Here is a 56951-nt window from a genome sequence, read left to right as displayed (position 1 = left end):
GCCTGCTGCCCGTGGCCCTGCCTGAAGCGGTGATCGCCGCCATGGCCTGGCAGGACGTGACCGTCGACCTGCCCGCGCAGAATGTCCGCTGCGGCGCCGCCATCCACCGCTTCGAGATCGAGCATGAGCCGCGCCAGATGCTGCTCGAAGGACTCGATGCCATCGACCTCACGCTCAAATCGCTGCCGGCCATCGAGGACTGGACCTCGAACGACCGCAAGGCACGGCCCTGGGTGTACCTGGGGGTCTAACTGGAAAAGACACGATGACACAGATTCTCGTTTCCGAAGTCGGCCCCCGCGACGGGTTGCAGTCGATCAAGGCGGTGATGCCGCTCGAGGCCAAGAAGGCCTGGATCACCGCCGAAGCCGCAGCGGGCGTGCGCGAGATCGAGGTGGGTAGCTTCGTGCCGCCCAGCCTCCTGCCGCAGATGGCAGATACCGCAGAACTGGTCCGCTTCGCCCGCGGGATCGAAGGACTGAACGTCGTCGCGCTCGTGCCCAATGCCAAGGGCGCACGGCGCGCGGTGGAGGCGGGCGTCCATGCCATGTCGATCCCGCTCTCGATGAGCGAGACCCATTCTATCCGCAACGTGCGCAAGGATCATGCCGCCATGCTGGCGGAAATCGCGGAAGCTGCCGGGATCGCCAAAGCGGCGGGCGTGCATTTCGCCGTCGGCCTTGCCACCGCGTTCGGATGCACCATCGAGGGCGCCGTGCCGGAGGACACCGTGGTGCGCCTTGCCCTCGCCGCCGCCGAGGCCGGCGCGCAGGAATTCAGCCTTTCCGACACCACCGGCTATGCCGATCCCGCCCAGGTCCAACGGCTCGTCCGCAAGGTCAGGGCGGCCGTGGGCGCCGACATGCTGACCACGCTCCATCTGCACAACACGCGCGGCCTCGGTCTCGCCAATGCGCTGGCGGGGCTGGAGGAAGGCATCACCACGCTGGACGCATCGCTGGGCGGACTCGGCGGCTGTCCGGCAGCGCCGGGCGCCTCGGGCAACCTCGTCACCGAGGACCTTGTGCTCATGCTCAATGCGATGGGGCTGGATACCGGCATAGACCTCGAACGCCTGCTGGAAGTGCGCCAGATCCTGGCCGCCGCCCTACCCGGCGAGCCGCTCTACGGCTTCACGCCGGATGCAGGGCCGATGCTCGACTACAACGAAAGGATCGCCCGATGAGCGAGAATGTCCCGCTGCCGGTGGTCCCACAGCCCCTCGCCGGAATCCGTGTCGTCGAATTCACACACATGGTCATGGGGCCCGCCGTGGGCCACATCCTGGCCGGGCTCGGCGCCGAGGTGGTGCGTATCGAGCCCATTGGCGGCGACCAGACGCGCCGTCTGCTCGGTTCGGGCTCCGGCTATTTCCCGATGTACAACCGGGGCAAGCAGTCGATCTGCCTGGACCTCAAGTCGTCGGAAGGCCTGCAGGTCGCCCGCGACCTGGCCGAAGGCGCGGACGTGCTGATCGAGAACTTCCGTCCCGGCGCGCTCGACCGGCTCGGCCTGTCCTACGAGACGCTGGCAGAGGCCAATCCCCGCCTGATCTACTGCTCGGAAAAAGGCTTTCTGCCCGGCCCCTACGAACAGCGCACCGCGCTGGACGAAGTGGCGCAGATGATGGGCGGGCTTGCCTACATGACCGGCCCGCCCGGTCGGCCACTGCGCGCCGGATCGAGCGTGATCGACGTGGCCGGCGGCATGTTCGGCGTGATCGGCATCCTCGCCGCGCTAGAGGAACGCCACCGCACCGGGCGCGGCCAGAAGGTCGTCGCCAGCCTGTTCGAGACGACGATCTACCTTGTCGGCCAGCACATGGCACAGTTCGCCGTCACCGGAAAGGCCGCTGCGCCGATGCCCGCGCGCATTTCGGCCTGGGCGATCTACGATGTGTTCGAGACGCGCGACGAGCCTGTCTTCATCGGCGTGGTCAGCGACGCTCTCTGGCAGAAGTTCTGTGCCCTGTTCGAACTCGATGCCCTTTGGGCCGATGAAAGCCTGCGTACCAACAACCAGCGCGTGCTCGCCCGCGAACGCATCCTGCCGCAGGTGCGCCAGCTCGTCGCCTCGATGACGCGGGACGAGATCGTGGCGAAGCTGGAAGGCACCGGCCTGCCTTTCGCGCCGATTGGGCGGCCGGAAGACATGTTCGACGATCCGCAGCTTGCCGAAGGCGGGCTGGAGCCGGTCACGCTGGACACCGGCGAGGAAACGAGGCTGCCGACGATCCCGCTCCAGATGGGCGGCCTGAGGCCCGGCGCACCAGTCGCATTGCCCACACCGGGCGCCGACAGCCGTGCGGTGCTGACGGCGCTGGGCTATGCGCCGGACCGGATCGATAGCCTTGTCACACAGGGCGCGGTCGGCGCGGATTGAACGCCCCGCTTCGCTCGCTCCCTAAAGAAAGAGGGGCGGATCCTGCCATCCGCCCCTCTTTCTTTGTGACGTTTGAAGCGTGAAAATCAGAACTCGGCGAGCAGTCTTCCCATGCCCTCGATCCTGTCCTCGATCCCCTGCGCGCGCAGCGCGTGCCAGTACGTCGCGGTGTTGATCGCGATCACCGGCTTGCCCAGCTTCGTCTCGTATTCGGCGGCGAGGTCCACCATCGATAGATTGGTGCCGACCTGCACGATGGCATCGACGTCGTCCCCGTCCAGTTCGGCGATCACCTCGCGAAGCCGATCGGGACCGACCTTGGCGATATCGGTCCAGCGCCGGCATTCCAGCGGCACGTCGCGTTTTACGGAGAAGCCCGATTCCTCCAGGAAATTGCGCACTTCGGCGTTGGCGACCGGGTAGTAGGGCGAGACGAAACTAACCGACTTCGCGCCGTAGGCATGGAGCGCGGCCGCCACCGATTCCGCGCCGGTGGAGGCGCCGATACCGGCCAGGTCCTCAACCTGTTTCTTCCATTTCCGGCTGCCCTCGACACCGCCGTAGAAGGTGATCGCCGACATGCCGAGCACGAGATAATCGGGCTTGCAGGTCATGACCGAGCGCACAGCGTCGAACGTATTCTCGGCAATGGCCGTGGTCCCGGCGATGAAATCCTCGTTCGAAAGCGCCAGCGGATCCTCGACGTAGATGCGCGAGAAATGGTTGGTCACGCCTTCGGGGCGCATCCGTTCCATGTCGGGCTGGACCACGGTGTTGGTCGAAGGGGCAATGACACCCATCAGCTTGCGCCAACCGAGAACGTCTCCCATTGCGGATACTCCTGTTGCAACGGCCTCCGGCCGCGCTGGTTGATAGGAAGGTTGCCGGGGTCTGGTTCAGCGAATCGCGGCGGCCTGCGAGAGGCTCTCGAACATCGCCTGCCGCAGCATGTAGGCGCGGCGGCGCTCATCGTCCTGCTTGATCGCCAGCATGGCTTCGCGGCGGCGCTTGTGCGCCTCGTCCTGCCCGCCGCGGATCATCGCCATGTTTTCCTTGGTCTGCATCTGCGTGAAGCTATGCGTCACCTCGCGGCGCTGGCGGTCGTAGAGCGCGAGGTTTTCCTCGGCCGCGCCGCCCGCCTTCTGGCCCTTGAGAACCGGCAGCAGCTTCTCGAACAGGTTGAAGGCATCGTGCACGCCCGAATTCATGCCGAAGCCGCCGAGCGGATTGTTGAGATGCGCGGCATCTCCCGCCAGCATGACACGGCCCTCCCGGAACGACTGGGCGACGCGCTGGTGGACGCGGTAGAGTGTGCGGTGCTGCGTCTCCACCATCGATCCATCGCCGACGAGGCGCCCGAAGATCTCGTTCTTCATGGCGTCCGAGCGCAGTTCCTCGTCGCTCAGCGAACCGTCGGTGGGCACCAGCACGCGCCAGAGCGTGGGCACGCGCAGCAACACCAGCCATTCGTCGGGATCGGACACGTAGTTGACCCAGGCGAGGTTCGGCAGGTGCTTACCGATGTCGAACGCGGTCGACAGGCACAGGAACCGCTCAGGATAAGTGAACCCGTCGAATTCGATGCCGAGCCACTTGCGCACGACCGAGTTCGCGCCGTCGGCGCCGATCAGGTAGTCGGCGCGCAGGCGCTCGATGCCGGTCATCGTCTCGATCGCGAGGTTCACGCCGTCTGCGTCTTCCTCGAACGTCAGCAGGCGGCTGCCGAAGCGCACATCGGCATTGCCCTGCTTTTCGAGCCCAGAAGCAAGCGCCCGCGACAGGTGATACTGCTCGCACTGGATGCGGAAAGGATAGCGCGTCACATCGGAAATTTCGTCGAGGTCGAAGTCGATCACCTCGCCCGAATGCCGGTCGCGCCAGTGGTAGACCGGAGCCTTGAGGCCTTTTTCCAGCAGCATCGGCGTGATGCCGATCTGGTCGAGCATTTCCAGCGTGGGGGGATGGAACGTCGAGGCGCGCAAGTCCTGCGCGCAGTCGGCGCCGACCTCAAGGACCACCACATCGATGCCTGCCTGCGCCAGCAGCGTCGCCAGGACCGTTCCGACCGGTCCCGCCCCCGCGATCGCCACCTGACACCGTTCAACTGCCGCCATATCGAGCAGACTCCATTTCCTGTTGCACATCCCGCTATGGACCACTGACCGGCGGCAAGCGGCCAAGTCGCGGAACTATCCGAGGTTCGGGGAGGAATGATCGGGTGGTGAGCAAGGCGCAGGGCCTGGCGCCGCGCCCGATCCGATCCCGGACGACGCGGCCACTGAAAAGGGGCGCGCCTCAAGGCACGCCCCCTTTCCTTCAATTAGCGAATTTGCGGAATCAAACGACCGCGCAGACGGTCTTCCACTCCAGATAATTCTCCAGCGCCTGGCGCCCGCTGTCGCGGCCCCAGCCCGATTGCCTGACGCCGCCGATGGCGAGCGTGGCGTCGTACATGGCGTGGCAGTTGATCCAGACCGTGCCCGCCTTTATCGCGCTAGACATGCGGTGGGCGTTGGAAAGCCCCTCGGTCCAGACGCTGGCGGCAAGGCCGTATTCGCTGTCGTTGGCCGCCGCGATCACTTCCTCGACATCGTCGAAGGCCTGCGCGACCAGCACCGGGCCGAACACTTCCTCGCGCACGATCTCCATGCCGGGCTTCACGTCCACGACCACGGTGGGTGTGATGTAGGTTCCGGCCTCGCCGGTGCGCTCGCCGCCGGTGAGCATCGTCGCGCCCTCGGCGCGGGCGCGCTGGAGGAAGCCTTCGATGCGCTCCGCGTGACGCAGCGAGACCACCGGGCCCATCTGCGTATCGGCGGCCAGACCGTGGCCGAGCTTCAGGCCCCTGGCATAGTCAGCCACGCCCTCGACCACCTGATCGTGGATCGAACGGTGGACGTAGAGACGCGAACCGGCGATGCAGACCTGTCCTCCGTTGAAGTAGATCGCGTTGGCGACACCGGGGATCGCCATCGACAGGTCGGCATCGGGCATGACGATGGAGGGGGACTTGCCGCCCAGTTCCAGCGTGACGCGCTTGAAGTTGGTCTTGGCGGCATCGAGCACCGCGCGGCCGGTGGCGGTGGAGCCGGTGAAGGCGATCTTGTCGACGCCCGGATGCGAGGCAAGCGCCGCGCCGGTTTCTCCGCCAAGGCCCGTGATGACGTTGATGACGCCGGCGGGAACGCCCGCCTCCACCATCAGCTCGGCCAGGCGCAGCGCGGTGAGCGAGGTATCCTCGGCAGGCTTGAGCACCACGGTGCAGCCGGCCGCCAGCGCCGGCGCCAGCTTCATCGCGGTCAGCACCAGCGGCGAATTCCACGGCACGATCGCGGCGACCACGCCGACGGGCTCGCGCACGGTCCAGGTCCGCATCTGCTTGCCGGCGGGCTGGTAGTTGATCGAGCTTTCGAGCGTGGTGCCCTCGATCGCCATGGCCTGGCCGGCGAAGAAGCGGAACTGGTTCACCGCGCCCGGGATCTCGGCCCAGCGACCGACGAACAGCGGCTTGCCCTGGTCGAGCGTTTCCAGTTCGGCGAGGTCGTCGATATTCGCCTCGATCAGGTCCGCTATCTTCCAGAGGATGCGGGCCCGCTCGACCGGGACGGTGGCGCTCCAGCCCGCCAGCGCGGCGCGCGCTGCGGTGACGGCGGCATCGACGTCCGCCGCGCCCGCCTTGGCGACCTGGCCCAGTTCGCTGCCGGTGGCCGGATCGAGCGTGGCGAAGGCGGCGCCATTCGCCGCCGCGTACCATTCCCCGCCGATGAGGAGGCCCTGCCCGCCCGCGCGTCTCGCGAGGAACTCCTTCGTGCCGGTGCGAAGCGTGCTGAAGTCGAGTGGCATGGCTGTCTCCTTTGTTGCGACCTTTCCTAATCTGGTGAACGGCACGGCGGCCCATCGCCACCCCAAAAATTCGCTGGGCGGATAAGTCTGTCCGAAACCGCAGCGTCCGCTCGCCGGCGCGGTACGCAGACTGCAATGCGGTCTTGCCGTATTGTTATATCACTATACCATTTCATCAACCCGGAGTCGTCGGCCGCATACCGCGCCCGAATTTCCGGGACCGAACACTGCCTGAGGGCAAGCCGGATGGGGAACGCATGACCTATCGTTTAGGCGTGGACGTCGGAGGGACGTTCACCGATCTGCTTCTTTTCAACCAGGACAACGGCGAGTTCTGGCGCCACAAGACGCCGTCGACGCCGCATGACAGCTCCGAGGGCATCCTGAACGGTGTCACCGCGGTCTGCGAGAAGGGCGGCATCGCCCCCTCCGACGTAGAGTTCTTCCTACATGGTACCACCGTGGCCACCAACGCGGTACTCGAGGGCAAGGGCGCGCGCGTCGGCCTCATCACCACTGACGGCTACCGCCAGGTCATGCAGATCGCCCGTTCCTTCGTGCCCGGCGGCCTTGCCGGCTGGATCGTCTGGCCCAAGCCCGAGCCGCTGGCCGCGCTTGAGGACACGTTCGAGATCAAGGGCCGCATGAACGCCCGCGGCGAGGAAACCGTCGCAATCGACGAGGCCCAGATCCGCACCGCGCTCGAAGCGCTCAAGGCGTCGGGCGTCGAGGCGCTGACCGTCGCTCTCATCAATGCCTATCTCAACGGCGCTCACGAGCAGCGCGTGGCCGAGCTGGCCGCCGAAATCATGCCCGAGGTGCCGATCTCGCTCAGCCACCTGGTCCTGCCGGAAATGCAGGAATACGAACGCACCCTCACTACCGTCGCCAATGCAGCGGTGCGCCCGGTGGTGGGCAAGTACGTCCGCAATTTGCGCGACCGCCTGCGCGGCGCCGGCATGGCGGGCTCGCTTTCGCTGCTGCGCTCCGATGGCGGCCTGATGTCCTCCGAGAAATCCGAAGAGCATCCCGTCTCGCTGCTGATGTCGGGTCCGGCGGGCGGCGTCACCGGCGCCATCTGGGTCGGCCGCAACGCCGGTATCCGCAATATCCTGACGCTAGACGTCGGCGGCACCTCCACCGACGTCGCGCTGATCGAGGACCTTGAGGCCCGCCGCCAGCGCACTACCGAAGTCGGCCACCTCTCGGTCCGCGCCTCGGCGCTGGACGTGAAGACGGTCGGCGCGGGCGGCGGCTCGATCGCCTACGTGCCTGAACTGACCAAGGCGCTGCGCGTCGGCCCGCAGTCGGCAGGCGCGGTGCCCGGCCCGGTTGCCTATGGCAAGGGCGGCACCCTGCCCACCGTCACCGACGCTAACGTCGTGCTCGGCTACCTTCCCGAAAACCTGCTCGGCGGTACCTTCAAGCTCGACCGAGAAGGCGCGAAGAAATCCGTCCAGACCATTGCCGATGCGCTCGGGATCGGCCTGATGGAAGCCGCGCGCGGCATCATCGACATCGTCAACGAGAACATGTTCGGTGCGCTGCGCATGATCTCGGTGCAGCAGGGCTACGACCCGCGCGACTTCGCGGTGATGGGCTTCGGCGGCGCCGGGCCGCTCCACGTCAATGCCGTCGCGCGGCTGATGGGTTCGTGGCCCGCCGTCTCGCCGGTCTCGCCCGGTGTGCTGTGCGCGCTGGGGGACGCCACCACCCGCATGCGCACCGAAACCGCGCGCTCGTTCTCGCAGCGCGTGGCCGACACCAGCGAGGCCGACGTGCTCGCCCTGCTGGAGGAAATGGCCCAGCAGACCCGCGCCGAACTTGCCGCCGAAGGCATTGCCGAGGCGGACATCACCAGCCAGTTCGAACTCGACGTGCGCTATGAAGGCCAGGCCTTCGAAGTGCCCCTCTCCATCGATCCCGATACGCTCAGGGCGGACGGCCTCAAGGGCGTCACTGCGCGCTTCGATGCCGAACACTTGCGCCTCTTTACCTTCAACATGGACAGCGCCCACGAGCTGGTGAACTTGCGCGCCGTCGCCATGGGCCCCGCGCTCGAACTGCCCTCGCCCCCGCTGGAGCAGGGCGACGGCGATCCGATCCGCGCCAAGCTGCGCGACCACGAACTGTGGTCCGGCAGCGCGATGGAGCCCGCCGTCATCTACGACCGCGCGAAACTGCGCGCCGGGGACGTCATCCCCGGTCCGGCCGTCGTCACCGAAATGGACTCGACCACGCTGATCGAGGCCGACTGCGTCGGCACCGTCGATCACGCCGGCAACATCCTCATCAACCTCGCCTGAGGGGGAAACCAACATGCCCGCACGTATCATCCAGGCCAACGAGGCCCCCTTCCAGACCGTTCCCGTGGATCCGGTCACGCTCGACATCATCGAGAACGCCCTGCGCAACGCGCGCATCGAGATGGACGCCACGCTGGTGCGCACTGCGATGTCACCCGGCATCCGCGAGCAGGGAGACGCCTTCCCGCTGATCGCCGACCACCAGGGCCGCATGATCGTCGGCCAGTTCGGCAGCTACATCGGCCCGTTCCTCGAAGGCTTCGACGGCACCGTCGAGGACGGCGACCTGATCTTCCTGTCCGACCCCTATTCGGTGGGCGGCGCGATCAGCCACTCCAACGACTGGCTGGTGCTGCTGCCGGTGTTCAAGGGCGGACGCCTGATCGCCTATACCTCGATGTTCGGACACCAGAGCGACATCGGCGGCATGGTCCCCGGCTCGATGCCGATCCACGCCACCGAGATCTTCCAGGAAGGCGTGCGCATCCCGCCCGTCAAGATCTGGAAGCGCGGGGAATACAACGAAGACCTCATCAAGCTGGTCATGCACCAGTCGCGCACGCCGGACTGGTGCAAGGCCGACCTCAACGCGCTGATCGCCTCCTGCCGCGTCGCCGCGCACCGCGTGGTGGAGATGGTGGAGCGCTTCGGCGACGATATGTTCGTCTCGGCCACCGACATGCTGCTGGAACGCAACCACCGCGCGATGAAGCACCTGATCGAAACCTCGATCGGCGAAGAGAAGGTCACCTTCGAGGATTACATCTGCGATGACGGCATGGGCTACGGCCCGTACCGGATCAAGTGCACGATGTGGCGCGAGAACGGACGCGTCGTGCTCGACTTCGCGGGCACCGATCCGCAGTCGAAGGCCTCGATCAACATGCTGCTGAACGAGAACATGATGCGCATGTTCTTCGGCATCTACATGATCATGATCTTCGATCCGCAGATCCTGTTCAACGACGGTTACTACGACCTGATCGACGTGCGCATCCCGGAAGGCTCGCTGCTCAAGCCGAAGTTCCCCGCCGCGCTTTCGGGCCGTACCCACGTGCTCGGCCGCCTGTTCGACATCCTGGGCGGACTGCTGGGCCAGAAGACGCCGGAATTCCTCAACGCCGCCGGCTTCTCGTCGAGCCCGCACCTGTTCTATGCGGGTCACGACAAGGCCGGAAAGTGGTTCCAGCTGTTCCAGATCGGCTTCGGCGGCATTCCCGGCCGCCCGCTGGGCGACGGACCCGACGGCCACTCGCTGTTCCCCGGCTTCACGAACGTGCCCAACGAATTCCTCGAACGCTACTTCCCGCTGGAGATCGTGCGCTACGAGACGGTGGCGGATTCGGGCGGCGCCGGCCTGCACCGCGGCGGCAACGGCATCAACATGGTCTACCGCTTCCTCGAGCCGGGCGTAATCGCGATCCACGACGACCGCTGGTTCGTGCCGCCCTGGGGTGTCAACGGCGGCCTTCCCGGCAAACGCGCGCGCAAGATCCTCACCAAGGCGGACGGCTCCAAGATCGTCGTCGGCAACAAGCTGGAGGACTACCCCGTCGAGGCCGGCGACGAGCTTCAGTTCATCACCTGGGGCGGCGGGGGCTGGGGCGACCCGCTCGACCGCGATCCCGCGCTGCTGGCCAAGGAACTGAAGCAGGGCCTCGTCACTGCCGAGGGCGCCAGGGACTACGGCGTCGTCCTCGTCGACGGCGCAGTGGACGACGGTGCCACCGAGGCGCTCCGTGCCAAGCTTCGCGACGAACGCGGCGACGTGGGCGTGTTCAACTTCGGTCCCGATATCGAGACCCTGCGCGCCAACTGCCTCGCCGAGACCGGCCTGCCCGCACCTACCGCTCCGCAGTGGGATGCTGCATCGAACGGCGTGCTCGCCCAGGCCGCCGAATAAAAACGCAGGAGAGAACCCAGATGGCCAACCCGATTTTCCGCCAGAAGCTGGAGAGCGGCAAGTTCTTCATCGTTCCCGGCATACAGGACATGATCGCTGCGGTGATCGCCAACAAGGTCGGCTTCGATCTCGTCTACGGCACCGGCTATTGGCTCACCGCCTCCGCCTGGGGCCTGCCCGACGCCGGCATCGCGACCTACACCGAGATGCGCAATCGCATGGAGACGCTCGTGCGCACCTCCAATGCGGCAGTCATAGCCGACGCCGACACCGGCTACGGCGGCCTTCTCAACGTGCACCACACCGTAAAGGGTTACGAGGCCTCGGGCGTCACCGCTATCCAGCTCGAGGATCAGGAATTTCCCAAGAAGTGCGGCCACACACCCTTCAAGCGGCTGATCCCGCTGGAAGACATGGTCGAGAAGATCAAGGTCGCGATCGATGCCCGAACCGACGAGAACCTCGTCGTCATCGCTCGTAGCGACGCCCGCGCCAGCGAGGGCATGGACGGCATGCTGCGCCGCCTGGAAGCCTATTCCAAGGCCGGGGCCGACGTGCTCTTCCCCGAGGCACTGACTTCGGAAGAAGAAATGCGCCGCGCCTGCGCCGAGCTCGACAAGCCGTGCATGGCCAACATGTCGAACGGCGGCAAGTCGCCGGTGCCCAATGCCTCGGTGCTGGAGGAGATCGGCTATGCCTATGCCATCTACCCCTCGCTCACCAGCCTCGTCGCCTGCACCGCGATGGAGAAGGCGCTGCGCAACCTGAAGGACAACGGCGTCGGCGAACCCGAGGGCATCTTCGACTTCAACGAGTTCTGCTCGCTGATCGGCTTCGAGGATGTCTGGGACTTCGAAAAGAAGTGGGCGCCGGCTCCCGCTCCGGTCAAGTAGAGCGAGGAACGTAATCCCATGAAGCGCCGGATCGCCGCCGCCGTCCTGTCCCGCTCGGGCGACCACCCCAAGCCTTATGCCGAGAGCGAACCGCTGGCGATCCGCCAGCTCGATCTCGACGATCCGCTGCCCGGCGAAGTTCTGGTGCGGATCGATGCTGCGGGCATCTGCCATTCCGACCTTTCGGTCATCAATGGCGACCGGCCGCGGCCGATGCCGATGGCGCTGGGGCACGAAGCCGCAGGTACCGTGCTAGAACTCGGCGACCCGGACGAACCCGGCCTCGCCGTGGGCGATCGCGTGGTGCTGGTCTTCTTGCCCAGTTGCGGTCAGTGCGTGCAGTGCCTTTCGGGCGAAGGTTACCTCTGCGCGAACGGCGCCGCCGCCAACGGCAAGGGCGAACTGATGCGGGGAGGCAGACGCCTCTCGTGCGCCGGGGACCATGGCCAGGAGCCGGTGCATCACCACCTCGGCGTCTCGGCCTTCGCCACCCAGGCGGTGGTGGACCGACGCTCACTGGTGAAGATCGACTCCGACATTCCGCCCGAGACCGCCGCCCTGTTCGGATGTGCGGTGCTCACCGGCGTAGGCGCGGTGATGAACACCGCTAAGGTTCAGCCAGGCGAGAGCGTGACCGTCATCGGCCTCGGCGGCGTTGGCCTTTCGGCGCTGCTCGGGGCGCTGGCGGCGGGCGCGCAGCCGGTCCATGCCGTGGATCCCTCCCCTGCAAAGCGCGCCCTGGCGCTGGAACTCGGCGCGGCGAGCGCTTCGGCGCCCGGCGAGGACGACGCCGCGATGGGCAGCGACGTGGTGGTCGAGACCGTTGGCAAGGCCGCCGTGCTCGCCGACGCCTATCGCTCGGCCCGGCGCGGCGGGCGTATCGTTACGGTCGGCCTGCCCAATCCGTCCGAGGATCTGTCGATCAACGCTCTGTCATTGGTGGCGGAGGGTAAAACGCTGATGGGAAGTTACATGGGCTCCTCGATCCCCGCCCGCGACATTCCGCGTTACATCAAGCTCTGGCGCGCCGGTCGCCTGCCCGTCGAGAAGCTGCTGACCTCGGTAGGCCCGCTGGAGGAGATCAACGAGGCCATGGACAAACTCGCGTCGGGAGACGCCGTTCGACAGGTTCTCGTACCTGGCTGGTGAGCCTCTCGCCGATTCGCGTTTCGCTGATCGGTGAGCCCGCTCTGGACGGTACGGGTGCGCAACCGAATTTCACTAATGTCCTGAAAATCAAAAAAAAGGGCGCCTAGTGACAACTATGGCTGTGATTTTGTTCCGCCTAGCGGGAAAAATATCCGGCAGGCGGATAACGCCTTGATTATTCCGAGCAGACGTCATTCCCTTGTCACTCTTCCGATAACACGAAAACGGACGGGGTCTGCTAATGGAAAAAGGGGTTCCAATTCGGTCTATCACGCGGTCGATAGCCGCGCTCAAGGCCATCAACCGCCACGGCTCGCTCTCCATGATGGAAATCGCCAAGGCTTCCGAAGTACCTTATCCGACCGCGTGTCGTATCGTCCAAACCCTGCTTTACGAAGGCTTGATCGAGCAGGAGCCGGCGCGGAAGCGCTACCGCGCCACCGCGATGGTACAGGCGCTGGCCACCGGTTTCCAGCAAGATGACGAACTCGTCCGCCTGGCTCGCCCGCACATCGTAGGCATGACCAAGCGCGTTGGCTGGCCGATCTCCATCGCGATCCGCGTGGGCCGCGAAATGATGGTGCGCGATTCGACCCATTCGAATTCGTCGCTCACGTTCGAACGCTATTACCCCGGCTTCACGCTGCCCATCCTCGACAGCGCCTCCGGGAAGGTATCGATGGCTTATGCCCCCGACGAGGAGCGCGAGATGATCCTGCGCTTCATGCGCGTGTCGCAGGACATCGATCTCAACTATCTCGCCACCGCCGAAGTCAGCCTCGATGTCGACCGCATCCGCGCAGAGGGTTACGCCGTCCAGGGACGCAACCACTTCAACCTGACGCCGGGCAAGACTTCGTCGATCTCCGTGCCGATCTTCCGCAACGGACACTTCGAAGCGGCCATGACCATGGTGTTCTTCGTGGCCGCCATGCGCCTTTCGCAGGCGCTCGAATTGTACCTCGACGATCTCAAGGGCACGGCCGCGGCGATCAGCCACGACCTGTCGAACCCCGTGCCGATGGGCCACGCCTGACAAGAAAAAGGGAGGTCCGGAGGACCTCCCGATATCTCTCCGATGCGAACGAAGCGCCTTGCGGCGCTTTTTCGCCGGTTCAAAGCCGCGCCGTCACGGCCTTGGTCTCTAGATACCCGTCCAGCCCTTCCTTGCCGAACTCGCGTCCCCAACCCGATTGGCCATAGCCGCCGAAGGGGATGTTGGTCCCCACCGCGCCGTGGCAGTTGATCGAAACATGGCCCGAGCGGATGCGCCTCACCAGCCGATGCGCAGTCGAGATGTCCTTCGTCCAGACCGAGCCCGAGAGCCCGTAAGGCGTGTCGTTCGCCAGTGCCGCCAGTTCGTCGAGATCGGTGGTCTCGACCTTCATGACCGCCATGACCGGGCCGAAGATCTCCTCCTTCACCAGCGCCATGTCGGGGCGGCAATCGGTGTATATCGTCGGCCGCACGAAGTTGCCGGGACGGTCCAACTTCTCGCCCCCCGTCACCAGGTTCGCGCCGGCTGCTTCGGCGCCCTCGATAAAGCCCATGACTTTGGCGGTATGGGCATCCGAGATCATCGGGCCCTGCATGGTCGCGGGATCGAGCCCGTGACCGAGCGTCATCGATTCCGCGAAAGCCTTGAGCCCGGCCACCAGTTCGTCGTGCACCTCGGCATGGGCGAAGACGCGCGTCCCGGCCATGCAATTCTGACCCTGGAGGAAGAACGTGGCCATCGCCACGCCCGGCACTGCCAGCGCGAGGTCGGCGTCGGGCATGATCATGACCGGGCTCTTGCCGCCCAGTTCCAGGCTGACTTTCTTGAGATTGCCCAGCGCTGCCGAGACGATCCTGCGCCCGGTCGCCGTCGAGCCAGTGAAAGAGACTTTGTCGATCCCCGGATGCGCCGCGATGGCGGCCCCGGCATCGGCGCCGAGCCCGTTGACGATGTTGACCACGCCGGCCGGGAAGCCCGCGTCGAGCACCATCTGCCCCAGTGCGAGGACCGAAAGCGGCGTCTCTTCCGACGGTTTGACGATCACCGTGCAGCCCGCCGCCAGCGCCGGCGCGAGCTTGAGGATCGCGGTGGAGAGCGGCACGTTCCACGGCACGATCTGGCCGACCACGCCCACCGGCTCGCGCAAGGTATACGTCAGGGCCTCGGTTTCGGCGGCGATGTGGCGCGGGGGCGCGGTGGTGGTACCCTCGATCCGCATGATCGCGCCGGCATAGTAATCGACCATCTCGACGCAGTTCGACGTGGTCAGTCCGGCGATGAAGCTGGGCATGCCGTTGTCGAGAATGTCGAGCTGGGTGAGCAGCGCGGCGTTCTGCTCCATGATACGTGCCAGCCGGTGCATCAGCGCCGTGCGTTCGGCCACCGTCATGCGGCCCCACGACCCTTCAAAGGCGCGGCGCGCAGCGGCAACCGCGCGGTCGATCTCGGCCGCGCCGCCGGTCTGGACGCGGGTGAGTTCCAGGCCGGTCGCCGGGTCGCGGCTGACCAGTTCGCCGCTGCCCTCCACCCATTCGCCGCCGATCAGCAGCTTATGGGTGGCACCGAGGAACGCCTCGATCTCGGGCGCGATGGCATGGCCGTCGAAGCGCAGCGCATTCATACCGGCACCGTCCTGCAATCGTAGTTGAACAGGCCGAGAGATTCCTCGTCCTTGGTGCCCTCGAGGCCGAAGAAGTCCGTATTCTGGCCCTGCATTCGGTCGGCGTTGGCGTTGCTTTCGGCCTGGATGAAAGTCGCGCGTTCATGGCGAGCGGCTTCATAGCGCCTCAGACCCTCGCCAATCGTCTCCGACGCTGCCAGCGCGCGGGCAAGGACGACGCCATCCTCGATCCCGCAGGCGGCGCCGTGGCCGAGGAACGGCGTCATGGCATGGGCCGCATCGCCGATCAGCGTCACGTTGTCGTCGATGATCCAGCCGGGCAGCGCGGTGCGCGCATTGATCGCCCACTTGTACATCGGCTGCTCGCAGGCCGCCGCGATGAGCTTCTGCGCATCCTCGCACCAGCCTTCGTAGACCTTGCGGACTTCCTCGGGATCGACCGGCGTGGTCCAGCCCTCCTCGTTCCAACCGTCCTGGCGCGAGAAGAACACAAGGTTCATCGCCGTCGAACCGCGGATATTGTAGCGCGTGATCATCGCGCCGGGGCCGATGATGATGCCGGGAAAGTCCGAAAGCTCCTGCAATTCCGCCGTCACCGGCACCAGGCAGCGCCAGGCGACGTGGCCGGTGAAGTGCGGCGGCGTGGTCTCGAAGCGCTCGCGGATGACCGACTTGACGCCGTCCGCACCGACGATGAGGTCACCCGTGACCGTGGAGCCGTCCACCAGCGTCACCGTGTTGCCCTCACTGGAAACCACCCCCGCGCTGGTGCGCAGGTCGACGCCCGCGCGTCGCGCGGCGCCGAGCAGCACTTCGTGCAGGTCGGCGCGGTGAATGGTGACGTAAGGCGCACCGTACTTGTCGCGCTGGTCGGAGCGGTCCTTCGCGACGATGGTGCGGCCATCGTGCCAGTGCTGGATGCGCTGCCGGCTGGGCTCGACGCCCGCGCTCGCCGCCTCCTCGCAGATACCGATAAAGTCGAGGCCCTTCATGGCGTTCGGGGAGAGCGTGACGCCCGCCCCGATCTCGCCGAATTGACGCGCGCTTTCGAGCAGCGTGACCTTGAAGCCTTCTTGCGCCAGCGCGGCGGCCGCGGTCATTCCCGCAATGCCGCCACCCACCACGACGATGGTCTCGGGACGCGCCATGTCAGCTCTTCGCTTCGAGCTGGCCGGGAATGTGGCTCTCGTGGTTCTGTAGATACCACTCGGCGATCTCCTCGCGCGTGGCCCACCAGACGTCCGGCAGCGACTTGGCGTGCTCGATGAATTCACGCAGCGCGCGCACGCGGTGGGCGCGGCCCGAGACATGCGGGTGCAGGCCCACGTTCATGATCCGCCCGGTCTTCGCACCCTCGGCATAGAGCACGTCGAGTTCCTCGATCAGCGCGTCGCGGAACTGGTCGGTGGTGAAGTTCTTGCGGGTGATGAAGGTGAAATCGTTGATCTCGTTCGAGTACGGGACGGAGACGATCGGGCCGTGGGGCGTGCGCAGCAGGAACGGCTGGTCGTCGTTCATGATGTCGCAGTAGAACGTGCAGCCCTGCTCGGCGAGAATGTCGGCGGTCTGCATCGTGCCGCGCAGGCTGGACGACAGCCAGCCCTTGGACTTGCGCCCGGTGTACTTCTCGAACTGCTCGAGGCTGCGCAGCACGATGTCCCGCTCTTTCTCGGGGTGGTGGGCGAAGTTGGTGAGCAGTTCGCCCTGCTCCCAGTTATGGGTCAGCAGCTCCCAGCCGCGCTCAAGCACGGCGTCGGTCATCGCCTTGCGGCGCTCGAAAGTCACGGCATTGGTCGTGCAGCTGGCCGGAACGCCCAATTCGTCGAACAGGTCGAACAGGCGCCAGATGCCCACGCGCTGGCCATATTCGCGCCAGGTGAAGTTCGGGAAGTCGGGCGTGTTGCCGGGCAGCACGTCGGGCAGGATCGCCGGACCGCCCGCGTAATAGGGCTTGTCGGTATCCTTGGTGAGATCCCAGGTTTCCAGGTTGAACGTCAGGATCAGGGCGACCCTCGCGCCGTTCGGCCACTTGAGGGGCTGGCGCTGCGGAAGGGGAACGTAATCGTATTCCATGGGACAATTCTCGCTTGCGACTTGTTATAGGACCCGAACCATAGTCCAGGCATCCTTCCCCACCCCCGCGCCGCGAATCTCCGCCTTGCGATCAATCGCTGGTCGGGTTCGGTGAAACCGGGGACGGCGCTTCATGGCATTCACATGCCGAGGACTTCAAGGGCCACGCGCTCGGACGATTCCAGCGCGCCTTCGAGTCCGCGCGCGCCTGTGGCGGTATGCTCGCCGCAGAAGAACAAGTTGCCCGCAGGCTTCGCCATCTCGTCCATCCACGAGACCTGCCCCGGCGCAATGTAGGAAAAGTCACCGAGGTTGAACTTTTCCTGGGACCAGCTGAAGTACGAATGCGCGGCGAGCTTGCCCTTCGCGGCGGGCCTCAACGCCTCGATCCGCGCAACGACCATCGCCTTGGCCGCATCGGCGCCCATGCGGTCCCAGTAGTTGGCAAGGTTGGCACGGGCCTGGACGATGAAGCCGGTGACCTGCTGCGGGTCGTCGCCGTAACGCTGGGGGATGACGTTGCCCAGCACGCCGTCGGTCCACATGCCGGGCGATAGGCCGTCCTGTTCCCAGAACGGCGTCTCCGCCGTGACGAAGACCATCGAGATCGGCTGATAGCCGAGCTGTGCGACCGCCTGCGCCTGGATGCCGGACAGGCCGGGCTCGATGGCAACATTGCGCAGCGCCGAGAACGGCAGCGAGCAGATCACCTTGGGTGCCGAGAACGTCGCGCCATCCGCGCAGTGGACGGTTACCCTGCCGCCGTCCTGCCGGATCGCCACGATCTCGCGTCCCAGTAGAAGGTCGCCTTTCATCTGCTTGGCCAGCGCCATCGGCATCAGCAGGTTGCCGCCCTTGACCGCGAAGGAATTCGGCCCTGCCGCGATCTGCGCCTTGACGAAGCCGTCGTTGTACTCGCTGAGCAGCGCCGAGACGTCGTAGGCGTTCATGCCGTAATAGGGCGCGATATCGTAAGCGAGGTGGATCGCCTGATCCGACAGCCCCTGTTGGCGTAGGAACTCGTGAAGCGAGATGTCGAGCTTTGCATTGACCGGATCGTGCCACGAATTCCAGTCCGCCAGCCGGGTCTTCTGCGCGACCAGCATCGGCACCAGTTCACCCGGAAGCACCGATTTGAGCGCATCGGGGAAGGGATTGCCGGGAAACTTCGCCCATTCCTCGCGCGTGAGCGGCGTATCGCCGATGTAAAGCAGGCTCGGCGGGCCGATGCGATAGCGCGCACCCACTTCCTGCATCTCGACGCCCGCGCGCGCCGCGATGTCGAGGCCCCGACCATAGCCCTCGCCCATCGAATTGAAGCCCATCTCGGGATAGCCCGGCTGGTCGAGGAGGGTCATGATCCGCCCTCCGACGCGGTCACGGCCCTCGATGACGGTGACCTTCAGGCCCTGGTCCTCCAGCAGCCACGCCGCCTGCAGGCCGGAGATGCCGGCGCCGAGGACCAGCACGTCGGGCTCGCCGGAACGGGCGGCGGAGGCAGACTTGCCGCTGGCCGCCTTCGCAGCGGCGGGCTGCGGCAGTCCCGAGGCCAGAGCGCCCACGCCGAGTGCCAGTGCACCGAATGCGAATCTGCGCCTGTCCATCACCATCCGTGCTTGCTCCTCATACGCTCCGGGCCGAAACGCGCAGGAATCGCGCGGCATCAATACCCCGCTGCAGGGATATCGCGCAGCACCGCAGGCCGGAGCGGAGCCACATGGATGCCCATCAGTCGGATAACCGGATCAATCGCCGCGCTTCTCATGCCGAGCCGAGGAAGTCTTCGATCTCGGCCACCACGCGGTCCCGCTCCAGCCGCAGCACGCCGTGCTTGACGCCGCGCAGATCGATCCTGCGGCCGTTACGATAATGGTGCGCCGTCTCCAGCGTGACCTCCCAGAGGTCGTCCTCGGGATTTAATACGAGGACCGGCTGCTCGACCTGCGCCATGGCGCCGAGAAAGTCATAGCGAAATACCGAGATGTAGCCCCAGGGCATCCGCGCACCGAGGCGCAGACACTCGGCCATGTTGATGTGCCGCTCCTCATAGGGAATGTGCGGGTCGCTGAGTTCGCCGATGATCGACCAAAGCTTTTCGACGTGGGACAGGTCCTCGCCCGGCGGGGGGAAAGCGCCTAGCAGGCTTGCCAGCTTGGCCTCGCGCACCTCGGCCGGATAAGCCGCCACGCCGAAGACCGCGACACGGCGCACCCGCTGCGGCAGGCTGCGAGCAAGCTCGGTCGCGATCAACGAGCCGGTGTGGAATCCCAGGACGTCGAACGGCCCCGGCGTGACGAGGCCCTGCACTGCGAGATCGGCCATCAAGGCGGCCATCACTTGCGCGAAGTCTTCGATCCGCACTGGCTCGGGCGGGGCGTCGCTCATGCCGTACCCCGGGGTGTCGACGGCGATCACGGTCCGGCCGTTCGACAGCGGCCCCATCACCGGCACCCAATCCCTACCGTTGCTGGGGGTCTGGTGGAGGCAGAGGAGCGGAAGCCCGTCCCCACCGGCGGCACCCTGTGCGATCCGATAATGAAGCTGCCCGTAGCGACTGTCGGCATAGCCACGCTTGATGGCACTCATTGCAAAATCTCCCGGTTTTTGCGCATCAGGAATAGGACAGCTCCGGTGCTGTGCGGTTCTGCTCGGCGGGGTCGGTCTCCACGAGATTGATGAAGACGCCGTCGCAGTCGCGGATGCAGACTTCGAGCTGGGCGCGGTGCTCCATCGTGAACAGCATCGGCTCGGGTGCCCAGGTTGCGCCCAGCGTGCGCAATTCTGCAAGCGTCGCCTCCATGCTGGTGACGTAGAAAACCAGGGCGACCTCGCCGATCCGCGCCGGTCCTGTCGCGACCGGGACTTCCTCGGCGGGTGTGCCTTCCGCGAGCTGGAACAGTCCGATCATGCCGTAGTTCGGCCCGGGTCGCTTGACGATGCATATGCGGAACGGCCTGGGGTCCCCGAAACCTAGGATCGCCATGGCCGACGGATGGTTCAGAGCCCCCTCGAAATAGGTTTCGGTCAACCCGATGGCTCGATAGAAACGGACCGCACGGTCGAGATCGCGCACGAACAGCGTGGCGCGTATCAAGGCGGAACTAGGATGATCCTGCATGGTTGTCGGGCTCCGCTGGGGTGTCGAAAAACGAGCAGACGCGAGGCGAGGCAGCCTTGCAGCCGGCTTCACGCAGGTCCCCGACAGGTGGATATGCTCCTTCCTCTAGCCTTGCGGTGCACGGGTGTTCGCCTACAGAGCAAGCGCAAGGCAACCGGGATCCTCGCTTATGGCCAATCATGTTCGGGGGCACATTTCCTACCTCAGGGACGGCGTGGAAACCGGGCGCGAATGGTTCGAACGGATCGATCATCCGCAGACCGGCGCCAGCAGCCTTCGCGCCTTCTGCGAAATGGACGACGCTGCCCTCACCCGCGACGTGACCTATTTCCTCGACGCCTTCTCGCGTCCGGTGGATGCCTTCTGCCGGGTCACGACCGGCGGGGCGGTCAAGGGCACGGCCCTGTTCCTCTCGGATGACGCGGGATTGCACTGCGAGGCGCGCATGGCAGACCTGGGGCGGATATCGCAGAGCCTGCCGTTGGAAGAACCGGCCGCCTACCTCGGGCTCCACCCCCTTGTCGGAGACGCGCTGATGGCGCCTCTACGCGGGACCAGTCGGCGCGGCGAGTTCGTGCCGGTGCGTGGCGTGACCAATTCGATTTCGCCGAACGGCGACCAGGGCCTTTACGCCATGCCGGTCGCAATCGACGCCGCCTGGCTCGGCCGCGAGCACGTGACAGTGCCCGCCGGCACGTTCGACGCGGACCGCCATGCCCTGCGCTGGCATGAGGACTGGCCGCCCGCCGACTTGTGGGTACACGGGCCGCGGGCCACTTTCGTGCAGATGACCTGGGACATGGTCGGCGCGCGCTACGAACTCACCGAAATATCGGGAAATACCTGAACGCGATCTCCGGCAGGCGGATATTCGCCGCCGGTCCGTCCGCTGCTCCGGCCACGGCAGGCACTATCGGCACGGACACCCACGCCGCACGAGGTGAAGCCGCATGAATTCGACCCAGTTGCCCCCGAAACCCGTGACCCGGCGCGGTTATGCCGATGGTCCTTTCGGGCAGGTGCACTTCCAGAGCCTCGGTGACGGCGCACCTCTGCTGCTGCTGCACCAGGCACCGATGACCTCATCGCAGTTCGACTATGTCTACGAACCGCTGGCCCGGCGCGGTTTCCGGGCCATCGGCATCGATATGCCCGGCTTCGGCGGCTCCGATGTGACGCCGGGCACGCCCACCATCGCCGACTACGCGCAGGTCGTGCCGGCGGTGCTCGATGCGCTGGGGCTGGAGAAGGCCGCGGTCCTCGGCCACCATACCGGCGCGCTCGCAGCCACCGAGGCGGCGGTGCTGTTCCCCGCGCGCGTGAGCGCGCTGGTCATCAATGGCCCACTACTGGTGGACGAGGCGGGCCTGCGCGAATTCATGGAGGGCCTGCACCAGAGCGAGAAGGCCTTCCGCGCCGAACCCGAGGCGCGCCACATCGCCCATATCTTCAAGGTCCGCGACTGGATGGCCAAGGGCGCCATCCCGCCCGAGCGCCTCACCGACTATGCGGTACAGGCACTCGCCGGCCGGGGCGCATACTGGTGGGGCCATCACGCGGCCTTCACCTACGACCAGGCGGCACGCCTGCCGCTGGTGACCCAGCCTGCCATGATCCTCACCAACACCGGCGACGTGATTCACGATCATGCGCCTGCCGCCCATGCGCTGCGCCCGGATTTCGCCTACGCCGCGCTCGAAGGCAGCGGCGTGGACATTGTGGACGAGCAGCCGGAAGCTTGGGCCGACACCGTCGCTGGGTTCCTGCATTCGGCCCGAACTGGTCTCCAGGCGGACAGTCCGGCCTGATCGTCGGGCCCTGCGGATCGCAAAGCTACCTTCGTGCTTCCGCACCTGCCCCTCCGGGGAGCACACTGGTTCAAGGATGGAAAAGACGTGTCGCCATTGCGTAGCTTCAGCCCCGCCGCTCTCGCCATCGCGCTTGTTGCGGCCGCGATCCAGCCTGCCTTCGCGCAAGGCGCGCCTGCCTCTTCCACGGCGCAGGACCATCCCTGGCTGACCGTCACGGAACTGCGCAGGCTCTATAGCGACAAGCAGAGCCAGTTCCTCACCGTGGGCGGCCTGCGCATCCACTACAAGGACGAAGGCCCGCGCGGCGCGCCGGTGCTGCTGATGATCCACGGGTCGGAAAGCAGCCTGCGCACCTGGGACCGCATCACGCAGGTGCTGAAGACCCGCTACCGCGTGATCCGCTTCGACCTGCCCAGCTACGGCCTGTCCGACGGCCCAACCGACGCGGCCGCAAAGGCGCTCGTTCCCACCGACGTTCCCATCGCCTTGCTGGACAAGTTGGGCGTGACGAAAGCGACGGTCGTCGGCGTATCGAGCGGAGGCACCATGGGCATGTATCTTGCCGCCCGCCGTCCCGACATGGTGGAGCGCCTGATCCTGTCCAACACCCCATCCGATCCGGTGGACACAAGCCATCTGGTCATGCCCAAGGCGTTCCTCGATGCGCAGGCGCGCGCGAAGGAGACGGGCTTCCGCGACCAGGATTTCTGGGATCAGTTCCTCAGCTACTTCGCAGGCGACGCGGCCCGGATTTCTGCGCAGACGCGCAAGGAATACTACGACTTCTACCGCCGCGTCCCCGAGAAGAACCAGATCGCGCTGATCGCCCGCATCGGCGACGGCAAGCAGGCCTCTATCGAGATGGCCAAGGTAGACAAGCCGACTTTCCTGATATGGGGGGGCGCCGATCCGCTACTGCCGGAACCGGCGGTGACGGCGATCACGCGCTATCTCTCGCACGCGCAGATTTCCAAGGTGGTGATGCCGGACGTGGGCCATTACCCGCCGCTGGAAGTACCGGACCGCTTTGCCCAGCTCATCGCCGCCTATGTCGAGGCAGGAACGCCCGAGCTTCCAAAGTAACCGAAACGGCGCCGCAATTGCCCGCTGGTCGGAGATTGCCGGCGACCACTCTCGTTGCGGCGGCATTCCGGTCTAGGTCAGCTTCATGACCGCACCGCGTACGCTCTATGAAAAGCTGTGGGACAGCCACGTCGTCGCCGAACTGCCCGGCGGCGACAGCCTGCTCTATATCGACCGCCACATCGTCCATGAGGTTTCCAGCCCTCAGGCCTTCGTCGCCATGCGGGAAAGCGGGCGCAAACTGCGCCGCCCGGAAACGCACCTGGGCGTGGCCGATCACGCCGTGCCCACGCGGACACGGGGCGGCGAAATCCCCGACCCGCAGGCCCGAGCCCAGGTTGCCGAGTTGGAAGGCAACGTGGCCGAATTCGGCGTACCCTATGCGGACCTTACGGGACCGGAACAGGGCATCGTCCACGTAATCGGCCCGGAGACTGGCTTTACCCTACCCGGCACCACGATCGTCTGCGGCGACAGCCACACCACCACCCACGGCGCTTTCGGCGCGCTCGCCTTCGGGATCGGAGCCAGCGAGCAGGGCACCGTGATGGCCGTACAGGCCCTGCCGCAGAGCAAGGCGCGCAGAATGAAGGTCGAACTTGTGGGTAGACGTCATCCGCTGATCGACGCCAAGGACATCGCCCTGGCCCTGATCGCAAAGATCGGCGCGCACGGCGCGGTGGGGCATGCGGTGGAATATGTCGGTAACGCCATTGCCGGCATGGCCATGTCCGAACGCATGACCCTGTGCAACATGACCATCGAGGCGGGCAGCCGCATGGGGCTCGTCGCACCGGACGAGGTGACTTTCGCTTACCTGAAAGGCCGCCGGCTCGCGCCCCGGGGCGCGCAGTGGGAAGCGGCGACTGCCTACTGGCGGACCCTCGCCAGCGATCCCGGCGCGGCCTACGACGAGGTCGTCATCATCGACCTCGCTGGAATCGAGCCGCAAGTCAGTTGGGGTACCAGCCCCGACCAGACACTGCCGATCGGCGCGCTTGTGCCCTCTCCTGCCCTGATTGCCGATCCCTCCGAGCGGCGCGAGACCGAGAAGGCGCTGGCCTACATGGGACTGCAGGCGGGCCAACCGCTGTCCAGCGTCGCCATCGACCATGTCTTCATCGGCTCCTGCACCAATGGCCGGATCGAGGACTTGCGCGCCGCCGCCCGCGTTGCCGAGGGACGCAAGGTGGCCGCGGGAGTGCGTGCCATCGTCGTGCCCGGCTCTGCCGCCACCCGCGCTCTGGCGGAAGCCGAGGGATTGGACCGGGTCTTCCGCGATGCCGGATTCGAATGGCGCTTCGCGGGTTGCTCAATGTGCGTTGCCATGAACGAGGACCGCCTCGCGCCCGGCGAGCGCTGCGCAAGCACCTCCAACCGCAATTTCGAGGGACGCCAGGGGCCCGGCGGCCGTACCCACATCATGAGCCCGGCCATGGCTGCTGCCGCCGCCGTCTCCGGCCATCTCGCCGACGTGAGGGACTTTGCCTGATGCCCAACCAGCCGTTCGTCACCGTCACCGGATCCGCCGCAGCCATGCGCGAGGAGAACATCGACACCGACATCATCTTCCCGGCACGCTTCCTCCTGATCACCGCACGCGCGGACCTTGGCGAATATGCCTTCCACGACCGCCGCTTCGATGCGGACGGAAACGAGGTGCAGGGGTTCGTGCTCAATTCGGAACAGTTCCGCGAGGCACCTGTGCTCGTCGCGGGCGCCAACTTCGGTTCGGGGTCGAGCCGGGAGCAGGCGGTATGGGCGTTGCTGGGTCGCGGCACGCGCGCGGTCGTCTCGTCCAGTTTCGGCGAGATTTTCTATTCGAACTGTCTGCGCAACGGTATCGTGCCGATCCTCCTGCCGAAGGAGGACATTGCGGTGCTGATGGATGCGGCAGAGAGCGGCGCGGTATTCACTGCTGACCTCGAGGCGCTGGAACTGCGCGTCGAGGGCCAACCCCCGCGCCGTTTCGAAATCCCGCCCGAACGCCGCATGGCGATGCTGAAGGGCTGGGACGAAACCGACCAGATCGTCAACCAGTTCGGCGCGGACATCGACGCATTCGAACAGCGCCAGCGCAAAGCGCAGCCGTGGCTTTACCAAAAGGAACAGGACACATGAGCAGCGAAGAAGACCTGCTGGCCAACTACAAGAAAGCCTATGACAACAGGGTCGGCTTTGGATCGCGCCCCGCGCTGATCCTGATCGACTTCTGCCAGGCCTATTTCGAGCCGGGCAATGCGCTTTATTCCGAGGTGGACGAGGCGCTGGAATCGGCGCTGCGCGTTCGCGCCGCGGCGCGCGCCGCGGGCGTTCCGGTGGTCCTGACCAATGTCGTCTACCACCCGTCCGGCATCGACGGCGGCCGCTTCTACGAGAAGGCGATGCCGCTGAAGAACTTTCTGAAAGGCAGCCCGATGGGTGCCTTCGGGCCCGGCCTGGAGCCGTTTGACGATGAACTCGTCGTCTCCAAGCAGTACCCCAGCGCCTTCTTCGGCACCTCGCTCGCCTCCACCCTTACGGCATCGGGGATCGACAGCGTGATCCTGACCGGGCTCACCACTTCGGGCTGCGTGCGGGCAAGCTGCGTCGATGCCATGAGCCACGGTTTCCGCACCGCGGTCGTCGCCGAAGCCTGCGGCGACCGCCATGACGCTCCCCACGAGGCAAACCTCTTCGACATGAACGCCAAGTACGCCGACGTCGTAGGCGAGGCCGAAGTCGTGGCGTTCCTCGAGGGCCTGAAGGCCTGAGCTCACTCGCCGCCGGGCGGTCAAAGGACTGCCCGGCCGGCGCCCCAAGGGCGCCCCTGGAATTGCGGCAGGCCTGAAACGGCCCATTGCCGATCCACCCGCCCTGCCCGCATTACCTGCCGCATGGCACTCACCGGCGGCGTTCTCTGCATCGAGCAAGCCTGCGCGGTCCGCTTTGCCCAGGCAGGCTCACGACCGGTCCTCACCGACATCGACGTCTTCCGCCTTGGCGCGCGTTCATGGACGAATCGGGTGCCTGTCCTGGGAACGCGCAACGGCACGGTCCGGAACGCGCTGCACATGCGAGCCTCCCCACTCTACTGCCAAAGCGGGCGTGATCGGCTTCGTGCGCGACCTTGTGATCGCATGGCCGACAGCGGCGTCACCTTCAGCACCGTCGCGCACGCCCATCGATACCGAACTTGCCGTCACGGTGCTGCCGCCATGAAACAGCAAGGCCTTGATTACAGCGCGTTCCGCACGGTTCCCAGGCGCAGGCTGAGTAGTCCCCGAGAGGTAGCCGACGCCCTGCTCTACCTTCGCCCCGACGGAGTCAGCTGCATCATGGGCACGGCGCTTGACGCCTTGGAGGGACGCTGACCGGCACCGACGTGCATCCGACAGGCGAACACGCATCAGATTCGGCGTCATTCTGACGAGACACAAGTAAATCTATCACTGACAGAAAAACGGCACACCGCCCGATAAGGCCGCAATCGGCAACCAAGGGACAAATACTTTTTAGCGGGCATTGCGACGATCCGGAATGTGAAGGCGCCATTCCGAGAATAGATAATAATGCAAATACATAATTCATAAAAACAAACGTCGCATCTGGAAAAAGTGCTCAAGCACTCTCCTTAGCGATCATAAAAATGTTCACGCAGCAGGGACTCAATTTAGGGCGGCGCACACGGTGCGTCCTTCGATCAGCATTGAGGGAAAACATGACTGGTAATTCTCGAACGATCCGTCTCGCATCCACGCTTTCCTCCATCGCCCTGGCGACCGGCATGGCCTGGTCCACACCGGCGATGGCACAGGCTACCGAGGGCACCGGCGGCGACATCATCGTCACTGCACGCAAGACCGGTGAGGACATCCTTAAAGTCCCCGTGACCGTTACCGCGATCACCGCGGAAGTGCTCGATGCGAAGGGGCTCGTCTCGGTCACAGACATCGCCGCGTCGACCCCGGGCCTCAACGTCAACAACAGCTCTTCGGGCCACGCCGACCGTTCTTTCCAGCAGGTCATCCTGCGCGGCATGACGCCTTCGACCACGCTGGCGACCACCACCTCGATGTTCATCGACGGCGTGGCGGTCTCGTCGCCGTCGCAGCTCAGCGCGATCAGCGCGCCTGAGCGCATCGAAATCATCAAGGGCCCCCAGAGCGCCTACTTCGGCCGCAATACCTTCGCCGGCGCCATCAACGTCGTGAACAAGGTGCCGGACAACGAATGGGGCGGCGACTTGCTCGGCATGCTCGGCACCCGCGACAACTGGCGCCTGCGCGGTTCGGTCGAGGGGCCGATCATCGAGGACCTGCTTTCGTTCCGCGTCAGCGGCGAAAAGTACTCCAAGAGTGGCTCATGGAAAAACTACGACGGTTCGACACTGGGCGACCAGTCGTCGACCTCCGGCTCCGTGCTGGTCGCGATCACCCCTTCGCCCGACGTCACCATCAAGCTGTTCGGCATGCTGGGCGAGGACAAGGACGGACCTGCCGCACAGGGCCGACTGTTCGCGTATGACGTCAAGGACGCTGCGGGCAACCTGGTGGTCCAGGGCCAGTCCAACTGCACGCTTACCGGCGACACCCGCGGCGTGCTCAACCCGGCGACGGGCAATCCTCTCGGTACTCCGGTCCAGAACCCCTACTTCTGCGGCACCATCCCGACGATGGCCAACCCGGTCACCGCAAACGTCACGAACACCGATTTCATCCGGCAGTTCCTGGCGATCGGCACCAACCGCGTCGTGGCGCCAGAAGACGGCGTCAGCGGCTACGGCCTGCTGCGCAAGACCCGCCATGCCCACGCCACGATGGATTGGGACGTGAACGACCAGCTCACCGCTTCTGTGCTGGCGGGCTACAACCGCGAAGTCTGGACCACGTTCATCGACCTCGACGGCTACGACGGCCGCGCTCTGACCGGCGCCGCTTACGGACAGGGCTACTTCGACTTCCCCTACCTGATCGAACGCAAGATCGAGGACTTCTCGGTCGAAGGACGACTGGCCTACACCAACGGTGCATTCCGCGGTGTCGCCGGCGCCAGCTACCTCAGCGCCGACCAGCTCCAGGGCCTCGGCGGCGGCAGTGGTGCGCTGACGGCAGCCAGTCTTTCGCCCGGCGGCCTCAGCCGGAACAAGACCACCGGTCTGTTCTTCGGCCTGACCTACGACGTCACCGACACCATCTCCGCGAGCGTCGAAGGCCGTTACCAGATCGACCAGCTGGAATCCTTCGCACGTCCGACCGGCCTCAACGTGCCGTCCAGCGCTTACATCCCGGCTGGCTTCTACGAAGGCGGTACGCTGCTCGCCAGTGCCAAATACAAGAACTTCACGCCGCGCGTGATCGTGAACTGGCAGATCAACCCGGATACGATGGTTTATGCATCCTGGGCCAAGGGCGTGAATCCAGCTCAGTTCAACACCAACATCCTCTCAAACAGCGCCTCGGTGCAACAGGCTTCGCTGGATGCCGGCGGCCAGCTGGCCATCGATCCGGAGAAGATCACCAACTACGAAATCGGTCTCAAGGGCCGGATCGGTTCAACCCTGCGCTACAGCCTGGCTGCCTACTACGCCCAGTGGTCCGACCAGATTACCGCCGTGTTGATCGTCGCTCCCGACGCGATCCAGCCGACCGGGTTCAGCTTCGTCAACGCAGCCTCGAACTCGGGCAAGACCGATCTCTACGGCATCGAGGGCGAACTGTCTTGGCGCCCGACCGACTTCGTGACGATCGACGCCGCCGGTGCGCTCAACGACTCCGAGATCAAGGAATTCGCCAGCACCACCGTCAGCGCGCTCTCCGGCATCTACGACTTCTCCGGCAAGGAGATGAAGAACACCTCGAAGTACTCGGCCAATGTCGGCGTGACTGTCGGCACCGAGATCGCCGGCTGGGATGACGGTCGCTGGTTCCTGCGTGGTGACTGGAACTTCAAGTCCGGCGTCTGGACCAACGAGGCCAACATCGCGAAGACTCCCGACTTGCACACGTTCAACGCGCGCGCCGGCCTTACGCACGGCAACATCACGCTCGAGGCCTTCGTGAACAACATCTTCAACAACAAGACGCCGCTGACGGCCTCGGACAACTTCACGTTCACACCGAACTTCGCCTACACCTCGCGGTTCTCGTCGCTGGTGCTCGGCCTTCCTGACCTGCGCACCGCAGGCATCCAGGCCCGGATCAAGTTCTGATCACTTACTGAGTACGAAAAAGAGGAAAAGGGGCCGGGTGCGCAAGCATCCGGCCCCTTTTTCAATCCGGTGCGGATTTCGCGGGCTTCCGAAAAGTAATTCAGGCCGGTGGCGGCGGGTCTATCGCGTCGGCCGCCGAGTTGGTCCGGGCGGAGGCCTTGACCCGGTCGATCAGTGCGATCAGGCGGGCAGCGTCGTGTCCGGTCGGGCAGCGATGCGGCTGCCCGTGCACCGCCCGCACGAACTCGGCGAGCTGGTCGCTGAAATAGTGCCCGAGCGTCCGCCCGCCCATCGCGCGCGGATCGACCAGAACGCCTTCGGGAGGTGTGATCAGTACTTCGCCGTTCCAGCTCAGGATTTCGCCATGCTCGATCTCGAGCACGCCCTTGTCGAAATGGAGAACCTTGCGGTCGAGAACGGAGGGCTGGTTGTAGGAGATATGCACGCTCGCCATACGGCGACCGGGATAGGCCATGAGGATCATCGCCTCGTCCTCGCCCTGCCAGCCCGGCTGGTGCCGCGCGGCCTCGGCATGGACGCGGACGGGATCGTCGTCACCCATCACAAGCTGGACGAAGTCGAGCGCGTGCGGGGCGAAGAGCGAGAGGATCAATCCCTCCTCCGGTTTGCGCTCGGCCCACCACGGCGCCTGCGGCCCGTCCCACTTTACGCAGGAAGACACCTCCAGCGACCGCAGGCGTCCGAAGCGCTCCCGGTTGTCGACGATATGGCGAACGGCCGCGTTGTGGCGGAAGGTATGCCCGGCTGCGAGCACCAGCCCGCGCGCCTCAGCCTCGCGGGCGAGCCCCGCGGCCTGCTCGCCAGTCTCCGCCACCGGTTTCTCGACAAGGACGTGGCGCCCTGCCCGAAGCGCCGCCAGGCACTGCTGGGCATGGAGGGCATTGGGCGTGGCGATCAGCACCGCTTCGACCTCAGGCAATGCCAGCGCTTCCTCCAGCGATGAAAGCGCAAGCGCCCCCAGCGGCTTGGCGGCGACCCGCGCAGCGGCAAGGTCGGCATCGACGGCAGCGACAAGACGAACCTGCTTCGGCAACGCGGCAACCGCAGCGAGGTGCGCGCCGGAAATCCGGCCGCAGCCGATCACGGCGATGCCAATGGGGAGGAGGCTCGAGGGCAAGGTCGTCAGTTCAGGCATGCACACTTCCATCCGGCTTCAGTACGGATGGAGAGTGCCCCGGAACGGTTTCCGAGGCACGCACCGGATGCGTCTGACCGGTGGCCGGATAGAAACGGCCAGCAGGTCACTCCTGCCGGCCGCTCGGTATCGTAGGTGCCGTTCAGCGCACGCCAAGGTGCGCTTCGGGACACGCCTTTATTCGGGCTTGCGCACCAGCGCCTTGGGCGCCGGCGGCGGCTTGGGCGGTGTCCAGCCCGCCGGAACCGGCGCGGGCTGCTGTTCTCGGGCGTAATTCTCCAGGCTCGACAGCGACGGTCCGTAATCCTCCGTCGGGGCGTGGAGCCACTTCTCGTCCATCGCCCGCGCTGCTGCCACGAGATCGGCGGGAAGGCCCTTTTCGCCCTCCTCGATGGTCTGGAAATGGGTGAAGTAGTTCACATGACCCTCCGCCTGGCCCATCAGCATCCAGGGCAGCCACGGAGTGATGCGGCTCCAGGCGCCGATGTGCGGAATATGGGTAAGCCGCGGATTTTCGACGTCCTTGCGCTGCACCGTGTAGATGAAGTGCTCGGACACGCGGTTCATCGTGCCGGAGGATTCGCGCACCCACTTCGCCGGATCGAGCGCGTTGGGATACTGCATGTCGATGTCGGTCCGAAGGATCAGGGTGCCATCGGGACCTTCCTCCCAGTCCTGCAGGAAGGGCTTGCGCGGCGGCTTGTCGGTATTTAGCCCGCCGTAGGACGGGGGCTCGGGCGCCCACTGGCTGATGGTGAAGTTGAACGGATCATTGGCGATCGGCACAACCTTCACCGTCTCGTCGGTATAAGGATTGTGCCAGTTCCTGAGTATTTCGCCGGTCTCCAGGTCGCGGTAGAACACGATCTCGCGCAGCATCCGGCGGTAGGAGCCATCTTCCAGGCGCTTTGTCCGCACGAAGCTGAAGCCTTCGACGCCGAATAGCTGACGGACCGGCTCGTTCGGACGCACGCCGTAGGCCTTGCCTTTCAGCCAGCCGCACTTCTCCTTGGTGGGATCGATATCGGCATCGATACGAGTGTAGACATCGCGGTTCCATTCGGGGTCCTTGAAGTCGATCCTGGTCTTGAAAGCCGGGGTCGCCTTGCTGGGCGCAGCCGCAGCCCGGGCCAGCGAAGGCGCGGCGGCCATACCGGCCGCGAGCCCTGCAAGCCCGAGGCTTTCGCGGCGCGAGAACTTCATGTCGTCCATTCGATGACCCCCGTTGATTTCAAATGCCCGGCAGACCCGGTTAATCGGTTTTTTGCGCTTTCGAATGGCCGAGACATCGCGATAGGGTACTGTGTTCGCCAAGCGGATAGGCGGCGGCGCAGGCGCAGTCATGGCACCCGCGTCGCCTCACAATAGACCGCGCGCACAGGATCAAGCGGAGTCGCAACCATGCTCAACACGTTCCAGCAATCTGCCCACCCGGCCTTGCCGCAGATCACGGCAGATGAGGCATCTCGGCAGGAATTCGCCAAGAGCTTCAAAGGATTCATTCAGTCTGACCTGCTTCCCGGCCTGACGCCCGTCTACCAGACACGCGTTTCGCGCAAGTTCGCGAAGGCCCATGGCCGCGCTCCCGCCGATCGCCGCGATATCCGCGCCGGCATGGTCGAGGACCTCTACTTCCAGCATTACGCCGCCGCGAACCGCATCGCGCAGGAACTGCTGTGGGAATCGGTGAACGTGTCGGTCGATCGCCAGCTTCCAGAACTGATTGAAAAAGCGAAGGAACTCTCTGCTTCGACACCCGCAAAGCTGCTGATCCCGGAAGGCTTCGAACCGCCGCGCTACGTCACCGCCCTCGACATCCACTGCATGCCCGGTGGCTATTGCTCGGAAGTCTGCGCAGACGACATCTCGGTCGGCGCGCTCTACGATCGGGGTGTCTACCTTTATTCGATGGGCTATACCGGCCCCGACAACGACGACATGGGCCGCTCGGTGGTGAACTACCTCAAGCGCAACAAGCCCGACTTCAAGCCCCGCCGCATCCTCGACATGGGCTGCACCGTCGGCCACTCGACCTTGCCCTACAAGGAGCTGTTCCCCGAGGCGGAGGTCTGGGGCATCGACGTGGGCGGACCGGTGGTGCGCTATGCCCATGCCCGGGCCGCGGCGATGGGTCAGGAAGTCAATTTCGCGCAGATGAACGCCGAGGACACCTCGTTCCCGGACGGCCATTTTGACCTCGTCGTCAGCCACATTCTGCTGCACGAGACCAGCGGCAAGGCCATGCCCAAGATTTTCCAGGAAGCGTTCCGCGTTCTCGCGCCCGGCGGCATGATGGTCCACGCAGACCTTCCCCCGTTCGACCTGATGGACCCCTTCACCCAGTTCATCCTGGACAACGAGACCTGGTACAACAACGAGCCGTTTTGGGGCGCCATGCGCGACATGGACCAAGTTGCGCTGGCCGAAAAGGCCGGGTTCGACCGTGCCGAAGTGCGCTTCGATACCGCACCGATGGCGGTGATGGAATTTGCCGCCGCTGCTGCCGGTTACAGCCAGGAAGCCTCCGAGCACGTCGCCGAGCGTGACTTCACCGCGGGGGAATTCGCCCCCGGCGGCGGATGGGAAGTGCTCATTGCCCACAAGCCCGAAGAAAAGGCGCTCGCAGCGTGAATGACATGACCATGACCGAAGAACGCCCCCACGTCATCCGCCATGCCAAGGGCAAGCGCCCGGAATTCTACGACACGCCCGGCCTGGACGCCGCGATGTCGATGATCATGGTGCTCGCCAACGAGATGTGCGTCCTGCGCGACCGCCTCGATTCCGCCGAACGCGTGGCCAAGGCCTCCGGTCTTGACCTCGCCGCCGGGATCGAGACGCTCGAGCTCGACCAGGATGCCTTGGAAGCGCGCGAACAGCGCCGGCAGGATTTCCTGAAGCGCCTGTTCTCCATCCAACTAAAGGACGCCGACGAAGCCGCACAGGCCCAGACCGCGGCACTCTACAACGAAACCATCGCCGATATCGCGCAGCAGTAAGCCGGCCAGTTTCCTGCCTCCGCCCGATTTCGCGGGTACCATAACTAAAAGCCCCGGCGGGAAAATCCAGCCGGGGCTTTTCGTTTTTGCGTATTGACGACTCTCAGATCGCGTTGGCGAGACGCCGCAGGTCCGGACTGATCTCGGTGCCGATGCGGTGCGTGTCCGCCAGCCAGTCGAATCCGGTAACGAGGAAGTTGTCGATCCCCGCTTCGCGGTAGCGCATCAGCGCCCTGACCAGCGTATCGGGCGCGCCCACCAGACACATCACCTGAAGCCGCCCCTGCGTCGCACGGGTCAGTCCGGTCCAAAGGCAAGGATCAGCCGCGGCATCGTCGGCTTCGACGGCCCGCTCGGCAGCATCCTGCGCTGCCTTCCCCAGATCCCGGCCTAGGGAGCCGTGGCTGGTTTGTCGGGCCTCCACCGCACGCAGCAAGCCCCGCGCGCGGTCCCACGCCGCATCGTCGCTATCCGCGACGACGAGCCGCATCGACATCGAAAAGCGCGGATCGCGGCCATGGATCGCCGCTTGCGATTTGACCTTGCCAACCAGTTGAGCGACTTGCGCCGCGCTTCCGGGTCCAAGCGCGTAGACATCCGCCAGTTCGGCGCCGTAGCGAATGCCGAGTTCCGACGTACCCGCCCAGAACACCGGCACGCTGCCGTTCACCGGGATAACTTCGCTGCCGGCCTGTTCGAAGCGATACCAGTCTCCTTCATGGTCGAAGGGCTGCCCGCCCGCCCACATGTGGCGCAGTATCTGCACATATTCACGGCTGCGATGGTAGCGTTCCTCCTTAGAGCGGTAGTCACCGTCACAGCGCGTTTCGATGTCGGAGAAGGCAGTGATTACGTGCACGCCGGCCCGCCCTCCGGAGAACTGATCGAGCGTTGCGAAGGCCCGCGCGGCCATGGTCGGAGCGATGAAGCCGGGCCGGTGGGCCACCATGAGCTTCAGTTGCTGCGTCGCCGCGGCGACAAAAGTGGCGGTGACCAGACTGTCGGCGGACTTGGCGTTCTGGCCGATCAGAACCCGGTCGTAGCCAGCCGCTTCATAGGCGCGGGCACATTCGGCCACAAAGGCGGGATCGTAGGGCGTGGGCTCCGGGCTAGCTTCCGAACCGCGATAGGGCGAGACAAGCCCGACGACTTCGATGGGGTGACGGGGCATTTACAATCGATCCTTGAAATCCGATTCCGAGATTCAGGCCTTGGTGTCCTGGCTGTTCTCAAGCGCCTCGAGCTGCGCGGGGTCGAGCTTGTAGAAGCACAGCGCAACGATGGCTCCGAGCATGGCCACGGCGGGAACTGCGGATTCGCAAAGCATGATCGCCATGATCGCCCGCCCGCCCTGCTGCGCGGCCATGCCGCTGCCCGACGGCGCGTAGCCCATGGCCCCAAGAAACACGCCCATCGCCGCAAGTGCCGCGGCGGACGACAGCTTGTCGAACAGCGTGGTGAAGCCGGCGAAAGCGCCTTCCCGGCGCTCGCCGCTCTGTACGTAGTCGTAACGTACCGCGTCAGACAGCAGAGCATAGGCGCACAGGATCATACCGCCCCCCGCAAAGCCGCTTGCCAGGCCGCGCAGGCTGACCAGCGCCATGCTTTCGCCAGGCGAGGCCAGGAGCCAGCTCAGTTGCACCAGCCCGAACAACGCGAGAGCGGCCATGTAGCATACCTTCTTGCCGATCCGGCCCGAGAGCCAGACCCACACGGTCATGCCCAGAACCATCGTGACGGTCGCCATCATGAAATAAGTGCCCAGCACCTCGTCGCCCAGCCCCAGTACGCTCCGGGTGAAATAAGCGAGGGCGGCCGAACCGATCGCGGTGCCGAACAGCAGGAAGACGTGTGCGATGGCGAGGATACGGAACGGCCGGTTATTCCATGCCAGCTTCACCTGGTACCCCAACGCACTCAACGGATTGCGGCGAGCGGCAACAGCTGCAATTCGCGGCTGGGTACGCGGGGCATCGCGCAGCAGGCGTACCGCCAACATCGTCGTGAGGAATACCACGACGCCGACAATCACCGCCAGCAGCAGGTGCCCTCCGCGCGTTGGCCCGGTCATCCCGAGCAACCAGGCTGGCAACGTCGAACCGATCAGGGTACCGATGGCATTGCCGTACGTACGCCAGGCCATGAGCCGGGTGCGTTCGTGCGGGTCGGACGAGCTTTCCACCACCATCGCGAAGCCGGGAATCGTCAACAGGGTATAGCCGCTGGCATGGATCGCCAGCGCCAGCGTGACGAAGACCTGCGCAAGCAGGATCGACCCGAAATCCGGCGCACCGAACAGCAAGGCAATACCCAGCGGCATCGCGATGCCGCCTGCGAAGAGAAATGGCAGGCGCCGCCCCCAAGGCGTCGCCGCGCGGTCGCTCCAGGCGCCGATCGCAGGATCCAGGAAGCCGTCGTAGATTTTGACCAGCGCGAAGATCAGGCCTGCAGCGCCGGCCGAAATGGCAAGGCTGTCGGTCATGAAGCGGAGGCCAAGGACGGTGACGACATTCTGGCCGGCCGCATGGGCGAGCGGAATGAGCAGCGAGCCGAAGCGGATGCGCCAAGTTTTCGAACCGGCGGGAGCGGCGAGGTCTTGTGGCGCGTCGATGCCGAGCGGGACTGCTCCCGCGCCGGAAGTGTTGCTGGTCAAGCCTATGCTCCTGCCGGGCATCCCAGTCGATGCCGTCGATCTGAAAGTGCCTGCAAGACCCGATGGACCGCGCCGTTTCTGGCTACTCTCCGCAGAGCGGTCAGGGCAGGGGCTCAGCCCTCCACAAGTGTCACGCTGACGTCGGCGATGCCTTCGCGAAGCTTCTTGATTTCGGCGTATTCAGGCGAATTCCAGAAGGCCATCGCCGTCTCGGCATCGGGCCATTCCATGATGACCGCGCCGCCGCCCTCATATCCTTCGCCTTCGAGAACCCGGCCGTGCCGGCCGCGCAGCAGATAGCGCGCACCGTGCTGCTGGGCGAGCTCTGCCACCGCGGGCGAATAGCCCGAGGTGAAGGCATCGCGGTCGTGGACCTTGGTGGTGATGACGAACCAGGCGGGCATTTCAGTCTCCATCGGGGACAGGCCCGTGCAAGGTCCGGTCCCGAAAGCATCAGCGGATCAACGCCGCATCTTCAAGGCTCTGGAACATCGCCTGGCGCATCAGGTAGGCGCGGCGGCGTTCGTCATCTTCCTTGATCGCAAGGAATTCGCGGCGGCGCGCGTCGTGCGCGGAACCGGCCCCGCCGCTGATGAATGCCATGTTCTGCTTGGTCTGGGCCTGGGTGAACGAATGCGTCACCTCGCGGCGCTGGCGGTCGTAGAGCGAAAGAGCCGGATCCATTGTCCCCTGCCCCTTGAGCACTGGCAGTAGTTTGTCGAACAGGTTGAAGGCATCGTGGATGCCCGAATTCATCCCGAAGCCGCCAAGCGGATTGTTGAGGTGCGCCGCATCGCCAACCAGCACGACGCGGCCTTCACGGAATGACTTCGCCACGCGCTGATGGACGCGGTAGAGCGTGCGATGATGCGTCGCCACCGAAGCGCCGTCACCGATCAGACGGTCGAAGATGGCGGTCTTGTTGGCTTCGGAGGTCAACTCCGCCTCATCCGCTGCGCCGTTCACCGGCACCAGCACGCGCCACACGGAGGGAACCTTGAGCAGCACCAGCCATTCGGCAGGATCTGACACGTAGTTGACTAGCGCGAGGTCGGGGAAATACTGCCTGAGGTCGGTCTCGGTGGAGAGCGTCAGGAACCTTTCAGGATAAGTGAATCCGTCGAATTGGATGCCTAGCCACTTGCGCACGATCGAGTTCGCGCCGTCTGCGCCGATCAGGTAGTCGGCACGGATGCGCTCGATGCCGATCGTCGTCTCGACGGCGAGGTCCACGCCAGAATCGTCCTGGACGAACGACAGCAGCCGGCTACCGAAGCGGACGTCCGCATTCGCATGGTTGTCCAGCCCAGAGGCCAGCGCACGCGAAAGGTGGTATTGCTCGCACTGGATCCGGAAGGGATAGCGGGTGACGTCGTCGAGCTCGCTGAGATCGAATTCGATCACTTCGCCCGAAGCACGGTCGCGCCACTGATAGACAGGTGCCTTGAGGCCCTTTTCCAGCAGCATTGGCGTGATGCCGATCTGGTCCAGCATTTCCAGCGTCGGCGGATGGAACGTCGAGGCACGCAGATCCTGCGCGCAGTCCTGCCCTGCTTCCAGGAGGATCACCGAGATCCCCGCCTGTGCCAGCAACGTCGCCATGACCGTACCGACAGGTCCGGCACCGGCAATCACTACCTGGCAACGATCTTTACCTGACATGTGTGAGAGAACTCCATACAACTTGACCGACACGCCTATGCAATGCCGTCGCGTCTTGCGGCGCCGACCGGAACTCTATCCGACGCGCGGTGACCGGCATCGGCGCTGCGATTTATTGGAAGTATTCCGGAAGCTGGTTCAGGCGGCCGGAACCGGCGGCGCCGAGACCTTGTCCAGCCAAGGCTTGAGGTCCCGCGCGAATTTCTGCGGGTTCTCCCACATCGGGAAATGGCCGAGGTCCGGATATTCGATCAGAGTGACCGGCGCATGAGTGAAGCGCGCAACTGAGGCCTTGGCACCTTGCGAGATCACGTCGTCGTAGCTGCACCACTGCAGCAGCACGGGCACACGAACCGATTCCGCCACCGCCCCGACGTCGGATGTCTGAAACGACTTGACGTTGGCCTTGATATAGGCAGCCTGCCGATCGAGCGCGCCGGGCAGGTTGTTCATGTCGTAGATCTGGTCGACCATGCGTTCGGTCGGCTGGAAGCCGGGCGGCGTGGTGTCTTCCAGCATCAACTTCCAGAACCAGTGCGAGCGCCAGTTCGGCAGCACCGCCTTGTGGAATGACAGCATCCATGACAACCGCGGATCGACCTTGCGGGTCTGGCTGGGTCGCTCCAACGGCAGCATGGAGAAAGCCATCGCCGTCGCGTGGCCGGGATAGGCGCGGTTGTATTCAAGCGCGACGTTCGATCCGTTGGAGGTCGCCACCACCGCGAACCTGTCGTAGCCAAGCTGCTTGAGGAGTCCGGCCATGAGCTGCGCCGAGCGCGGCGTTGAGTAGACACCCTTGGGATCTGGCCCGGTCAGTCCATAGGGCGACCAGTCGAAGCGGACCACGCGGTAGCGGTCCTTGAGAAGGTCCGCCACGTTGTCCCACTCATGCAAGTTCACGATCGAGCCGTGCAGCATGACCACCACCGGCGCTTTCGCCGGGCCTTCCTCTCGCACGTGCATGCGAACGCCGTCCACCATGACGAAGCGCGAAGGTCCATCCGCCCAGCGCTTTTCTAGTTCGGCCCGGTCGCTTGCCCCCGCCCCGGCGCGCAACGCCAGGACGCTCCCGCTACCGATCAGCACGACCGCACCCAATGCGGCGAGAAGGATATTCCGCTTCTTCATGCCGCCACAGCCTCGCGCGCGGGCAGACCCAGCGTTTCGCGCAAGGTGGTGCCGGGATACTCGGTGCGCAGTCGTCCGCGCTGCTGGAGGATCGGCACGACCTGTTCGACAAAGTCCTCGAGCCCGCCCGGCATGTAGCTTGGCTGCAGGGTAAAGCCGTCGCACGCCCCGGCATCACGCCACGAGATCATCATGTCGGCCATTTGCTCGGGCGTGCCGAGAAACACGTTGTGACCGCGCGGATGGCGCATGAAGTTAGCCGCAAAAGCGCCCAGCGGCGTGCGCTTCTCGTGCGCCGGAGTAACGGCACGGGCGATGTCGGCCTTCGGCAGGATGGTATGTTCGAGAATGGTGGTAACCGGGATTTCGCCCTGTGGATCGAAGGGCGTCAGGTCGCAGCCCAGCGATTCCGAAAGGTATTCGATCGCCAGCGCATCGTCGGCAAGGTCGAGGATCGCGGCATGGCTGGCGCGAGCCTCTTCCTCGCTGCCGCCCAGCACACAGGACAGCCCGGGCATTATCCGCACCCCGTCGGGGTCACGACCGACAACGGCGACCCGGGCGCGCAGATCGCTGCGGAAGTCGATCCCGGCGTCGATATTGGCAGCCGGGCAGAAGATGGCTTCCGCCGTGCGCGCGGCAAAGTCACGCCCGTCAGCAGACTGCCCAGCCTGCACAAGCACGGGCCTGCCCTGGGGCAGCATGGGGCCTTCGCGGTCCATCGCGGCCCAGAGTTCGCAGGCCTTCGCCACGACTTCCTTGGCGCGGCGATAGCGTTCGTCCTTGGGCGGCAGGTCATTGTCGCCGAAGTTGGGCGCGGTGGCCGGGTGCGCGGTGGTGACGATGTTCCAGCCCGCGCGGCCACCCGAAATACGCTCCATCGCGCCAAAGCGCTCGGCTAGCATTTCCGGGGTATTGTAGCTTGTCGATACGGTCGCCACGAGACCGACATGCTTCGTCACTGCCGCCATCGCGGTGAGCAGGCTGACGGGATCGAGGGTCGGCATCGCCATGCGTTCGGGCGTGCGGCCACCTGCCCCGCGCGACTGGAGCTGATCGCCGAAGACGATGGCATCAAACATGCCCTGCTCCGCCAGCTTCGCGACGCGGGCATAATAGTCCATCGAAAAAACGCCTTCGGGGCGTGCTCGCTCGTGCATCCAGCCGCTCGGGAAAAAGCCGATACCCTGCAGGAAGGCCCAGAGGTGAATTTGCTTGTCCATCATGCGTTCTCCGGGACCACGGCGCCGCCGGGCTGGTTGGATGCGGTCTGCGGGATCGGCAGGCCGAGGCGCGCCCGCAAGTCGCCCGTTGCGTCGATGCGATCCGCGACGAGCGAACCGAAGCGGGTGCCGATTTCGGGCAGCTGAGCGAGAGCGTCGGTCAGGGTGAAGTGGACGCCATCGATTTCGCCCGCCGCGAAGCGGTTCGAAAGAGCCGCCACGTCGGCATCTAGGGAAACCTTGGCGAGGCGCCTCGTGGCGGCGGGCGCGGCACCGTCCGCACCGATCAGGCCGATATCGGCATCGGCCACGTCGATAGGATCGTCCCCATCGACCACCAACAGCGGATGGCCGAGCGGCGGACGCATGGCGTTGAGCGGTCCGGCGACCTTGAAGAATGGACCTTCGTAGTTCGAGGCACGGACCTTCGAGGCATCGAGATAGCGCCCCCTCGCCTTGTCGAGGATCAGCGTATCGCTGCCCCAGCCGTCCCACAGCGCGCGCGCGGCGCCGACCATGTCCTCGGCCATGCCATCGGGGCTGCCTTCGGGGATTACCGACCAGCCGGTGCGGCCCGCGCTCAGGAAATCGATGGCCGACAGCGCGCGGGCGACGTGGAAGGGATGGGCGTTCGATGCCGGCACCGTGGCGACGAGGCCAAGCCGCGTGGTGATCGGCGCGGCCCAGGCCAGCAGGACCTGAGCATCGAACGGACGCGCGCCAGACCGGCCCATCATGAGCAGGTCCAGGCCAGCGGCCTCGGCGGCCTGCAGGATAGGCGCGGCGCTCTGCGGCACCGCGAAAGCGGCCTCGGCGAGGGAGGCGGAAAGGATGAAAGGTCTGGTCATACGATGATCACCGGTTCGTGAAGGGGATGGATGGGCTCGCAGCCCGTCTCGGTAATGAGGACGAGGTCTTCGCAATGGGCCGAACCGCCGATGCCGGTATCCAGCGTGGGACAGTCGACCGACAGGATCATGCCGGGTTCAAGCACGATGTCGGGCTTGCGCCAGAAACCGCCATGAACCTCGCCCGGCTCGTCGGTATGGGCGAGGCCTACGCTGTGCGGGCCGAAGCCGATCATGGCCTCATACCCGGCCTTGCGGATGGCCTCTTCGCCCAGCGCTGTGATCTCGGAATAGCGCAGGCCCGGCCGCAGCTTTTCGCGCACGGCCTGCCAGCCGAACGCGGCGGCCTCGGCCGCGCGGGCAGCGGTGCGGGTCGGCTCGCCCACGAAGACGGTGCGCGCGAAATCACCGTGATAGCCAAGGTGATGGCTGACCCCGTCAAGCATGAGCGTCTGTCCATCCGCCACTTTAAGCCGCGAGAGTTCGGACGAAACGCGGTCGACGTTGAGGAACACTGCGGTGTTGCCGCGAGCGGCTGTTTCCATGCGGAACAGGGCCTGCAATTCGCCGTGGCTGGCGCCGGAGCGGATCGCGTGGCCCACGGCGTTTAGCGCATCGACATTCGCTCTGGCGGCATGTGCCATCAGCGCGTGCTCCAGCGGCGATTTTACGAGGCGAATCTCGCGCAGCACATTGTCCGCCTGCACCAGCGTGCCGGGATGGTCATGACGAAGGGCGACTTCGGCGATCACCGGATGGTCAAACCCGATCCGGCCCTGCCACAGACCCAGCCCGCGCATGGCTGCGACGATCGCCGCCCCGGCATCACCGTGCGCCGTCATAGCTCCCGCCTCCCGCGCGGAAATCATGGCACGGTGTGCCTCGGCGGCGGTGAACGGGGCGGCATCGCGCTGGGGCAGCACCGGAGCGCCGGGCACTTCGCCCGGCGTCTCTTCGCCTTCGTCGCCCAAGGCCGTGTAGAGCCAAATGGCCACGTCGTCGCGGCTTCGGCCATCGGCCCAACTGTAGTGATGCAGGAAGCGGCTGGTGACGAGGCCCGGATGCTCCGGGCGCTCACGCGCGATCAGCGCGAAAGTGCCCGGCGGCTGGCCCATGCGGGTCCGCCCGATCTGAGGCCAGTGGCCCAGCGCGTGAAATACGTTGACGGGAGCCCCCAGTACCAGTCCCGCGAGGTCATGCCGTTCCATGACGGCAACGGCGCGGGCCAGATTCATCGGCCCCTCGCGTTCCAGCGCGGCCAGAAAGGCGCTGTCGTCAGCAAAGAAGGATGTGTCCATGGCGATGACTATGAACCTCGCCGCGCGGCATTCCGGGCCGAGGGGATAAAACTATTCGCCTGCCGATCAAGTTTGCATGGAGGGGCAGCGAGTGACCGCCCTACGATAGCCTCCGGGTCATGAGCCAGTCCCCGCATCCGACCATCAAAGAGATCGAACGCGCCTTCATAACGCTGGATGAGGGCCAGTTGCACTTGCGCCGCCTGCCTGCTTCGGAAGCCGGCCACGTGCCGGTGCTGATCCTCCACCCCTCGCCTGCATCGTCGTGGTTTATGCAGGACCTGATGCTGTCGCTGCGCGCGGCGGGGTGTCTTGGCGAGATTATCGCGCCCGACACGCTTGGCAACGGTGATTCGCCGCCGCCCGCCCCGACTGAGCCGGATATCGCCTATTTCGCCGGCTCGATGGATCGGCTCTGCGCGGCGCTCGGCTTCGACCGGGTGGACGCCTATGGCAGCCACACCGGCGCGCGGATCGCGTGCGAACTGGCCGCCGCCTATCCGGCACGCGTGCGCCGCGTGGTGCTGGACGGCATCACCGAATACGAGGACGAACTGCGCGATGCGGTGATCGCCAACTACGCCCCGGCGGTCGAGCCCGACGAATATGGCCGCCACTTCATCTGGGCTTTCAACTTTTGCCGCGACCAGGCGCTGTTCTTCCCGCACTTCATGCAGGACGCCGAGCACCGCCTCGCGGTAACCATGCCGCCGCCGCAAGTGCTGCACCGCATGACGCTCGACGTGCTCAAGGCGCTCGACACCTACCCCAAGCCCTACCTCGCCGCGTTCCGCTATCGCGCTTTCGAGCGGATGCCCCGCATCGACGCGCCGACGCTGCTGCTCAAGCCCGAAACCGAACTTGCACTGCTAAACGCATCGGTGAAGACCGCGCTAGGACTGCTCGCGGACGGTCACGAAGCCGCCACCGGCGGGTCGCCCGCAGCCAAAGCCGCCGTCATGACGAAATTCCTCAAGGGGCAAGCACAATGAAGATGTCTGGCTCTAAGGACATCGCCGCCCATGGCCGGTCCGATACCCGCTTGGGCATCGGCACGTGCATCGGCTTCGGGATCGGCACGGTGGGCGTGTCGATCATGCTCAACACGGTGACCACTTACTTCCCGGCGATGATGTCGACCGTGCTGGGCCAGTCGCCCGAGATCGCCGGCTACCTGCTGATGATCTCCAAGCTGGCCGACGCCGTGATCGACGTCGCCATCGGCAGCCTTTCCGACCGCGCCCGCACCCGCTGGGGACGCCGCAAGCCGTTCCTGCTGGCGGGGGCGCTGCTATCGGCCATCTCGTTCGTTATGCTGTTCGCTCCGCCCGTGATGTCCGAAGGCACGCTGCTATTGTGGATGATCGCCGGGCTTGTGATCTATTCGACGGCGTACTCGCTGTTCAACGTGCCGTACATGGCGCTGCCTGCGGAATTGACCGACGGCTTCCACGAACGAACCCGGCTGATCTCGTTCCGTACCGTGTTCGTCTCCATCGGCCAGCTGCTTGCCATGGCTGGTACGGCGTGGCTGATCCAAAGCGGCGGCGCGGGGCGTTCGGGCTTCGCAACGATGGGTCTGGTCATGGCGCTGATCATCGCAGGGTCGATGACGGCAACGGCGCTGGCCGTGCCGATCAAGCACGGCACGGCTCCGCAATCGGGCAAGCACCTGCCCGGATTCGCTCAGATCCGCGCCATCGCCCGCAACCGGCCGTTCATGATGCTGCTGGGCGCGAAGGTGTTCCAGTTCCTGTCGTTCGCTTCGGTCGCGTCGACGATGTTGCTCTACATGCTCAACGTCGTGGGTGTCGGCTACAGCGGGCAGATTGCCTTCGCGGTAACCCAGAACGTGATCACCGCGCTGGCCATGCCGTTGTGGGTCTGGACCGGCAAGCGCTTCGGCAAGCGCCGCACTTATCTGGCGGGCGTAGTGCTGTTCTGCCTGACCACCCTGAGCTGGCTCTTCGCCGACCATTCGATCACCACGCTTGGCATCGTCTTGCGCGGAATCTTCGGCGGCCTCGGCTCGGGCGCGATCATCCTCATGTCGATCTCGATGCTGGGCGACACCCAGGCCTACGACCGCCTTCTGACCGGCGAGGCGCGCGAGGGCCTATTGTCGAGCGCCATTGCGGTTATCGAGAAAGTCAGCTTCGCACTCGGCGTCGCCGTGCTCGGCGTGTTCCTTCATGCGCTGGGCTACGTGCCGACCACCGGCGGTGCCATCGTCACGCAGCCCGCCAACGCCATTCTGGCACTCAAGCTGGGCTTCTCGGTGATCCCGGCGATGATGTTCGCGATCAACGGCCTGTTCCTCTGGGCCTATGACCTCGACGAAGACAAGCTCGCCGCTGCCCGGCTGGAGACCAACGAAGGCACCGGGAACGCGCTGGCATGATCGACTCACCGAACAGCGGAGATTCCGTGCTTGACCGGACAAGTCCCAAGGATGGCGCGCATTCTGCCGCGATGATGCAGTCACCTTCGATCCACCGCGCCTACACGCGTTGCCGCCACGGCCAGATGCACTACCGCATCGCTGGCCAGGCGCAGGATCAGCGCACTCCGGTCGTGCTGCTTCACCAGAACCCTTCCTCATCCTACGAGTACGAGCCGCTCATCCGTGCATTGGCGACCGACCGTCTGGTCGTCGCCCTCGACACGCCTGGCTACGGCATGTCGGATGCGCCGCCGGCCCCACCGGGTATGGCGGGCTATGCCGCCGCGTTCTCCGACGCGCTCAACGCTCTGGCGGAAGAAGGCGTGCTGGAGGGACCGGTGGACCTCTACGGCTTCCACACCGGCACGCTGCTGTCCTGCGAGTTGGCCATCGCCCGGCCGGACCGGGTGCGCGCGCTGGGCCTCACCGGCATTCCGATGTTCGACGAGGCGGCGATCGCACAGCGCCTTGCCTCCGCCGAAAGTTTTCCCAAGCCGGACGAAGATGGCGCTGTGATCGGCGACCTGCTGTCCAAGCTGTGGACTTACGTCGTCACCAGCCGGGACAAGGCGGTGCCGCTCGACAAAGCCGCGTTGAACTTCGCTGACAAGGCCCGCGTGCTGGACCGCTTCACCTGGGCCTACCGGGGCGTGTGGTCGTGGGACTTCTCGCGTCTCGAACAGGTCACCCAGCCTGCGCTGCTGATCCAGCCGGCCGAGGACCTTCATTCCGTTTCACTGGAAGCTGCCGCGCGCATGCCTTCCTGCCGCGTGGTCGAACTTCCCGATCTCGACCGCGATATCTTTGACATTGCTCCGGAGCGTATTGCCCATGAACTGCGTAACTTCCTTGACCGCGTCTGACCTGCCCGTGGCCGAGGTATCGCACTCGGTCCTCCATCCCGAGTTCATCGCCGCTGAAGTGGCGCGCCGCTATCCCGTCAAGGGCGAGCTGACCTGCTTCCTGCTTTATCGCGGCATGAACGACGTCTATCTCGTGCAAGACGAAGAGACGAAGTACGCCCTGCGCGTCTGGCGCAAGACCTATCGCGATGTCGACGACGTCGCCTATGAACTCGATTTTCTCGACTACCTGCGGCAGCAGGGCTTCCCCGCGTCGGTCGGGGTGCCGCAGCATGACGGCAAGCTCTACTTCAAGGTCGTATCTCCCGAGGGCGAGCGCGCCATCGCGCTTTACGACTGGGCGCCGGGCGTGAAGTTCGGCGACTGCCTGTCCGAAGAAACCGCCTTCAAGATCGGCGCGGCCATGGCCCGCATGCACCTGCTCGGCGATGCCTGGGCTGGCCCTGACCACACGTTCTCGACCGAGACGGCCAAGGACTACAACATATGCATGCCGGCTCTGATCGACTTCGTCTACGACCGGCCCGACGACCTGCGCGACTATCCGGTTATCGCCGCGAACCTCGACAAGCGGCTCGATGAACTGGCCGCCTCGGGCAAGGTGCCGCTGGGCGTGTGCCACCGCGATTTCCACCCGAGCAACGTCCATGTCGCCCAAGACGGCGCCATTACCCTTCTCGACTTTGACGCCGCGGGTGAGGACTTCCTCATGCAGGACGTACAGAATTTTGTCTGGGGCAACCTGTTCTACGGCTTCGACCCCAAGATCGGCGAAGCCTTCGAAGACGGCTACCAGTCGGTCCGACCCTTCACCAAAGAAGAGACAGAGAATATCGAGCTGTTTCTGATGGCAAAGGCGCTGCGTCTCATCGCAGGCATGGCGCATAGTTCGACTGCGGTGGGACGCGGCACGCTGCGCTTCCGCAATCTCGACTGGTTGGGCGATTACGTGAAGACCCGCGCCCGCGCCTGCGGCCTGCTCTGACCATGACCGAAGGCAGAGGGGGCACCGTCGCGCTCGATCTGGCCGACGCTCCGGCGAACACGCGGGCGATGATCCGCACGGCGGATGCTCCGGCGGGCCTGGGATCATGGCCGGGCGGAAAATCCGCCTGGCTCATGGTCTTCATGCTTTTCCTAGCGGGCGTGCTATCGGTCATCGACCGTGCCGCGCTCAACATCCTCGTCGATCCGGTTCGTGCCGACATCGGCATCGGGGACGAGCAGATCGGATTGCTGCAGGGCCTCGCCTTCGGACTCTTCTATGCTTTCATGGGCTTGCCGATGGGCCTGCTGGCCGATCGCATCTCGCGCCGCAACCTGATCGTCGCCGGCATCGCGTTGTGGAGCATCGCGACGATCGGCAGTGGCCTTGCGCAGACATTCGGCTCGCTGTTCACTGCCCGCCTTATGGTGGGCCTGGGCGAAGCTGCTCTCGGCCCTGCGGCTATCTCGTTGATCGCCGACCTGTTCTCGCCCGCGCGGCGTGGACGGCCGATCTCGCTCTATATGATGGGCCAGGGCCTTGCAAACGGCATCGCCATTTCGCTCACCGGCCTGCTGGTGACGGCGGCAGGCGCCGGCGCTTTCCTCGGCCTGCCGGTGATCGGACATCTCGTGCCCTGGCGCATCGTCTTCGTGGTGTTCGGCGCCAGCGGCCTCGTCGTGGCGCTGGCACTGCTGGCCTTCACGCGTGAGCCTGCCCGGCAGACCCAGGCTGCCTCAGGTGCGGCCGCACGGATACCGGGCGCAGCGGAGGCGGCGTACTTCTGGCGCAATCGCGGCGTGCTGCTGCCGCTCTACTTCGGCTTCGCAACGTGCTTTACGGTTGCCTACGGCGGTTCAGCCTGGGCGCCGACCATGCTGCTGCGCGGCTACGGCGCCGACGCGGCGTTTCTTGGCAAGTGGCTGGGTCCGCTATCGATCCTGTTCTCGGCGATCGGCCCACTGATCGGCGGGACCATCCTCGATCGTTCGATGCGCTCGGGCCGGACGATGGCGCGCTTCGCGATCCTCTCGATCGCTCCGTTCTTCGCGCTACCCTCGGTCCTCGCCGTGATGGCGGGCGAGCTTCATTTCGCAACCGTGCTGGTGGCGTCGTCCAATGCCGTGTTTTCGGTGATCGGTACGGTGATGTTCGCGACATTGCAGTCGGTCGTCCCGCCCCGCATGCGCGGCAGTGCCATCGCGCTCACGCTCGTGCTGAACACCATCATCGGCGCCACGCTCGGGCCGCTCATGGTCGCCAGCGTCACCGAGCGGGTCCTGCACGATCCGGCGCAGGTCGGATGGTCGATCGCGATGGTCTGCACTCCGTTCCTGCTGATCGGTGCAGTGCTCTATGGGTGGGCTGGACGCGCCATGCGCCGCGCAGCCGCCCGCGGCGACAGCGAATGCGCGGGCCTGCTGTCCAGCGGAGCCAATTGATCGGTAAATCCAATCCGGGGCCGGCGGGATCATCCGGCCCCGCAACGTTACGAAGGGGGAACAGCGATGACGGTCGGTCGAATTCTCAGGACGACGGGGGGCCTTCTCCTCGCCGTGGTCATCGTGCTGGCGCTGGTGCTGCTAACGATGCGGCTAGGCTGGTGGAACCCCTCATATGAGAGCGTGAAGGCCGCTCAGGCCACCCCGCCCTCGACTTTCGAGCAGGTCGGCACCGCCAACCTCCACATCCGGGACGAAGGCCCCCGTGACGGCCCGGTGGTCATCATGCTTCACAGTTCGATGACCAACCTGCGCGAATGGGATGGCTGGACCGATGCGCTCAAGGACAAGTACCGCGTAATCCGCTTCGACTGGCCTCCCTATGGTCTTTCGACCGACAGCGCGCCCTCCACCGGCATGCCCGGCGTTGTCGCGCTGCTGGAAAAGCTGGTCGAGAAGAAGGGCCTCAGCCGCTTCGCCCTCGTCGGCACCTCGAGCGGGGCGACCGTCTCCACGCTCTACGCCGCGAAGTACCCCGCAAAGGTTACCGCGCTGGCGCTTTCGGCGCTGCCTCTCAAGGCTCCGCCGCCCAGCGATTTCAGCCGCGTGATGTGGTCCATGGTCTGGACTCACGAGACGCTGGTGCCCAACTATTACCCGCGCTTCTACTACCGCCGTGCGCTGTCCGAACTCTACGGCAAACCCGAGCGCCTGACCGACGAAACGGTGAACTGGTACTACCAGACCAACACCATTCCGGGCGGATTCGCCCGCGTGAAGGAATACTACGAAGCCAACAAGAAGGCCGTCTGGGCCAAGGGCGCCACCGACGATGCGGCGAAGGTCAAGGCACCGATCCTGCTGCAGTGGGGCGACGTCGACCCCGTCCTGCCCAAGTATCTCGCCGCCGATGCGGTGAAGGAGTTCTCGGGCACTAAGGTCGAGGTAATCCACTACCCCGATCTCAGCCACTATCCGATGCTGGAACTGCCGAAGGAGACCGCCACGGATCTGCGCGCCTGGCTTGACCGGACCGTCACCCAGTGACCGCTGCATGCGACCTGTCCGGCACCTGGGCCCTGCACGGGAGCACCCTGGCTCCCGAAGGCGACACTCTCTACGAATGGGACGGTGAGATGACGCTCGCCGCCAGCGAGAATGCCTTTGCCGTCGCGATCGAGACCAAGGGCTTCAAGACGTCGCGCTCGATCAGTTTCGCCGAGAAACTCACCGCCCTGCCTTCGGGTGAATGGCACTTGCGCTATGGCTACGAAGCCGATCCCGAGCACTTCGCGACGGAGAGCCACACGTTCTTCGGCCTTTCCCAGCTCACCTTCGCGCCGGATCTTCGGAGCGCACAGGGAACCTCCTGCAATTATAACGGGCGCTACGTGGTCATGCGGTTGCAGGCTACGAGGAAGTGAGGGGCGCGACGGCGCGATCGCTCGCCCGCGGGCTGTCGCTAGCGGTTCTCGCCGTCTCATCAGCCACGGCCCAGCCGGAGCCACGGCATCTCGATGACGCTGCACTGCGCAGCCGCTACGCGCTTGCCAGGTCGCGGTTCGCCGAAATCGACGGGGAGACGGTTCACTACGCCGCCGAGGGCAAGGGGCCGGCAATTCTGCTGGTCCACGGTTCCTTCGCCAGCCTGCGCCAATGGGACGACTGGACTAAGAAGCTCGCCCGTCACTACCGGGTGGTGCGCTTCGACCAGTCTCCCGCCGGCCTCTCAGGCCCCAGCCCCACGGGCGACTATTCCATCGAGCACCGCATCCGCGTGATCGACGGGCTGATGGACAAGCTGAAGATCAAGCGCTTCGTCATGATCGCCACATCCAGCGGCGGCCTGCCCGCCGCCGCCTATGCGGCCGCCCGGCCACGGAGCGTGCAGGCACTGATCCTTAACAACATTGCCACAGGGCCGGTGAAGTTCGATCCTGACAGGTTGTCCCCAGCGCTCAGGGCCGCGCTGGCCGAAGACCGCGCCCACCCCGGTTGGCACTCGCCGGAATATTGGCGGGAGATCCTGCTAGCCAACGTCACGGATCCCTCGCGCATAACACCCGAACTGGTGCAGCAATGGACCGACCTCAACAGTCGCCCGCTGCGGGATCCGGCCGTCGGCAAGGCCGTGGCCGCCTCGACCTCCTTCGGCCGCACTCCGGACGATTTGCGCAGAATTACGGCGCCCACCCTTCTGCTATGGTCGGCGGATGACCACGAGACCACTCTGGATCGCGACGGGAAGCAAGCGCTCGAACTGCTCGGGAGCACCGACAAGTCGCTCGAAGTCATCGAGAATTGCGGCCACATGATGCCCTTCGACTGCCCGGATCGGGCGCTGGACCACATCTTGCCCTTCGTGAAACGCACCGCTGCCAAATAGCAAGGCCGCGCCCGGCAGGGCACGGCCTTGCTATTTGCGATGGAACGCGGATCAGGCCATGGTCGGTTCCGTCGCGGCCAGCTGAGCATCGCGCTCCGCCACCTTCGCGCGCAGGAGCGGAATGAGGTCCCGGCCAATCGCGATCACGTCCTCCACCGGATCGAAACCACGCAGGATGAAGGCGGAGACGCCGGCATCGTAATAGTCCATCAGCGCATCGGCCAGCTGCGCCGGCGTGCCCACCAAAGTGCCCGAATTGCTCTGGCCACCGCGAAGTTGGTTGATGCCGTTCCAGAAGCATTTCTCCAGCCGATCCCCGCGAGCCGCCAGTTCGGCGGTGCGCTTGAAACCATCGGCTTTCACGGCGGCTGTGTTGGGCGCCAGCTTGCCCATGTTCGCAGCCACGGCCTCTCGAATTTCGTCAGCCTGCGCCCAAGCCGCTTCTTCGGTATCGGCAATGACAATGCGGATCGACATCAGGAAGCGCGGAGAGCGGCCATAGGGCACGGAGGCCTCGCGTACCTTGCCGACCACTTCGGTCATGCCCGCAACCGTGTCGGACAAGGTTGCGAAAGTGTCGCAGTATTCGCCCGCCACTTCGAGCGCTGCCGGGCTCATGCCCCCAAAGTAGACCGGTACCGTGCCCTGCGTCGGTTTGATTGCCGCAAAGCCGCCGTTGAAGCGGAACCACTTGCCCTCATGGTCGAAAGGCTTCTTATCGGTCCACATCCGGCGCAGGACCGAGATGTATTCCTTCGCGCGATCGTAGCGCTCCACCTTGGTCTGGTAATCGCCGTCGGCCTGCGTTTCTTCGTCGCTGGCCGCGGTGATGATGTGAACGCCCACCCGGCCCGGCATCAGCCGGTCAAGCGTAGCGAGCATGCGCGCGGCCATTGTCGGCGGGATGAAGCCGGGTCGATGTGCCAGCATGACGCCGAGACGCGTGGTATTGGCGGCGACGTATCCGGCGATGGTAAAGTTGTCGGGCATGATCGCGGCATTCGCGACCAGCACCTTGTCGTAACCCCAGGCATCGTGGAGCTTTGCCATCCTTGCGATACCTTCGGGATCGAACGTCTCGAAGGGTACGGGATGCGTCTCGCTCGAAATGTTGTGGTTGAGCAGACCGTTGATCTCGACCGGCATGAGCCCAAGGCCCTCCCTGTAATATGCTGAGAGGCAAGTCTAAATCCGGCCGAGACGGCGCAAAGCCACCGCTTCCGGGTATCCGACAGGTGGAACGGCGTTGCCGGACCACCTGTCTCAAGACATTACTTCGTCGCCGAGCAGGCGTACCAGCTGCCGATCATCGCGCGTCCTTCGGGATGGCCCTCGGTGAAGAAGTCCGACCGCTCCGGCTTGAGGAAGAACGTACCCTTGCGGTAGCCGACCAGTACCGCTTCCGGATCGAACCCGGCGTCCACGGCGACCTTCATCCAGTCGGTTCGGGCGAGCGAGGTCATGAACGGTTCGTTGTTGTAGTGGCTCTCGAAATCGCAGCGCATCTGGTCCCAGAGCGAGAGATGCTCGTGACGCGGAGGCACGTCCACGTGACACATGATCCCGCCTTCGCGCAGCAGGCGATGGCTTTCCCTGAAGATGCCGCGCATGCCCTTGGCCGAAGTCTCGTGGAGCACGGCCGAGGAGCAGACGAGGTCGAAACTGCCGTCCTCGAAGTCGGTATGCTCGGCATCCTGCTGGCTAAAGTGGATCGGAGTGCCCATCGCTTCGGCGCGGGCATGGCCGTAGCGCAGCATCGGCGCGCCCACATCGAGCGCGAAGACCTCGGCGTCGGGGAAGGCCTGCGCGATCGCCACGGTCGAATGGCCGACCGAGCAACCGAGGTCGAGGATACGCCTGGGCTTGAAGTCCGGGTAGAAGTCCTGGACATGGCTAGCGAGCGTATGGCCGCGCCCATCGTTCTTCCAGCCGCCATTGAGGTTGCGCAGGTATGTGGACGCGAACCGGTCGTAGAGTGCTCCGGCACGGAAATCGCCGTCCGCGGTATCGACAGTATAGCTGCCCGGCATGCGGTGATGGTCGAAAGACGAGATGTAGCGCGGGATTTCCAGATCCGGATTCAGGCGCAGGCTGCCCTTGGGCTCGGCCACCTGGGCTTCGACCTTGGCCGAAAGCTCGTCGAACTGGCGGTCGATGGCGCCGTCGAGCGAGAGCCAGATGCGGTCCTGGTAGAACAGCGAGAGCGTCAGCCAGTACTGGTGCAACGGATGCGCCTCCAGTGCCGCGCGGATCTGCGTGCTGGACGTCGGCTTGCTGCCGGTTTTCTTCTCGATTCCGGGGACGATTACTTCGTCCAGCAGCCGACGGTCAAGCGGGTCCATGTTCTGGCTGGTCCATGCGCGCATGGCGAGGAAGTGATCCTCCATCGCCTGCTCGTCATGGTTGGACTGCGGCATGACGGCGTGGCCGAAATGTTCCTGGCGGTACTGTTCCATGTCTAGGGGCTCCCGTTGTGGCTTAATCGCGGGTCACGGCGTCGAGGACGCCTTCATAGTCGTGCTGGTCGGCTAGTGCCTCGGGCATCAGCTTGTCGCGAGCAGTGCCCAGCACGCGGTCGTAGATACCTTGCCGGTAGGCACCGCGATAGGCGCGCGCCTCGGTATCGGGAGCGAATGTGTCGATGTCGGCCGGTCCATGCAAGCCTGCTGCTTTCAGCAACCGCTCGTTCGCGTCGAGCCGGTCCTTAAGCACGACCACCTCGCCCATCAGCGCCAGGACCAGGCCCGCGAGAGCATCCATTGTGCCGCTTTCGAAAACCACCGGCTGGCTGCCCTTCGACCGCGCCTTGCGGTCGAGGTTCGTGCGCTCTGCCATCAACTCACTCCATCAGTTCGAAACGGAACACGTTGCCGGTTCGGGCAACGATGTCCTTCTTGTCGAGATCGGGGCCATGGGCCTCCTCGGTCACCGCGTCCTTCGCCTTGAGGTCGTAGCCGGTCTGGCTGGACAGGATGACCACGAGATCGGTCCCGTCTTCGACCGCGAAGGGAAATTCGTGCCAGGTGCCCAGGTGCATGGCGAAGCCCGCCGTCCCGTCGAACCGGAAGGCGCGGACCTGCCCGATGTCGGGAAGCTCGCCCTCGCTGGGCGGTGCCATCACTGCCACGAAAGGCTTTCCGCCAAGCGGCAGAAACGCCTGAGTGTGCTGGAAATGCCGCTCCATGTAGCGCACTTCGCCGGGTCGCCGGTCCATCTGCGCCAGCGTGACCTCCACCGGATGCTCACACAGGAAGCGAGCGGGATAGCTCATCTTCACCGCACCCTTATAAAAATCGACCGAGACCGGCCTGACCGGCGCTTCACGGCCGATAACGGCGCCGAATGGCGCCAGCGCCTCGGGGGTCGCCGGCTCGACCAAGAGGTCGATCACGGTGCATTCGCGCATGGAATTGCCGCCATCCTTGGTCATCGGTGCCCTCGTGGGTATTCGCCGCCTCTGTCCTGCGCGATCATGCGCGGTGGATTGCAGATTCGAGCGGGGATCGGACTGTTTGATCGCTGGCCGGATAGCCGAAGGGTGGATAGCCTGCGCCCGGCGGTCGCCACCGCCCGCCGCATTGGCCAAGCCTTAATGTTCAATAAGAGAAATTTCGGGTGTTTTGATGAGCAGCGTGATTGTCCAGGAACGGTTGGTTTCGGCCTTGATCGAGGCCTTGGGGGCCGATGCGGTCATCCAGGAGGGCGATGCGCTCGCCTATTTCTCGAACGACGTTTATCGCGGCGGCGCCGCTCCGCAGGCGGTCGTGCGGCCGGCCAGCGTCGAGGCGCTGCAGGAAGCCGTGCGCATCTGCTCCGTAGCCGGCGTCGCCATGGTTCCTCGTGGCGGCGGTGCGTCCTATACCGATGCCTATATCCTGCCCGAGGGCGGCCACGTCCTGTTCGACACTGGCGCGCTCGATGCCATCGTGATCGACGAACAGAGCGCCGTCGTTACCGTGGAAGCTGGCGTGACCTGGATGGCACTGAAGACCGCGTTGGATGCCAAGGGTCTGCGCACGCCGTTCTGGGGGCCATTTTCGGGCATCGCCGCCACCGTGGGCGGCAGCGTAAGCCAGAACACCCTGAGCCACGGCAGTACCGCGCACGGCATCTCGGCGCAGTCGGTGCTGTCGATGGACGTGGTGCTTGCGAGCGGCGAGGTGCTCTCGACCAGCGCCAGCGCCGCCATGCGTTTCTACGGGCCCGATCTTACGGGCCTTTTCACCGGGGATTGCGGCATCTTCGGCATCAAGGCCCGCATCCGCCTGCCGCTGCTTCCCACGCTCCCGCATTTCGAAACCCTGAGCTTCGCCTTCGAGAGCTTCGCGGACTACCACGCCGCCTCGCGCAAGGCGGCGATGGCGCGTCTCGACGATTCGCACTTCGGGCTGGACCTCGCGCTGTCGCAGGGGCAGATCGGCCGGCAGGACGGCATGGGCGCGCGCCTCAAGATCGCCGCCGAAGTGCTGCGCAAGGCACCGGACAAGATGAAGGGTATCGCCCAACTGGTCCGCATGGCCATGGCCGGCGAGAACCCGATGCGCGCGGGCGCCTACATGTGCCACTTCATCATCGAAGGTTTCGATGCCGAAGAAGCTGCGCACAAGGCGAAGATCCTGCGGCGCATGCTCTCCGGGCTCGGCCGCGAGATCGCCAATTCGATCCCGACTTTCGTTCACTCGGTGCCCTTCGCGCCGCTCTTCAACGTGCTCGGCCCCGGCGGCGAGCGCTGGGTGCCGATCCACGGCGTGCTGGCGCATGACAGGGCGGTGGGCTTCGATGCCGCCTACCAGGCGATGATCGCCGTCCGAAAGACAGATATGGACCGGCTGGGCGTGTGGACCGGCACGATGTTCTCGCCCGTGGGCGCCACAGGTTTTCTCTACGAAGTCGCGTTGTACTGGCCGGACGACCGGACCGCCTACCACCGCACCGTGCTGGGCGGAGACTATCTCGCACAGCAGCCCCACTTCGCCGCCAACGAAGAAGCGCGCGCTTATGCTGACGATCTCAAGCGCGCCATCATCGCACTCATGCAGGAGCACGGCGCAGGTCACTTCCAGCTGGGCCGTGCCTATCCCTACCGGCAACGGCTCTCGCCGCAGGCGATCTCGCTGCTTGGCGCGGTGAAGGCCGAACTCGATCCCCAAGGCCTGATGAACCCCGGCGCGCTGGGGTTCTGAGCAAACCCGGCTGAGCGGCGCCCTCGAAAAACCCCGGCAGGATCGCATCCCACCGGGGTTTTTATTGCGCCGGATATTGCCGGATCAGCGCTTCATGAGGCGGGCCGGCAGCGCGTCTGTCACCACTGCGTCGAGGCGGCGACGCGCCTTGCCGCTGCCCGCTCCAAACCCTTCCAAGAATAGTGCAGCGCGCTGGTTCGCCAATTCCAGCGGCGCCAGTTGCCGAGGCCCGGGCTGCGCCGGATCGCAGATTGCGCCGCCGAAATAGTGGTTCGCCCCTTCGAGCACGAGGCCGTAGCGCTGGCCGCCCGGCGCCGCTGCCTCGAACGGCGCAAGATGTGCTTTCCAGCCATCTGCGGTTTCGGGGGTCATGCCGGGCGGGATGTCGAGCGTACCGGTCTGGATCAGCGCCGGAACCCCAAGCGCGCCGTAGCCCTGCTCGGTCACCAGAACCGAGATAGGGGGCGGCGGCGAGAAGGCGATCACTGCCTTGGCCAGACGCGGCATCAGCGGCAGTTGCAACCCTTCGGGTGGCACGGGCTCGGCGCCTCCCATCATCGTCGCGACCAACCCGCCATAGGAATGGCCGGCAGCCACGAACGGTTCGTCGCCGACATGCACGATCAGCGCGCGCATGTCCTCGATCCGCGCCTTCCAGCTGGCGAGGCCCTTGAACTGCGCAGTCTGCGGATGCTCGGTCGAATCGACATGCAGCGGCGCTAGCACCCGCCAGCCTGCCGCGACCCATGGGCCGACAATCAGGCCGTAGTATTTTGGCGCCGATGCGGCGCCGTGCGAGAACAGGATCGTACCGCGCATCCTGCCAGCAGGGCGCCACTCGGTAACGGAAACCGCCCGGCCTTCCGCAGTCCTGAGTTCGATGACGGAGGACGCTGGCACCGTCGCAGAGAGAGCGGGGCGCGCCACAAGCATGCCGGCGACGGCAGCGGAACCAATCAGCAGCGACCGCCGCGAAAGCGAAAGGTTGTCCGGCACGATCAGGGCGCCGGCTTCTTGAGATAGGCGATGACGGCCTTGCGCTCTTCGGGCTTGGACAGGCCTGCGAAGACCATCGACGTTCCTGGGACAACGCTGGCCGGGCGGGTCAACCACTTGTCGAGCGTCGCGTCGTTCCAGGTCACGCCCGACTTTGTCATCGCGGCGGAATAGCGGAAGCCCTTGACCGCAGCGGCCTTCTTGCCGACCACGCCCGAGAGGTTGGGGCCGACCTTGTTGGCTCCTCCGGCATTCACGGTGTGGCAGGCCATGCAGCGCATGTACACGCGCTTACCCGCTGCGGCATCGGCTGGCGG

The 56951-nt window shown here is 65.3% G+C and carries 52 protein-coding genes (1 of these 52 running past the window's edge); 27 read left to right on the top strand and 25 right to left on the bottom strand.

The window, feature by feature from the left end; translation table 11 throughout:
* The 3 genes in view from leuD (PMI02_RS04110) to PMI02_RS04100 are tightly spaced (at most 14 nt apart) and all read left to right on the top strand, a layout consistent with a single transcriptional unit that may run on beyond the window.
* Positions 1-251, top strand: the end of a protein-coding gene (gene leuD, locus PMI02_RS04110) for a 3-isopropylmalate dehydratase small subunit (protein ID WP_007679137.1). Its footprint begins 361 nt before the window's first position; 251 of the gene's 612 nt are visible here — the last part of the coding sequence; its start codon lies off the left edge, out of view; the stop codon is at positions 249-251.
* Positions 252-265: 14 nt separating this feature from the next.
* The gene (locus PMI02_RS04105; protein ID WP_007679135.1) at positions 266-1186 is read left to right on the top strand and encodes a hydroxymethylglutaryl-CoA lyase; all 921 of its coding nucleotides are present in this window, start codon (positions 266-268) and stop codon (positions 1184-1186) included.
* Positions 1183-2382, top strand: a complete 1200-nt coding sequence (locus PMI02_RS04100) for a CaiB/BaiF CoA-transferase family protein (RefSeq protein WP_007679133.1) — start codon at positions 1183-1185, stop codon at positions 2380-2382. The genes PMI02_RS04105 and PMI02_RS04100 overlap by 4 nt, the downstream gene beginning before the upstream one ends.
* A gap of 86 nt (positions 2383-2468) precedes the next feature.
* Here the strand turns inward: PMI02_RS04100 and PMI02_RS04095 are convergent, their stop codons facing one another.
* The 3 genes from PMI02_RS04095 to PMI02_RS04085 all read right to left on the bottom strand — a co-directional run bounded on the left by PMI02_RS04095 (position 2469) and on the right by PMI02_RS04085 (position 6225).
* Positions 2469-3212: a hypothetical protein gene (locus PMI02_RS04095; protein WP_007679132.1), complete on the bottom strand. Its 744-nt coding sequence runs from the start codon at positions 3210-3212 to the stop codon at positions 2469-2471.
* Positions 3213-3278: 66 nt separating this feature from the next.
* Positions 3279-4496 carry an NAD(P)/FAD-dependent oxidoreductase gene (locus PMI02_RS04090; RefSeq protein WP_007679129.1) on the bottom strand — a complete coding sequence of 406 codons (1218 nt, stop codon included), beginning with the start codon at positions 4494-4496 and terminating at the stop codon, positions 3279-3281.
* A gap of 223 nt (positions 4497-4719) precedes the next feature.
* Entirely contained in the window at positions 4720-6225 is a 1506-nt protein-coding gene (locus tag PMI02_RS04085) for an aldehyde dehydrogenase (RefSeq protein ID WP_007679127.1), read from the bottom strand.
* A gap of 257 nt (positions 6226-6482) precedes the next feature.
* On the opposite strand from PMI02_RS04085, the gene PMI02_RS04080 reads away from it, so the two are divergent.
* The 5 genes from PMI02_RS04080 (at position 6483) to PMI02_RS04060 (ending at position 13512) form a co-directional block, all read left to right on the top strand.
* Complete coding sequence (locus tag PMI02_RS04080) at positions 6483-8531, top strand: hydantoinase/oxoprolinase family protein (RefSeq protein WP_007679125.1); 2049 nt, start codon at positions 6483-6485, stop codon at positions 8529-8531.
* Between the two features lie 13 nt (positions 8532-8544).
* Complete coding sequence (locus PMI02_RS04075) at positions 8545-10434, top strand: hydantoinase B/oxoprolinase family protein (RefSeq protein ID WP_007679122.1); 1890 nt, start codon at positions 8545-8547, stop codon at positions 10432-10434.
* 20 nt (positions 10435-10454) lie between these two features.
* Positions 10455-11327, top strand: coding sequence for an oxaloacetate decarboxylase (locus PMI02_RS04070; RefSeq protein ID WP_007679121.1), 873 nt, complete (start codon positions 10455-10457; stop codon positions 11325-11327).
* Between the two features lie 18 nt (positions 11328-11345).
* Positions 11346-12476 carry an alcohol dehydrogenase catalytic domain-containing protein gene (locus PMI02_RS04065; RefSeq protein WP_007679119.1) on the top strand — a complete coding sequence of 377 codons (1131 nt, stop codon included), beginning with the start codon at positions 11346-11348 and terminating at the stop codon, positions 12474-12476.
* A gap of 241 nt (positions 12477-12717) precedes the next feature.
* The gene (locus PMI02_RS04060; RefSeq protein ID WP_007679117.1) at positions 12718-13512 is read left to right on the top strand and encodes a helix-turn-helix domain-containing protein; all 795 of its coding nucleotides are present in this window, start codon (positions 12718-12720) and stop codon (positions 13510-13512) included.
* A 79-nt stretch (positions 13513-13591) separates the two neighbouring features.
* Here PMI02_RS04060 and PMI02_RS04055 read toward each other — a convergent pair whose 3' ends face one another.
* The 6 genes from PMI02_RS04055 to PMI02_RS04030 all read right to left on the bottom strand — a co-directional run bounded on the left by PMI02_RS04055 (position 13592) and on the right by PMI02_RS04030 (position 20285).
* Positions 13592-15094 (bottom strand): aldehyde dehydrogenase, encoded by a 1503-nt coding sequence (locus tag PMI02_RS04055; RefSeq protein ID WP_007679116.1) that lies wholly within the window; start codon positions 15092-15094, stop codon positions 13592-13594.
* Positions 15091-16242 (bottom strand): FAD-dependent oxidoreductase, encoded by a 1152-nt coding sequence (locus PMI02_RS04050; protein ID WP_007679114.1) that lies wholly within the window; start codon positions 16240-16242, stop codon positions 15091-15093. Before PMI02_RS04050 ends, PMI02_RS04055 begins: the two co-directional genes overlap by 4 nt.
* A gap of 1 nt (position 16243) precedes the next feature.
* On the bottom strand, positions 16244-17167 hold the full coding sequence (locus PMI02_RS04045) for a hypothetical protein (RefSeq protein ID WP_007679112.1): 924 nt from the start codon (positions 17165-17167) through the stop codon (positions 16244-16246).
* Positions 17168-17307: 140 nt separating this feature from the next.
* The gene (locus PMI02_RS04040; RefSeq protein WP_157222361.1) at positions 17308-18771 is read right to left on the bottom strand and encodes an NAD(P)/FAD-dependent oxidoreductase; all 1464 of its coding nucleotides are present in this window, start codon (positions 18769-18771) and stop codon (positions 17308-17310) included.
* Between the two features lie 157 nt (positions 18772-18928).
* Complete coding sequence (locus PMI02_RS04035; RefSeq protein WP_007679108.1) at positions 18929-19753, bottom strand: alpha/beta fold hydrolase; 825 nt, start codon at positions 19751-19753, stop codon at positions 18929-18931.
* Between the two features lie 25 nt (positions 19754-19778).
* A complete protein-coding gene (locus PMI02_RS04030; protein WP_007679107.1) occupies positions 19779-20285 on the bottom strand; it encodes a VOC family protein in 507 nt (168 codons plus the stop codon).
* A 169-nt stretch (positions 20286-20454) separates the two neighbouring features.
* Between PMI02_RS04030 and PMI02_RS04025 the strand changes: the two genes are divergently transcribed.
* From PMI02_RS04025 to PMI02_RS03995, 8 genes are all read left to right on the top strand, one after another.
* Positions 20455-21132, top strand: coding sequence for a hypothetical protein (locus PMI02_RS04025; protein WP_007679105.1), 678 nt, complete (start codon positions 20455-20457; stop codon positions 21130-21132).
* Between the two features lie 103 nt (positions 21133-21235).
* Entirely contained in the window at positions 21236-22093 is an 858-nt protein-coding gene (locus tag PMI02_RS04020; protein WP_007679102.1) for an alpha/beta fold hydrolase, read from the top strand.
* An 87-nt stretch (positions 22094-22180) separates the two neighbouring features.
* Positions 22181-23179 (top strand): alpha/beta fold hydrolase, encoded by a 999-nt coding sequence (locus PMI02_RS04015; protein ID WP_007679100.1) that lies wholly within the window; start codon positions 22181-22183, stop codon positions 23177-23179.
* Positions 23180-23264: 85 nt separating this feature from the next.
* Positions 23265-24671 (top strand): 3-isopropylmalate dehydratase large subunit, encoded by a 1407-nt coding sequence (gene leuC / locus PMI02_RS04010; RefSeq protein ID WP_007679099.1) that lies wholly within the window; start codon positions 23265-23267, stop codon positions 24669-24671.
* On the top strand, positions 24671-25300 hold the full coding sequence (leuD, locus tag PMI02_RS04005; RefSeq protein WP_007679095.1) for a 3-isopropylmalate dehydratase small subunit: 630 nt from the start codon (positions 24671-24673) through the stop codon (positions 25298-25300). The genes leuC and leuD (PMI02_RS04005) overlap by 1 nt, the downstream gene beginning before the upstream one ends.
* The gene (locus tag PMI02_RS04000) at positions 25297-25932 is read left to right on the top strand and encodes an isochorismatase family protein (protein ID WP_007679094.1); all 636 of its coding nucleotides are present in this window, start codon (positions 25297-25299) and stop codon (positions 25930-25932) included. The genes leuD (PMI02_RS04005) and PMI02_RS04000 overlap by 4 nt, the downstream gene beginning before the upstream one ends.
* 123 nt (positions 25933-26055) lie before the next feature.
* Positions 26056-26532 (top strand): hypothetical protein, encoded by a 477-nt coding sequence (locus PMI02_RS27500; protein ID WP_162130144.1) that lies wholly within the window; start codon positions 26056-26058, stop codon positions 26530-26532.
* 347 nt (positions 26533-26879) lie between these two features.
* The gene (locus PMI02_RS03995) at positions 26880-29369 is read left to right on the top strand and encodes a TonB-dependent receptor (protein ID WP_007679092.1); all 2490 of its coding nucleotides are present in this window, start codon (positions 26880-26882) and stop codon (positions 29367-29369) included.
* 100 nt (positions 29370-29469) lie between these two features.
* Here PMI02_RS03995 and PMI02_RS03990 read toward each other — a convergent pair whose 3' ends face one another.
* Both PMI02_RS03990 and PMI02_RS03985 read right to left on the bottom strand, forming a co-directional pair.
* Complete coding sequence (locus tag PMI02_RS03990) at positions 29470-30525, bottom strand: Gfo/Idh/MocA family protein (protein WP_007679090.1); 1056 nt, start codon at positions 30523-30525, stop codon at positions 29470-29472.
* Between the two features lie 177 nt (positions 30526-30702).
* Positions 30703-31728, bottom strand: a complete 1026-nt coding sequence (locus PMI02_RS03985; protein ID WP_238538980.1) for a DUF1838 family protein — start codon at positions 31726-31728, stop codon at positions 30703-30705.
* Between the two features lie 198 nt (positions 31729-31926).
* Here PMI02_RS03985 and PMI02_RS03980 point away from each other — a divergent pair, with 198 nt between their 5' ends.
* On the top strand, positions 31927-33156 hold the full coding sequence (locus PMI02_RS03980) for a class I SAM-dependent methyltransferase (RefSeq protein ID WP_007679086.1): 1230 nt from the start codon (positions 31927-31929) through the stop codon (positions 33154-33156).
* Between the two features lie 5 nt (positions 33157-33161).
* A complete protein-coding gene (locus PMI02_RS03975; protein WP_007679084.1) occupies positions 33162-33524 on the top strand; it encodes a hypothetical protein in 363 nt (120 codons plus the stop codon).
* 103 nt (positions 33525-33627) lie between these two features.
* Here the strand turns inward: PMI02_RS03975 and PMI02_RS03970 are convergent, their stop codons facing one another.
* The 8 genes from PMI02_RS03970 to PMI02_RS03935 all read right to left on the bottom strand — a co-directional run bounded on the left by PMI02_RS03970 (position 33628) and on the right by PMI02_RS03935 (position 42336).
* Positions 33628-34695 (bottom strand): LLM class flavin-dependent oxidoreductase, encoded by a 1068-nt coding sequence (locus PMI02_RS03970; RefSeq protein ID WP_007679082.1) that lies wholly within the window; start codon positions 34693-34695, stop codon positions 33628-33630.
* Between the two features lie 33 nt (positions 34696-34728).
* Complete coding sequence (locus tag PMI02_RS03965; protein WP_007679080.1) at positions 34729-36177, bottom strand: MFS transporter; 1449 nt, start codon at positions 36175-36177, stop codon at positions 34729-34731.
* Between the two features lie 113 nt (positions 36178-36290).
* Positions 36291-36581 carry a DUF1330 domain-containing protein gene (locus PMI02_RS03960; RefSeq protein ID WP_007679078.1) on the bottom strand — a complete coding sequence of 97 codons (291 nt, stop codon included), beginning with the start codon at positions 36579-36581 and terminating at the stop codon, positions 36291-36293.
* 49 nt (positions 36582-36630) lie between these two features.
* Positions 36631-37839, bottom strand: coding sequence for an NAD(P)/FAD-dependent oxidoreductase (locus PMI02_RS03955; RefSeq protein ID WP_007679077.1), 1209 nt, complete (start codon positions 37837-37839; stop codon positions 36631-36633).
* A gap of 138 nt (positions 37840-37977) precedes the next feature.
* Positions 37978-38967, bottom strand: coding sequence for an alpha/beta fold hydrolase (locus PMI02_RS03950; protein WP_007679076.1), 990 nt, complete (start codon positions 38965-38967; stop codon positions 37978-37980).
* Complete coding sequence (locus PMI02_RS03945; protein ID WP_238538978.1) at positions 38964-40190, bottom strand: LLM class flavin-dependent oxidoreductase; 1227 nt, start codon at positions 40188-40190, stop codon at positions 38964-38966. Before PMI02_RS03945 ends, PMI02_RS03950 begins: the two co-directional genes overlap by 4 nt.
* Positions 40190-41038: an LLM class flavin-dependent oxidoreductase gene (locus PMI02_RS03940; RefSeq protein ID WP_007679074.1), complete on the bottom strand. Its 849-nt coding sequence runs from the start codon at positions 41036-41038 to the stop codon at positions 40190-40192. The genes PMI02_RS03945 and PMI02_RS03940 overlap by 1 nt, the downstream gene beginning before the upstream one ends.
* Positions 41035-42336, bottom strand: coding sequence for a Xaa-Pro peptidase family protein (locus tag PMI02_RS03935; protein WP_007679064.1), 1302 nt, complete (start codon positions 42334-42336; stop codon positions 41035-41037). The genes PMI02_RS03940 and PMI02_RS03935 overlap by 4 nt, the downstream gene beginning before the upstream one ends.
* Positions 42337-42455: 119 nt before the next feature.
* On the opposite strand from PMI02_RS03935, the gene PMI02_RS03930 reads away from it, so the two are divergent.
* The 8 genes from PMI02_RS03930 to PMI02_RS03895 all read left to right on the top strand — a co-directional run bounded on the left by PMI02_RS03930 (position 42456) and on the right by PMI02_RS03895 (position 50455).
* Positions 42456-43328, top strand: coding sequence for an alpha/beta fold hydrolase (locus PMI02_RS03930; RefSeq protein WP_007679062.1), 873 nt, complete (start codon positions 42456-42458; stop codon positions 43326-43328).
* A gap of 2 nt (positions 43329-43330) precedes the next feature.
* Complete coding sequence (locus tag PMI02_RS03925) at positions 43331-44737, top strand: MFS transporter (RefSeq protein WP_157222359.1); 1407 nt, start codon at positions 43331-43333, stop codon at positions 44735-44737.
* Complete coding sequence (locus PMI02_RS03920) at positions 44734-45642, top strand: alpha/beta fold hydrolase (RefSeq protein WP_238538977.1); 909 nt, start codon at positions 44734-44736, stop codon at positions 45640-45642. The genes PMI02_RS03925 and PMI02_RS03920 overlap by 4 nt, the downstream gene beginning before the upstream one ends.
* Positions 45629-46627 (top strand): phosphotransferase enzyme family protein, encoded by a 999-nt coding sequence (locus PMI02_RS03915; RefSeq protein WP_238538976.1) that lies wholly within the window; start codon positions 45629-45631, stop codon positions 46625-46627. Before PMI02_RS03920 ends, PMI02_RS03915 begins: the two co-directional genes overlap by 14 nt.
* Positions 46628-46629: 2 nt before the next feature.
* Positions 46630-48069, top strand: coding sequence for an MFS transporter (locus tag PMI02_RS03910; RefSeq protein WP_007679055.1), 1440 nt, complete (start codon positions 46630-46632; stop codon positions 48067-48069).
* Positions 48070-48135: 66 nt separating this feature from the next.
* A complete protein-coding gene (locus PMI02_RS03905) occupies positions 48136-49116 on the top strand; it encodes an alpha/beta fold hydrolase (protein WP_007679053.1) in 981 nt (326 codons plus the stop codon).
* The gene (locus PMI02_RS03900; RefSeq protein WP_007679052.1) at positions 49113-49493 is read left to right on the top strand and encodes a hypothetical protein; all 381 of its coding nucleotides are present in this window, start codon (positions 49113-49115) and stop codon (positions 49491-49493) included. Before PMI02_RS03905 ends, PMI02_RS03900 begins: the two co-directional genes overlap by 4 nt.
* A complete protein-coding gene (locus tag PMI02_RS03895; RefSeq protein WP_007679050.1) occupies positions 49490-50455 on the top strand; it encodes an alpha/beta fold hydrolase in 966 nt (321 codons plus the stop codon). The genes PMI02_RS03900 and PMI02_RS03895 overlap by 4 nt, the downstream gene beginning before the upstream one ends.
* 51 nt (positions 50456-50506) lie before the next feature.
* Here PMI02_RS03895 and PMI02_RS03890 read toward each other — a convergent pair whose 3' ends face one another.
* The 4 genes from PMI02_RS03890 to PMI02_RS03875 all read right to left on the bottom strand — a co-directional run bounded on the left by PMI02_RS03890 (position 50507) and on the right by PMI02_RS03875 (position 53885).
* Positions 50507-51601, bottom strand: coding sequence for an LLM class flavin-dependent oxidoreductase (locus tag PMI02_RS03890; RefSeq protein ID WP_007679048.1), 1095 nt, complete (start codon positions 51599-51601; stop codon positions 50507-50509).
* Positions 51602-51726: 125 nt separating this feature from the next.
* Complete coding sequence (locus tag PMI02_RS03885) at positions 51727-52911, bottom strand: class I SAM-dependent methyltransferase (protein ID WP_007679046.1); 1185 nt, start codon at positions 52909-52911, stop codon at positions 51727-51729.
* Between the two features lie 22 nt (positions 52912-52933).
* Positions 52934-53290 carry a hypothetical protein gene (locus PMI02_RS03880; protein ID WP_007679045.1) on the bottom strand — a complete coding sequence of 119 codons (357 nt, stop codon included), beginning with the start codon at positions 53288-53290 and terminating at the stop codon, positions 52934-52936.
* Positions 53291-53294: 4 nt separating this feature from the next.
* Complete coding sequence (locus PMI02_RS03875) at positions 53295-53885, bottom strand: ureidoglycolate lyase (RefSeq protein WP_007679043.1); 591 nt, start codon at positions 53883-53885, stop codon at positions 53295-53297.
* 193 nt (positions 53886-54078) lie between these two features.
* On the opposite strand from PMI02_RS03875, the gene PMI02_RS03870 reads away from it, so the two are divergent.
* Entirely contained in the window at positions 54079-55638 is a 1560-nt protein-coding gene (locus PMI02_RS03870) for an FAD-binding oxidoreductase (protein ID WP_007679042.1), read from the top strand.
* A gap of 84 nt (positions 55639-55722) precedes the next feature.
* On the opposite strand, the gene PMI02_RS03865 is transcribed toward PMI02_RS03870, so the two are convergent.
* Entirely contained in the window at positions 55723-56457 is a 735-nt protein-coding gene (locus tag PMI02_RS03865; protein WP_238538975.1) for an alpha/beta hydrolase, read from the bottom strand.
* 179 nt (positions 56458-56636) lie between these two features.
* A partial coding sequence (locus PMI02_RS03860; RefSeq protein WP_007679038.1) for a cytochrome c family protein occupies positions 56637-56951 on the bottom strand: 315 nt, incomplete at its 5' end.

The sequence above is a fragment of the Novosphingobium sp. AP12 genome, from assembly GCF_000281975.1.
Taxonomy (GTDB): domain Bacteria; phylum Pseudomonadota; class Alphaproteobacteria; order Sphingomonadales; family Sphingomonadaceae; genus Novosphingobium.
Note: the sequence above shows the minus strand (reverse complement) of the source record. Positions and strands in the feature narration are given on the sequence as shown.

Excerpts from the sequence above, each read along its gene's own strand:
- PMI02_RS04060 (WP_007679117.1), top strand. The coding sequence starts at position 12,718 with ATGGAAAAAGGGGTTCCAATTCGGTCTATCACGCGGTCGATAGCCGCG.
- PMI02_RS03970 (WP_007679082.1), bottom strand. The coding sequence starts at position 34,695 with ATGCCCCGTCACCCCATCGAAGTCGTCGGGCTTGTCTCGCCCTATCGC.
- PMI02_RS04025 (WP_007679105.1), top strand. The coding sequence starts at position 20,455 with ATGGCCAATCATGTTCGGGGGCACATTTCCTACCTCAGGGACGGCGTG.
- PMI02_RS03875 (WP_007679043.1), bottom strand. The coding sequence starts at position 53,885 with ATGACCAAGGATGGCGGCAATTCCATGCGCGAATGCACCGTGATCGAC.
- PMI02_RS04035 (WP_007679108.1), bottom strand. The coding sequence starts at position 19,753 with ATGAGTGCCATCAAGCGTGGCTATGCCGACAGTCGCTACGGGCAGCTT.
- PMI02_RS03865 (WP_238538975.1), bottom strand. The coding sequence starts at position 56,457 with ATGCGCGGTACGATCCTGTTCTCGCACGGCGCCGCATCGGCGCCAAAA.
- PMI02_RS03920 (WP_238538977.1), top strand. The coding sequence starts at position 44,734 with ATGATCGACTCACCGAACAGCGGAGATTCCGTGCTTGACCGGACAAGT.
- PMI02_RS03985 (WP_238538980.1), bottom strand. The coding sequence starts at position 31,728 with ATGAAGTTCTCGCGCCGCGAAAGCCTCGGGCTTGCAGGGCTCGCGGCC.
- PMI02_RS03930 (WP_007679062.1), top strand. The coding sequence starts at position 42,456 with ATGAGCCAGTCCCCGCATCCGACCATCAAAGAGATCGAACGCGCCTTC.
- PMI02_RS27500 (WP_162130144.1), top strand. The coding sequence starts at position 26,056 with ATGGCACTCACCGGCGGCGTTCTCTGCATCGAGCAAGCCTGCGCGGTC.
- leuD (WP_007679095.1), top strand. The coding sequence starts at position 24,671 with ATGCCCAACCAGCCGTTCGTCACCGTCACCGGATCCGCCGCAGCCATG.
- PMI02_RS03925 (WP_157222359.1), top strand. The coding sequence starts at position 43,331 with ATGTCTGGCTCTAAGGACATCGCCGCCCATGGCCGGTCCGATACCCGC.
- PMI02_RS04075 (WP_007679122.1), top strand. The coding sequence starts at position 8,545 with ATGCCCGCACGTATCATCCAGGCCAACGAGGCCCCCTTCCAGACCGTT.
- PMI02_RS03980 (WP_007679086.1), top strand. The coding sequence starts at position 31,927 with ATGCTCAACACGTTCCAGCAATCTGCCCACCCGGCCTTGCCGCAGATC.
- PMI02_RS04105 (WP_007679135.1), top strand. The coding sequence starts at position 266 with ATGACACAGATTCTCGTTTCCGAAGTCGGCCCCCGCGACGGGTTGCAG.
- PMI02_RS03905 (WP_007679053.1), top strand. The coding sequence starts at position 48,136 with ATGACGGTCGGTCGAATTCTCAGGACGACGGGGGGCCTTCTCCTCGCC.
- PMI02_RS03995 (WP_007679092.1), top strand. The coding sequence starts at position 26,880 with ATGACTGGTAATTCTCGAACGATCCGTCTCGCATCCACGCTTTCCTCC.
- PMI02_RS03880 (WP_007679045.1), bottom strand. The coding sequence starts at position 53,290 with ATGGCAGAGCGCACGAACCTCGACCGCAAGGCGCGGTCGAAGGGCAGC.
- PMI02_RS04070 (WP_007679121.1), top strand. The coding sequence starts at position 10,455 with ATGGCCAACCCGATTTTCCGCCAGAAGCTGGAGAGCGGCAAGTTCTTC.
- PMI02_RS03955 (WP_007679077.1), bottom strand. The coding sequence starts at position 37,839 with ATGTCAGGTAAAGATCGTTGCCAGGTAGTGATTGCCGGTGCCGGACCT.
- PMI02_RS03960 (WP_007679078.1), bottom strand. The coding sequence starts at position 36,581 with ATGCCCGCCTGGTTCGTCATCACCACCAAGGTCCACGACCGCGATGCC.
- PMI02_RS04095 (WP_007679132.1), bottom strand. The coding sequence starts at position 3,212 with ATGGGAGACGTTCTCGGTTGGCGCAAGCTGATGGGTGTCATTGCCCCT.
- PMI02_RS03890 (WP_007679048.1), bottom strand. The coding sequence starts at position 51,601 with ATGCCGGTCGAGATCAACGGTCTGCTCAACCACAACATTTCGAGCGAG.
- PMI02_RS04100 (WP_007679133.1), top strand. The coding sequence starts at position 1,183 with ATGAGCGAGAATGTCCCGCTGCCGGTGGTCCCACAGCCCCTCGCCGGA.
- PMI02_RS04050 (WP_007679114.1), bottom strand. The coding sequence starts at position 16,242 with ATGGCGCGTCCCGAGACCATCGTCGTGGTGGGTGGCGGCATTGCGGGA.
- PMI02_RS03935 (WP_007679064.1), bottom strand. The coding sequence starts at position 42,336 with ATGGACACATCCTTCTTTGCTGACGACAGCGCCTTTCTGGCCGCGCTG.
- PMI02_RS04030 (WP_007679107.1), bottom strand. The coding sequence starts at position 20,285 with ATGCAGGATCATCCTAGTTCCGCCTTGATACGCGCCACGCTGTTCGTG.
- PMI02_RS03910 (WP_007679055.1), top strand. The coding sequence starts at position 46,630 with ATGACCGAAGGCAGAGGGGGCACCGTCGCGCTCGATCTGGCCGACGCT.
- PMI02_RS03885 (WP_007679046.1), bottom strand. The coding sequence starts at position 52,911 with ATGGAACAGTACCGCCAGGAACATTTCGGCCACGCCGTCATGCCGCAG.
- PMI02_RS03870 (WP_007679042.1), top strand. The coding sequence starts at position 54,079 with ATGAGCAGCGTGATTGTCCAGGAACGGTTGGTTTCGGCCTTGATCGAG.
- PMI02_RS04000 (WP_007679094.1), top strand. The coding sequence starts at position 25,297 with ATGAGCAGCGAAGAAGACCTGCTGGCCAACTACAAGAAAGCCTATGAC.
- leuC (WP_007679099.1), top strand. The coding sequence starts at position 23,265 with ATGACCGCACCGCGTACGCTCTATGAAAAGCTGTGGGACAGCCACGTC.
- PMI02_RS03975 (WP_007679084.1), top strand. The coding sequence starts at position 33,162 with ATGACCATGACCGAAGAACGCCCCCACGTCATCCGCCATGCCAAGGGC.
- PMI02_RS04045 (WP_007679112.1), bottom strand. The coding sequence starts at position 17,167 with ATGGAATACGATTACGTTCCCCTTCCGCAGCGCCAGCCCCTCAAGTGG.
- PMI02_RS03990 (WP_007679090.1), bottom strand. The coding sequence starts at position 30,525 with ATGCCTGAACTGACGACCTTGCCCTCGAGCCTCCTCCCCATTGGCATC.
- PMI02_RS04090 (WP_007679129.1), bottom strand. The coding sequence starts at position 4,496 with ATGGCGGCAGTTGAACGGTGTCAGGTGGCGATCGCGGGGGCGGGACCG.
- PMI02_RS04020 (WP_007679102.1), top strand. The coding sequence starts at position 21,236 with ATGAATTCGACCCAGTTGCCCCCGAAACCCGTGACCCGGCGCGGTTAT.
- PMI02_RS04055 (WP_007679116.1), bottom strand. The coding sequence starts at position 15,094 with ATGAATGCGCTGCGCTTCGACGGCCATGCCATCGCGCCCGAGATCGAG.
- PMI02_RS03950 (WP_007679076.1), bottom strand. The coding sequence starts at position 38,967 with ATGAAGAAGCGGAATATCCTTCTCGCCGCATTGGGTGCGGTCGTGCTG.
- PMI02_RS03940 (WP_007679074.1), bottom strand. The coding sequence starts at position 41,038 with ATGACCAGACCTTTCATCCTTTCCGCCTCCCTCGCCGAGGCCGCTTTC.
- PMI02_RS04065 (WP_007679119.1), top strand. The coding sequence starts at position 11,346 with ATGAAGCGCCGGATCGCCGCCGCCGTCCTGTCCCGCTCGGGCGACCAC.
- PMI02_RS03945 (WP_238538978.1), bottom strand. The coding sequence starts at position 40,190 with ATGGACAAGCAAATTCACCTCTGGGCCTTCCTGCAGGGTATCGGCTTT.
- PMI02_RS04080 (WP_007679125.1), top strand. The coding sequence starts at position 6,483 with ATGACCTATCGTTTAGGCGTGGACGTCGGAGGGACGTTCACCGATCTG.
- PMI02_RS04085 (WP_007679127.1), bottom strand. The coding sequence starts at position 6,225 with ATGCCACTCGACTTCAGCACGCTTCGCACCGGCACGAAGGAGTTCCTC.
- PMI02_RS04040 (WP_157222361.1), bottom strand. The coding sequence starts at position 18,771 with ATGGACAGGCGCAGATTCGCATTCGGTGCACTGGCACTCGGCGTGGGC.